General features: G+C 71.1%; 54 protein-coding genes. 34 read left to right on the forward strand and 20 right to left on the reverse strand.

Annotated features, from left to right (window positions below; translation table 11 throughout):
- Positions 1-553, reverse strand: a 553-nt coding sequence (locus tag AB0P29_RS11315) for a DUF6049 family protein (RefSeq protein WP_363379839.1), incomplete at its 3' end; no start/stop codon positions are given.
- A gap of 107 nt (positions 554-660) precedes the next feature.
- Here AB0P29_RS11315 and AB0P29_RS11320 point away from each other — a divergent pair.
- Positions 661-2,184, forward strand: a complete 1,524-nt coding sequence (locus AB0P29_RS11320; protein ID WP_363379840.1) for a methyltransferase — start codon at positions 661-663, stop codon at positions 2,182-2,184.
- A 38-nt stretch (positions 2,185-2,222) separates the two neighbouring features.
- Positions 2,223-3,650 (forward strand): CCA tRNA nucleotidyltransferase, encoded by a 1,428-nt coding sequence (locus tag AB0P29_RS11325; protein WP_363379841.1) that lies wholly within the window; start codon positions 2,223-2,225, stop codon positions 3,648-3,650.
- Positions 3,651-3,671: 21 nt separating this feature from the next.
- On the opposite strand, the gene AB0P29_RS11330 is transcribed toward AB0P29_RS11325, so the two are convergent.
- Positions 3,672-4,067 (reverse strand): hypothetical protein, encoded by a 396-nt coding sequence (locus AB0P29_RS11330; protein ID WP_253036012.1) that lies wholly within the window; start codon positions 4,065-4,067, stop codon positions 3,672-3,674.
- A 185-nt stretch (positions 4,068-4,252) separates the two neighbouring features.
- Between AB0P29_RS11330 and AB0P29_RS11335 the strand changes: the two genes are divergently transcribed.
- The 8 genes from AB0P29_RS11335 (at position 4,253) to AB0P29_RS11370 (ending at position 13,552) form a co-directional block, all read left to right on the forward strand.
- The gene (locus tag AB0P29_RS11335) at positions 4,253-5,566 is read left to right on the forward strand and encodes a GAF domain-containing protein (protein ID WP_363379842.1); all 1,314 of its coding nucleotides are present in this window, start codon (positions 4,253-4,255) and stop codon (positions 5,564-5,566) included.
- Positions 5,567-5,734: 168 nt separating this feature from the next.
- Positions 5,735-7,282 carry an aldehyde dehydrogenase family protein gene (locus AB0P29_RS11340; RefSeq protein ID WP_311286667.1) on the forward strand — a complete coding sequence of 516 codons (1,548 nt, stop codon included), beginning with the start codon at positions 5,735-5,737 and terminating at the stop codon, positions 7,280-7,282.
- An 11-nt stretch (positions 7,283-7,293) separates the two neighbouring features.
- Positions 7,294-7,680 (forward strand): DUF779 domain-containing protein, encoded by a 387-nt coding sequence (locus AB0P29_RS11345; protein ID WP_217528859.1) that lies wholly within the window; start codon positions 7,294-7,296, stop codon positions 7,678-7,680.
- Positions 7,681-7,746: 66 nt separating this feature from the next.
- The gene (locus AB0P29_RS11350; protein ID WP_363379845.1) at positions 7,747-8,724 is read left to right on the forward strand and encodes a glycosyltransferase family 2 protein; all 978 of its coding nucleotides are present in this window, start codon (positions 7,747-7,749) and stop codon (positions 8,722-8,724) included.
- Positions 8,721-10,073, forward strand: coding sequence for a polysialyltransferase family glycosyltransferase (locus AB0P29_RS11355; RefSeq protein ID WP_363379846.1), 1,353 nt, complete (start codon positions 8,721-8,723; stop codon positions 10,071-10,073). The genes AB0P29_RS11350 and AB0P29_RS11355 overlap by 4 nt, the downstream gene beginning before the upstream one ends.
- A 1-nt stretch (position 10,074) precedes the next feature.
- Positions 10,075-11,238, forward strand: coding sequence for an acylneuraminate cytidylyltransferase (locus tag AB0P29_RS11360; RefSeq protein ID WP_363379848.1), 1,164 nt, complete (start codon positions 10,075-10,077; stop codon positions 11,236-11,238).
- 104 nt (positions 11,239-11,342) lie between these two features.
- Positions 11,343-12,215 (forward strand): N-acetylneuraminate synthase family protein, encoded by an 873-nt coding sequence (locus tag AB0P29_RS11365; protein WP_363379849.1) that lies wholly within the window; start codon positions 11,343-11,345, stop codon positions 12,213-12,215.
- A complete protein-coding gene (locus tag AB0P29_RS11370) occupies positions 12,212-13,552 on the forward strand; it encodes a DUF6716 putative glycosyltransferase (RefSeq protein ID WP_363379850.1) in 1,341 nt (446 codons plus the stop codon). The genes AB0P29_RS11365 and AB0P29_RS11370 overlap by 4 nt, the downstream gene beginning before the upstream one ends.
- Before the next feature lie 77 nt (positions 13,553-13,629).
- Here AB0P29_RS11370 and AB0P29_RS11375 read toward each other — a convergent pair whose 3' ends face one another.
- On the reverse strand, positions 13,630-14,538 hold the full coding sequence (locus AB0P29_RS11375; RefSeq protein ID WP_363379851.1) for a LysR family transcriptional regulator: 909 nt from the start codon (positions 14,536-14,538) through the stop codon (positions 13,630-13,632).
- Between the two features lie 144 nt (positions 14,539-14,682).
- On the opposite strand from AB0P29_RS11375, the gene AB0P29_RS11380 reads away from it, so the two are divergent.
- Positions 14,683-16,065, forward strand: a complete 1,383-nt coding sequence (locus tag AB0P29_RS11380) for an MFS transporter (protein WP_363379852.1) — start codon at positions 14,683-14,685, stop codon at positions 16,063-16,065.
- Positions 16,062-16,808 carry a 3-hydroxybutyrate dehydrogenase gene (locus tag AB0P29_RS11385; RefSeq protein ID WP_363379853.1) on the forward strand — a complete coding sequence of 249 codons (747 nt, stop codon included), beginning with the start codon at positions 16,062-16,064 and terminating at the stop codon, positions 16,806-16,808. Before AB0P29_RS11380 ends, AB0P29_RS11385 begins: the two co-directional genes overlap by 4 nt.
- Positions 16,809-16,897: 89 nt before the next feature.
- Here AB0P29_RS11385 and AB0P29_RS11390 read toward each other — a convergent pair whose 3' ends face one another.
- The 3 genes from AB0P29_RS11390 to AB0P29_RS11400 form a co-directional block, all read right to left on the reverse strand.
- On the reverse strand, positions 16,898-18,016 hold the full coding sequence (locus tag AB0P29_RS11390) for a hypothetical protein (protein ID WP_363379854.1): 1,119 nt from the start codon (positions 18,014-18,016) through the stop codon (positions 16,898-16,900).
- Complete coding sequence (locus tag AB0P29_RS11395; RefSeq protein WP_363379855.1) at positions 18,013-18,993, reverse strand: hypothetical protein; 981 nt, start codon at positions 18,991-18,993, stop codon at positions 18,013-18,015. Before AB0P29_RS11395 ends, AB0P29_RS11390 begins: the two co-directional genes overlap by 4 nt.
- 91 nt (positions 18,994-19,084) lie before the next feature.
- The gene (locus AB0P29_RS11400; protein WP_363379856.1) at positions 19,085-19,540 is read right to left on the reverse strand and encodes a VOC family protein; all 456 of its coding nucleotides are present in this window, start codon (positions 19,538-19,540) and stop codon (positions 19,085-19,087) included.
- A gap of 90 nt (positions 19,541-19,630) precedes the next feature.
- Here AB0P29_RS11400 and AB0P29_RS11405 point away from each other — a divergent pair, with 90 nt between their 5' ends.
- The 5 genes from AB0P29_RS11405 (at position 19,631) to rplI (ending at position 22,355) form a co-directional block, all read left to right on the forward strand.
- Positions 19,631-20,578, forward strand: a complete 948-nt coding sequence (locus AB0P29_RS11405) for a WYL domain-containing protein (protein ID WP_363379857.1) — start codon at positions 19,631-19,633, stop codon at positions 20,576-20,578.
- A 112-nt stretch (positions 20,579-20,690) separates the two neighbouring features.
- Positions 20,691-21,056: a 30S ribosomal protein S6 gene (rpsF, locus tag AB0P29_RS11410; protein ID WP_269454691.1), complete on the forward strand. Its 366-nt coding sequence runs from the start codon at positions 20,691-20,693 to the stop codon at positions 21,054-21,056.
- A gap of 5 nt (positions 21,057-21,061) precedes the next feature.
- On the forward strand, positions 21,062-21,583 hold the full coding sequence (locus AB0P29_RS11415; protein WP_064002776.1) for a single-stranded DNA-binding protein: 522 nt from the start codon (positions 21,062-21,064) through the stop codon (positions 21,581-21,583).
- 53 nt (positions 21,584-21,636) lie between these two features.
- Entirely contained in the window at positions 21,637-21,891 is a 255-nt protein-coding gene (rpsR, locus tag AB0P29_RS11420) for a 30S ribosomal protein S18 (protein ID WP_005054609.1), read from the forward strand.
- 11 nt (positions 21,892-21,902) lie between these two features.
- Positions 21,903-22,355, forward strand: coding sequence for a 50S ribosomal protein L9 (gene rplI, locus AB0P29_RS11425; protein WP_064002775.1), 453 nt, complete (start codon positions 21,903-21,905; stop codon positions 22,353-22,355).
- Between the two features lie 232 nt (positions 22,356-22,587).
- On the opposite strand, the gene AB0P29_RS11430 is transcribed toward rplI, so the two are convergent.
- Complete coding sequence (locus AB0P29_RS11430; protein WP_363379858.1) at positions 22,588-24,381, reverse strand: LPXTG cell wall anchor domain-containing protein; 1,794 nt, start codon at positions 24,379-24,381, stop codon at positions 22,588-22,590.
- A 97-nt stretch (positions 24,382-24,478) separates the two neighbouring features.
- Entirely contained in the window at positions 24,479-25,609 is a 1,131-nt protein-coding gene (locus tag AB0P29_RS11435) for a hypothetical protein (RefSeq protein ID WP_363379859.1), read from the reverse strand.
- 440 nt (positions 25,610-26,049) lie between these two features.
- On the opposite strand from AB0P29_RS11435, the gene dnaB reads away from it, so the two are divergent.
- Entirely contained in the window at positions 26,050-27,420 is a 1,371-nt protein-coding gene (dnaB, locus tag AB0P29_RS11440; protein ID WP_064002773.1) for a replicative DNA helicase, read from the forward strand.
- Between the two features lie 29 nt (positions 27,421-27,449).
- Here dnaB and AB0P29_RS11445 read toward each other — a convergent pair whose 3' ends face one another.
- From AB0P29_RS11445 to AB0P29_RS11455, 3 genes are all read right to left on the reverse strand, one after another.
- Positions 27,450-27,929 carry a GNAT family N-acetyltransferase gene (locus AB0P29_RS11445; RefSeq protein WP_311286456.1) on the reverse strand — a complete coding sequence of 160 codons (480 nt, stop codon included), beginning with the start codon at positions 27,927-27,929 and terminating at the stop codon, positions 27,450-27,452.
- Between the two features lie 167 nt (positions 27,930-28,096).
- Entirely contained in the window at positions 28,097-29,485 is a 1,389-nt protein-coding gene (locus AB0P29_RS11450; protein ID WP_363379860.1) for an NAD(P)/FAD-dependent oxidoreductase, read from the reverse strand.
- Positions 29,482-30,483, reverse strand: a complete 1,002-nt coding sequence (locus tag AB0P29_RS11455) for a UbiA family prenyltransferase (RefSeq protein WP_363379861.1) — start codon at positions 30,481-30,483, stop codon at positions 29,482-29,484. The genes AB0P29_RS11450 and AB0P29_RS11455 overlap by 4 nt, the downstream gene beginning before the upstream one ends.
- A gap of 31 nt (positions 30,484-30,514) precedes the next feature.
- On the opposite strand from AB0P29_RS11455, the gene AB0P29_RS11460 reads away from it, so the two are divergent.
- Entirely contained in the window at positions 30,515-31,108 is a 594-nt protein-coding gene (locus AB0P29_RS11460) for an XRE family transcriptional regulator (RefSeq protein ID WP_363379862.1), read from the forward strand.
- On the opposite strand, the gene AB0P29_RS11465 is transcribed toward AB0P29_RS11460, so the two are convergent.
- The gene (locus AB0P29_RS11465) at positions 31,089-31,751 is read right to left on the reverse strand and encodes a DUF1028 domain-containing protein (protein WP_363379864.1); all 663 of its coding nucleotides are present in this window, start codon (positions 31,749-31,751) and stop codon (positions 31,089-31,091) included. The two genes, AB0P29_RS11460 and AB0P29_RS11465, sit on opposite strands and share 20 nt — an antisense overlap.
- Positions 31,752-31,889: 138 nt before the next feature.
- Between AB0P29_RS11465 and AB0P29_RS11470 the strand changes: the two genes are divergently transcribed.
- Genes AB0P29_RS11470 through AB0P29_RS11485 form a run of 4 tightly spaced genes read left to right on the forward strand, consistent with a single transcriptional unit; the run spans position 31,890 to position 36,935 of the window.
- Entirely contained in the window at positions 31,890-33,422 is a 1,533-nt protein-coding gene (locus tag AB0P29_RS11470) for an ABC transporter substrate-binding protein (protein WP_363379865.1), read from the forward strand.
- A 44-nt stretch (positions 33,423-33,466) separates the two neighbouring features.
- Complete coding sequence (locus AB0P29_RS11475; RefSeq protein WP_363379866.1) at positions 33,467-34,432, forward strand: ABC transporter permease; 966 nt, start codon at positions 33,467-33,469, stop codon at positions 34,430-34,432.
- Positions 34,429-35,313, forward strand: coding sequence for an ABC transporter permease (locus tag AB0P29_RS11480; RefSeq protein WP_363379867.1), 885 nt, complete (start codon positions 34,429-34,431; stop codon positions 35,311-35,313). Before AB0P29_RS11475 ends, AB0P29_RS11480 begins: the two co-directional genes overlap by 4 nt.
- Positions 35,310-36,935: an ABC transporter ATP-binding protein gene (locus AB0P29_RS11485; RefSeq protein ID WP_363379868.1), complete on the forward strand. Its 1,626-nt coding sequence runs from the start codon at positions 35,310-35,312 to the stop codon at positions 36,933-36,935. Before AB0P29_RS11480 ends, AB0P29_RS11485 begins: the two co-directional genes overlap by 4 nt.
- Before the next feature lie 249 nt (positions 36,936-37,184).
- Here the strand turns inward: AB0P29_RS11485 and AB0P29_RS11490 are convergent, their stop codons facing one another.
- From AB0P29_RS11490 to AB0P29_RS11505, 4 genes are read right to left on the reverse strand one after another with little or no spacing between them, the layout of a single operon-like run.
- A complete protein-coding gene (locus tag AB0P29_RS11490; RefSeq protein WP_363380153.1) occupies positions 37,185-37,679 on the reverse strand; it encodes a gluconokinase in 495 nt (164 codons plus the stop codon).
- A gap of 2 nt (positions 37,680-37,681) precedes the next feature.
- Positions 37,682-38,704: an L-idonate 5-dehydrogenase gene (locus AB0P29_RS11495; protein WP_363379869.1), complete on the reverse strand. Its 1,023-nt coding sequence runs from the start codon at positions 38,702-38,704 to the stop codon at positions 37,682-37,684.
- Between the two features lie 15 nt (positions 38,705-38,719).
- Positions 38,720-39,487, reverse strand: coding sequence for an SDR family oxidoreductase (locus tag AB0P29_RS11500; protein ID WP_363379870.1), 768 nt, complete (start codon positions 39,485-39,487; stop codon positions 38,720-38,722).
- On the reverse strand, positions 39,480-40,862 hold the full coding sequence (locus AB0P29_RS11505) for a GntP family permease (RefSeq protein WP_363379871.1): 1,383 nt from the start codon (positions 40,860-40,862) through the stop codon (positions 39,480-39,482). The genes AB0P29_RS11500 and AB0P29_RS11505 overlap by 8 nt, the downstream gene beginning before the upstream one ends.
- Before the next feature lie 167 nt (positions 40,863-41,029).
- Between AB0P29_RS11505 and AB0P29_RS11510 the strand changes: the two genes are divergently transcribed.
- From AB0P29_RS11510 to AB0P29_RS11530, 5 genes are all read left to right on the forward strand, one after another.
- Entirely contained in the window at positions 41,030-41,734 is a 705-nt protein-coding gene (locus AB0P29_RS11510; RefSeq protein ID WP_363379873.1) for an FCD domain-containing protein, read from the forward strand.
- Positions 41,735-41,881: 147 nt separating this feature from the next.
- Positions 41,882-42,163 carry a metal-sensitive transcriptional regulator gene (locus tag AB0P29_RS11515; RefSeq protein WP_363379874.1) on the forward strand — a complete coding sequence of 94 codons (282 nt, stop codon included), beginning with the start codon at positions 41,882-41,884 and terminating at the stop codon, positions 42,161-42,163.
- Between the two features lie 28 nt (positions 42,164-42,191).
- The gene (locus AB0P29_RS11520) at positions 42,192-42,479 is read left to right on the forward strand and encodes a heavy-metal-associated domain-containing protein (protein WP_363379876.1); all 288 of its coding nucleotides are present in this window, start codon (positions 42,192-42,194) and stop codon (positions 42,477-42,479) included.
- The gene (locus AB0P29_RS11525; RefSeq protein WP_363379877.1) at positions 42,476-44,653 is read left to right on the forward strand and encodes a heavy metal translocating P-type ATPase; all 2,178 of its coding nucleotides are present in this window, start codon (positions 42,476-42,478) and stop codon (positions 44,651-44,653) included. Before AB0P29_RS11520 ends, AB0P29_RS11525 begins: the two co-directional genes overlap by 4 nt.
- Before the next feature lie 272 nt (positions 44,654-44,925).
- Positions 44,926-45,354, forward strand: a complete 429-nt coding sequence (locus AB0P29_RS11530; protein WP_363379879.1) for an SRPBCC family protein — start codon at positions 44,926-44,928, stop codon at positions 45,352-45,354.
- A 9-nt stretch (positions 45,355-45,363) separates the two neighbouring features.
- Here the strand turns inward: AB0P29_RS11530 and AB0P29_RS11535 are convergent, their stop codons facing one another.
- Both AB0P29_RS11535 and AB0P29_RS11540 read right to left on the reverse strand, forming a co-directional pair.
- Positions 45,364-45,954: an NAD-dependent epimerase/dehydratase family protein gene (locus AB0P29_RS11535; protein WP_363379881.1), complete on the reverse strand. Its 591-nt coding sequence runs from the start codon at positions 45,952-45,954 to the stop codon at positions 45,364-45,366.
- 23 nt (positions 45,955-45,977) lie between these two features.
- Positions 45,978-47,531 (reverse strand): cryptochrome/photolyase family protein, encoded by a 1,554-nt coding sequence (locus AB0P29_RS11540; RefSeq protein WP_363379883.1) that lies wholly within the window; start codon positions 47,529-47,531, stop codon positions 45,978-45,980.
- 94 nt (positions 47,532-47,625) lie between these two features.
- Here AB0P29_RS11540 and AB0P29_RS11545 point away from each other — a divergent pair, with 94 nt between their 5' ends.
- On the forward strand, positions 47,626-48,618 hold the full coding sequence (locus AB0P29_RS11545) for an alpha/beta hydrolase (protein ID WP_363379885.1): 993 nt from the start codon (positions 47,626-47,628) through the stop codon (positions 48,616-48,618).
- Between the two features lies 1 nt (position 48,619).
- Here the strand turns inward: AB0P29_RS11545 and AB0P29_RS11550 are convergent, their stop codons facing one another.
- Both AB0P29_RS11550 and AB0P29_RS11555 read right to left on the reverse strand, forming a co-directional pair.
- Positions 48,620-49,159, reverse strand: a complete 540-nt coding sequence (locus AB0P29_RS11550; protein ID WP_363379886.1) for a hypothetical protein — start codon at positions 49,157-49,159, stop codon at positions 48,620-48,622.
- 286 nt (positions 49,160-49,445) lie between these two features.
- The gene (locus AB0P29_RS11555; RefSeq protein WP_363379887.1) at positions 49,446-50,639 is read right to left on the reverse strand and encodes an ROK family protein; all 1,194 of its coding nucleotides are present in this window, start codon (positions 50,637-50,639) and stop codon (positions 49,446-49,448) included.
- Between the two features lie 127 nt (positions 50,640-50,766).
- Between AB0P29_RS11555 and AB0P29_RS11560 the strand changes: the two genes are divergently transcribed.
- From AB0P29_RS11560 to AB0P29_RS11580, 5 genes are all read left to right on the forward strand, one after another.
- The gene (locus AB0P29_RS11560) at positions 50,767-52,071 is read left to right on the forward strand and encodes an ABC transporter substrate-binding protein (RefSeq protein WP_363379889.1); all 1,305 of its coding nucleotides are present in this window, start codon (positions 50,767-50,769) and stop codon (positions 52,069-52,071) included.
- Positions 52,068-52,991: a sugar ABC transporter permease gene (locus tag AB0P29_RS11565; protein WP_363379891.1), complete on the forward strand. Its 924-nt coding sequence runs from the start codon at positions 52,068-52,070 to the stop codon at positions 52,989-52,991. Before AB0P29_RS11560 ends, AB0P29_RS11565 begins: the two co-directional genes overlap by 4 nt.
- An 89-nt stretch (positions 52,992-53,080) precedes the next feature.
- Complete coding sequence (locus AB0P29_RS11570) at positions 53,081-53,911, forward strand: carbohydrate ABC transporter permease (RefSeq protein ID WP_363380155.1); 831 nt, start codon at positions 53,081-53,083, stop codon at positions 53,909-53,911.
- Positions 53,912-53,952: 41 nt separating this feature from the next.
- The gene (locus AB0P29_RS11575) at positions 53,953-55,635 is read left to right on the forward strand and encodes a glycoside hydrolase family 13 protein (protein ID WP_363380157.1); all 1,683 of its coding nucleotides are present in this window, start codon (positions 53,953-53,955) and stop codon (positions 55,633-55,635) included.
- A gap of 170 nt (positions 55,636-55,805) precedes the next feature.
- Entirely contained in the window at positions 55,806-56,603 is a 798-nt protein-coding gene (locus tag AB0P29_RS11580; protein WP_363379893.1) for a DNA-formamidopyrimidine glycosylase family protein, read from the forward strand.
- Positions 56,604-56,657 lie beyond the last annotated feature (54 nt).

Here is a 56,657-nt window from a genome sequence, read left to right on the forward strand (position 1 = left end):
CGATCTGACGAGCCGGTGCGCCGGTGTCGGGGACGACGAGGACGGTCCGCGCGCGGAGACTGTCCTCGCCGGTGCCGTAGACAGCCCGGACCGGGTACACCCCCGGGTCGAGGTCGTCGATGGGGGCATCGCCCGCGTCGATCGTGAGCGCGGCGGATGCCGACTGCTCGGACGCGACCTCGGGCATCGCGATCTCGCCCACGTCGTCGAACGACGCGCCCGTCGAGCCGCTGTCGAGCCACGAGGCGATCGCCGCGGTCGACACGAGGGGATCGGAGCCGATCCCCACGGTCGCCGTGCCGGCGGGGACGGCGTCCGGGCCCGGGTTGTCGGCCGTGAGTGTGAGTGTCAGATCGCCGGATGCGGGGACCACCCCGCCCGCGCCCGGCGCGAGGGTGGCGGTGACGGTCTGGTCGGGCGCGTCGTCGACCGCGGCGAAGGCCGCCGGGGCCGGGGCGGCGAGGGCGATCACGGCCGTCGCTGCCGCCGCCGTACGCAGCCACCGGGATCGGCGAGGCGGACGTCGGCCCGGAGCAGGCGAGATGAAGGTCATGAAGAGGTCGATTCCCGTGCGATCGATGACCGCACCATCGGGAGTGATTCTAGGGTCCCCGTCCTGCGGAGCCCCTGATTGGGCCCCGAGGTCGGTTGAATGGGACGGTGAGCGACATCCGGCATCCCGACCCGTCCACGACCGCCGCGCTCCGCGCCGACCTCGCCGCCGCCGGGTACACGGCCGACGCCGTCCGCGCCGCGTGGGGACCGCTCGCCGACGACGCGATCGGCCGCGGCCTGCTCGCGCCCGCCCGGCGCGCGCTCGCGGGCCGCAGCGACGCGCTCGCGGTGCTGTGCCGCACGCTCTTCCTCGGTGATGCCGCCCCGGCCGCGGACCTCGACCGCGCGCTGCCGACCGCCGGTGTCGCGGGTCTCGTGACGCTCGGGATCGTGCGCGTCGAGGGCGGAACCGCGACACCGCTCGTGCTGCTGCGCCCGCAGGACTACACGGATGCCGCCGGCTCGGGGTGGTGGTGGATCGTGAGCGACCTCGACGAGGCGGCGCTGGGCGGCGCGCTGCCGACCGGGCACGTCCTGGGCGTCGGCGGCGCCTCGCTCACGCTCGCCGGTCTGCAGCTCGACACCCCCGCGCGACGCGTACTCGACGTAGGGACGGGATGCGGCATCCAGGCCCTGCGGGCGCGGCGGAGCGCGTCGAGCGTCGTCGCGACCGACGTGTCGGAGCGGGCGCTGCGGTTCACGCTGCTGAACGCCGCGCTCAACGACGTCGACGGGATCGAGGTGCGCCACGGCAGCCTGTTCGAGCCCGTCGCGGGCGAGGAGTTCGACCGCGTCGTCTCGAATCCCCCGTTCGTCATCACGCCGCGCGTCGCCGGGGTGCCCGAGTACGAGTACCGGGATGCCGGTTTCGCGGGCGACGACCTCGTCGCGGCGTTCGTGTCGGGCGTCGGCGAAGTGCTCGCCCCCGGCGGGACGGCGCAACTGCTCGGCAACTGGGAGTATCGCGACGGGCGGGACGGTCTCGACCGCGTGCGCGAGTGGGTCGCTGCATCCGCTCACCCGCTCGACGCATGGATCGTGGAACGAGAGCAGCTCGACCCGCTCGCGTACGCCGAACTGTGGGTGCGCGACGGCGGCACGGCGCCGGGGAGCCCCGACTACGCCCGCCTCATCGACGCGTGGCTCGCCGACTTCGCCGCGCGCGGGGTGACGGCGGTCGGCTTCGGGTACCTGCTGCTGCGACGGACGCCGATCGGAATGCCGCCCCTCGCCCGTTACGAGCGCGTCACCCAGCCGGTGCCCGGCGCCCTGGGGCCGCACCTGGGGGCCGCGCTCGCGGCGTGGGACCGCCTCGGGCTGCTCGACGACGTCGGACTGGCCGAGGCGACCGCGGTCGTGGCGTCGGACGTCACCGAGGCCCGCCACCACCGCCCGGGAGCCGAGGAACCCTCGGTGATCGAGCTGCGCCAGGGCGCCGGATTCGGGCGCGTGCTGAACGTCGACCCCGCGCTGGCCGCCCTCGTCGGCGCGTGCGACGGCGACCTGCCGCTCGGCGTGCTCATCGACGCGATCGCCGACCTGCTCGAGGTGGATGCCGCCGCGCTCCGCGCCGACCTGCTGCCGCGCGTGCGCGAGCTGGCGTTCACGGGGTTCCTGCGCGTGGTGTGAGGCGCGGCGCGCGGGATGCCGTCGGTAGGCTCGTAGGCATGCTGAACATGGCCGAGGGTCTCGCGCGCCTGGGCGCGCTCGCCGAGGCTCCCGTGTCGGCCACGCTCGCCCGCGCGTTCGCGGATGCCGGGTTCGAGCTCGCGATCGTCGGCGGACCCGTCCGCGACGCGCTGCTCGGCCGCACCGTCAACGACCTCGACTACACGACGAACGCGCGACCCGACGACATCCTGCGCATCGTGAAACCGCTCGCGACGGCGACGTGGGACATCGGCCGCGCCTTCGGCACGATCGGCGCGAAGATCCGGGGCGAGCAGGTCGAGATCACGACCTACCGCGCCGACAGCTACGACGGCGCGACCCGTAAACCCACCGTCGAGTTCGGCGACACGCTCGAGCAAGACCTGGTCAGGCGCGACTTCACGGTCAACGCGATGGCGCTCCGCATCCCGGGACCGTCGCTCGTCGACCCGACCGGCGGCGTCGAGGACCTCGTCGGCGGGTCGCTGCGCACCCCCACCGATCCGGACGTCAGCTTCGGCGACGACCCGCTCCGGATGCTGCGCGCCGCCCGCTTCGCGAGCCAGCTCGGCATGGACGTGCACCCTGCGACCCTCGAGGCGATGAGCCGGCTCGCGCCGAGCCTGTCGATCGTGAGCCCCGAGCGCATCCAAGGCGAGCTCGTGAAGCTCCTGTCGACGGAGGCGCCGGACCGCGGCATCCGTCTGCTCGTCGACACCGGCCTCATGGCGCTCTTCCTGCCCGAGGTCCCGGCCCTACGGCTCGAGGTCGACGAGCACCACCACCACAAGGACGTCTACGAGCACTCGCTCACGGTGCTCGCGCAGGCGATCGACCTCGAGAAGCAGCGGCACCCGGGTCAGGCGCCCGACGTGACCCTGCGCCTCGCCGCGCTCCTGCACGACATCGGCAAGCCCGCGACCCGCAAGCTCGAGCCGGGCGGCGCGGTCAGCTTCCACCACCATGACGTCAAGGGCGCGCGGATGGCGCGCAAGCGGCTGCAGGCGCTGCGGTTCGACGGTGCGACGACGGATGCCGTGTGTCAGCTCATCGAGCAGCACCTGCGCTTCTTCGGGTACGCCGAGGGCGCGTGGACCGACTCGGCGGTGCGGCGGTACGTCCGCGACGCGGGCGATCAGCTCGAGCGGCTGCACATCCTCACGCGCGCCGACGTGACGACCCGCAACAAGCGCAAGGCGGCGCGGCTGCGAACCGCGTACGACGACATCGAGTCGCGCATCGCCGCGCTCGCCGAGCAGGAGGAGCTCAACGCGATGCGTCCCGAGCTCGACGGCAACCGGATCCAGGAGGTCCTCGGCATCCGTCCCGGTCGCGAGGTCGGCGAGGCGTACCGGTTCCTGCTCGACATCCGCCTCGACGAGGGGGTCATCGGAGCGGATGCCGCCGAGCAGCGCCTGCGCGAGTGGTGGGCCGCGCGGAGCTGAGCCCGCTTCGCCGCACGCGGCTCAGCGCAGGCGTCGCGCCGCGGTGAGGTCGATGACGAAGAGGACGGCACCCTGGATGACGATCGCGAGACCGTGTCCGCGGGCATCCGCCCGGCTCAGGCGCCCCCCGAACGAGGGCGTACGCGCCGCGAGGTGGGCGCCTGTGGCGACGTAACCGACGTCGAGCGCCGCGTTCACCAGGAGGATGCGGCGCAGCATCCGCTTCTTCGGGACGCTCCGCTGACGGCGGGTGAACGCCGCGAGACCGGCGTCGATCGCGCCCCACATCAGGTTCTGCAGGCCGAACGCGCGGGTGCGCGGGAACAGCGCGAGCGCGCCGCCGACGACGACGGATGCCGTGCCCCACCGCGTCAGGCGGCGGACGACGACGGCGGCGACGGACTTCGCGGAGCTCATGCCTTCATCATGGCCCGGCGGCGGGCCCCGGGCCGCTCGCCTGTCACGATCTGCGGCCGGCGCCGGCGTGTCGTGACGGGCGAGGGAGGATGGTCGCCTCGCCGCGGGCCGCCGCCGCCCTGTCGCTCGCGGGCAGGTCGACCTAGACTGACCGGCACCGCTCCTTCGACGATGATCGGAGCCCCATGAGCTCGCCGTGGTCCGCCCGGGTCGAGGTCGCGCCCGCCACCTCGCGCCTGCTGATCGAGCGCGCGCACGAGGAGCTCCTCGCCGGGAACGCCGGTGACCCGCGACTCGAGGATGTCCGGCCGCTGGTCCGGGAATCGTGGCGCCGGTCGCTGGCCTCGGATGCCGCCGCCGAAGGGCTCCCACGCCTCGACATGACGGCCGACGAGCTCGACGCCTACCGGCGAGCGCACCCGCTCGCGGGCGTCATGGAGATGGTGCGATCGCTCCTGCTGCCCGGTTCCGGCGAGGACTCGGGTGTCATCGTCGCGGTCGGGGATGCCTCGGGTCGCCTCCTCTGGGTCGAGGGCGACCGCGGGGTGCGCACCCTCACCGGCGACATGGGATTCGTCGCCGGCGCGGACTGGGCCGAGGCATCCGTCGGCACGTCGGCGCCCGGTACGGCGCTCGCGCTCGACCGGGCGGTGCAGATCCGGCAGGCAGAGCACTTCAACCGCTTCGTGCAGCCCTGGTCGTGCACCGCGGCGCCGGTCCACGACCCCGAGACCCGGCGCCTGCTCGGGGTGATCGACGTCACCGGCGGCAGCGAGGCCGTGACGCCGCAGGCCCAACTCCTCGTCGATGCGACGGCCCGCGCGATCGAGAGCGAGCTGCTCGTCGGTCGGCTGCGCTCCCGCGCCGAGGCGCCTCGGCGCCGAGCCCCCCGCGCCGCGACCGTCCGGCACGCGACCCTGCGGGTGCTGGGGCGCGACCGGGCGCTGCTCGAGACGGAGGGGGAAGCCGCGGCATCCGTCATCGAGCTCAGCGCACGACACGCGGAGATCCTGCTCATGCTCGCCAGCCATCGCGAAGGCCTGTCGGCCGAGGCCCTCGCCGACCTCGTCTACGGCGAGCCCGCGGTCGAGACCCTGCGACCCGAGATGGTGCGCCTGCGCAGGGTGCTCGAGAAGCAGGCGCCGCAGCTCGTGCCGCTCTCGCGCCCGTACCGGTTGCCCGCGGAGCTCGAGACCGACGTGCAGCACGTCGTGTCGCTGCTCGACCGCGGGGCGCACCGCGTCGCGCTCGCCGCGTACACCGGACCGGTGCTGCCGGACTCGGTCGCGCCCGGGGTGGAGGAGCTGCGCACGTCGGTGCGGGCCACCCTGCGCGAGACGATGATCGGCGAGGCCGGCGTCGAAGCGCTGCTCGCCTACGCCGACAGCGCCGACGGGCGGGAGGATGCCGAGGTGCTCCGCCTGTGCCTGCGCATGCTGCCGCCGCGCTCGCCGCGTCGCCCCGGGCTCGTCGCCCGGCTCGAGGCCCTCACCGCCTGACCCGTCGTTCCCCTGTCGCAAACGGCAGGGCGCCGCGGCGTGTTGCGACAGGCGAAGGCGGGGACGGGGGGATGCCGGGCGCAACCGAATGCAACGTTGCGCGGCGTAGCGTGCCGGCATCCGATCCGCGGCGCTGACGCCGCATCCATGTCCGTCGAAGGAGACAGCATGACCATCGTCGAAGAGGGCGTTTCGAGCGTCTACGCCGCACCCGGCCAACGGGGCGCGGTCGCGGAGTACCGGGCGCGCTACGGCCACTACATCGGCGGCGAGTTCGTCGAGCCGGTGAAGGGCCAGTACTTCGAGAACATCACCCCCGTCACCGGCAAGCCGTTCTGCGAGGTCGGCCGCGGCACCGTGGAGGACATCGACCGCGCGGTCGACGTCGCGTGGAAGGCGTTCGCGTCGTGGAAGAAGACCACGCCCGCCGAGCGCGCCGTCATCCTCAACAAGATCGCCGACCGCATCGAGGAGAACCTCGAGAAGATCGCCGTCGCCGAGACATGGGAGAACGGCAAGCCGGTGCGCGAGACGCTCGCCGCCGACATCCCGCTCGCCGTCGACCACTTCCGCTACTTCGCAGGTGTGCTCCGGGCTCAGGAGGGCTCGCTCAGCCAGATCGACGAGGACACCGTCGCCTACCACTTCCATGAGCCCCTCGGTGTGGTCGGCCAGATCATCCCGTGGAACTTCCCGATCCTCATGGCCACGTGGAAGCTCGCTCCCGCCCTCGCCGCGGGCAACTGCGTCGTGCTCAAGCCCGCCGAGCAGACCCCGGCATCCATCCTGTTCCTGTTCGAGATCATCGGCGACCTGCTTCCGGCGGGCGTCGTCAACATCGTGAACGGCTTCGGGATCGAGGCGGGCGCGCCGCTCGCGCAGCACAAGCGCATCCGCAAGGTCGCCTTCACCGGTGAGACCACGACCGGCCGGCTCATCATGCAGTACGCATCGCAGAACCTCATCCCCGTCACGCTCGAGCTCGGCGGCAAGAGCGCGAACGTCTTCTTCGACGACGTGGCGCGCGACCGCGACGCGTACTACGACAAGGCGCTCGAGGGCTTCACGTTCTTCGCGCTGAACCAGGGCGAGGTGTGCACGTGCCCGTCACGCGCTCTCATCCAGCGGTCGATCTACGACCAGTTCCTGGGCGACGGCCTCGACCGGGTCTCGAAGATCGTGCAGGGCAACCCGCTCGACCCGGCGACCATGATCGGTGCGCAGGCCTCCAACGACCAGCTGGAGAAGATCCTCAGCTACATCGACATCGGAAAGCAGGGCGGCGCCAAGCTGCTGGCCGGCGGTGAGCGGGTCGACCTCGGCGGCGACCTGAGCGGCGGATACTACGTCGCGCCGACGGTGTTCGAGGGCACGAACGACATGCGGATCTTCCAGGAGGAGATCTTCGGCCCGGTCGTCTCGGTGACGAGCTTCGACGACTTCGGCGACGCGATCGACATCGCCAACGACACCCTCTACGGTCTCGGTGCAGGCGTCTGGAGCCGCTCGGCTGACACCATGTACCGGGCGGGACGTGCGATCGAGGCCGGCCGTGTGTGGACGAACACGTACCACCAGTACCCCGCCCACGCGGCCTTCGGCGGGTACAAGCAGTCGGGCATCGGACGCGAGAACCACCTGAAGATGCTCGATCACTACCAGCAGACGAAGAACCTCCTCGTGTCGTACGCCGAAGGCGCGATGGGCTTCTTCTGAGCCGTCACCCCATGACCGACACCACCTACAGCAGGGTCGCCGTCTCGGACGAGGCGGCGGCCCTGCTGCGCACCCTCACCGCGCAGCACGGTCCGCTGATGTTCCATCAGTCGGGCGGATGCTGCGACGGCAGCAGCCCCATGTGCTACCCCGTGGGCATGTTCCTCACCGGCGCGGGCGACGTGAAACTCGGCGAGATCGACGCGGGCCTCGACGATCCGATCGAGGTGTACATGTCGGCATCCCAGTTCGAGTACTGGAAGTACACGCACCTCACGATCGACGTCGTTCCGGGACGCGGGGCGGGGTTCTCGGTCGAGGGGCCGACGGGGATGCGGTTCCTCATCCGGTCCCGGATGCTGACCGACGAGGAGCTCGCCGCCTTCGGGCTCGCCTGAACGCCCGACCACGACCGTTCACCCGGACGCCACCTTCCGGTCACGCCCGCTTGTTTGGATCGCGGCGTGTCCTTACCGATCGTGACCGTCATCCTGCCGGCGAAAGACGCCGGTCCGTACATCGGCACGACCGTCACGACGCTCGGCCGGCAGTTCGAGGACCCGGGCCGCCTGCGCCTCGTGGTCATCGACGACGGCTCGACGGACGACACCCGCGCGCAGGTGCAGCACTTCGCCCGCGAGATGCCCCACGTCGAGATCATCTCGAACGCGCAGCCCGTCGGCCTCGCGGCCGCGCGCAACCAGGGACTGGACCTCGTCGACACCGAGTTCTTCTGCTTCGTCGACGGCGATGACTGGATGCATCCGGACCGTCTCGAGAGCCTCGTGGCCTCGATGCGCCGACTGGAGTGCGACTTCGTCCGCACCGATCATGTGACCGACACCGACGGTCGCCGCCGGCTCATGCGCGCACCGCACGGGCGCCGAGGCCGGGTCGTGTCGCCGCGCGACGCCATCATGCCGGCCGACGAGACGACGATGGTCGACTACCCCTATGCGTGGGCGGGAATGTTCCACCGGCGCGTGTTGGACCAGGGTCTCGCGCACTTCGAGCCGGGCCTGTTCACGGCCGAGGACCGCCCGTGGATCTGGCGCCTGCACCTGCGTGCCGCGTCGTTCGCGGTCGTCGATGCCCCCGCGATCCTGTACCGCCGCGGCGTCACCACCTCGCTCACCCAGGTGCTCGACCGTCGCCAGCTCGACTTCCTCCCGGCGTTCGCGGAGGCGATCCGGGTCGTCGAGGCCGACGACGAGGCCGACCGCTTCCTTCCCAAGATCGCGACGACGACGATGTCGGTGTGCGCCTACCATCTGTTCCGCGCGCGGGCGATGTCGACCGCCGACCGCACGGCGCTGCGCACCGGCATCCGTGACCTGCTGCGCGCCATCCCGGCCGAGCAGATCGACCCGGCGCTGTCGCGGCTGTCGGACCGCCGTCGCCGCATCCTTGCGCGCCTCGTGCGCGAGGTGCGCACCGCATGACGCAGATCTTCGTCCTCAACTCCGCGTACGGACTCATGACCGCTGTCGCGGCGATGGATGCCGGGGCGATCCCAGCATCCCCGTCGGGACGCATCCTCGTCGCCGTGAACGCGGCCATCATCCCCGAAGCCGCCCCGGGCATCGGGGACGCCGCGCACCTGGCCACCCTCCGCGCGCGCTTCGACCGCGTCGTCGACCTGAACGAGCTGCTCGCCCCCGAGCGCCCGCCGCATTGGCGCGTGACCGCGAACGCGGCTCCCATTCTCGAGCGCCTACTGCGCGAGGCGTGGGGGATCGGCGACGCGGCCGTCGAGCTGTTCCTGCAGAGCCCGCAGGTCGCGCCGTCGCGGGTGTTCATCGACGTGTTCGCCGGTGCCGACGTGTCGATCGTCGGCGACGGCCTCATGACGTACTCGCCGATCCGCAATCGCTGGCCGCACACCGTCGCGAGCCGGGTCACCGCCGTCGTCCACGCCGACACCGTGCCGGGCGTCGAGCCGCTGCTGTTCCCCGTTGCCGCTCGAGTGCCCGTGCCACCCGCAGCCCTCCGCGCGGTCGTCGACGAGGTCGCCGCCGCGAAGGACGACCCCGAGATCGATGCGCTCGTGCAGCTCGATCGCCCGGCCCTGGTGCTCGGGCAGTACCTCTCGGCGCTGAAGCTCATCTCGGCCGACGAGGAGCTGCGGATGCAGTGCGACATGATCGACCGTGCGCTCGAGTGGCGCCCGGGCTCGATCGTGTTCAAGCCGCATCCGTCGTCGGCCCCCGCCCTCATCGACGACCTCGCGGCGCACGCCGCCGCGCGCGGGGTGAGCTTCACCGTCTTCCGCGGCGGCACCCCCGCCGAGGTCCTCGCCGTGCGGCTGCCGTTCGTCGGCGCGGTCGCCGGTTTCTCGACGGCCCTGCCCACGCTGCAGGCGCTGACCGGCCTGCCCATCGGCGCCGTCGGCACCGATCTGCTGCTGCAGCGACTCACCCCGTTCGAGAACGGCAACCGCATCCCGGTCACGATCATCGACGCGCTCACCCGTCCGGACTCGCCCTACCCGGGAGAGCGGATGCAGCTGCTCGTCGATGCCGTCGGGTACGCCATGCAGCCGGTCATCGCCGCGCACCTGCGGCCGCGCGCCGAGGAGTTCCTCGCGTCGGCGCCCGCCGCCGAGCGTTCCCGGTATTTCGCCCGCGCGCGCCTGACCTCGCTCGCGCTGCCCGGCGGCGGCACGCCCGGCCTGTTCTCGCGTGCGCTCGGGCAGCGCGACGGCGCGAGTCGCATCACCGAGGTGCAGCTCGCGCTCCGCGGCGCGCGGCGCCGGGGAAAGCGGGCCTGGAAGGCCCTGCGAGGAGGATGACGTGACACCGAGCACCGCCCAGACGATCGCGATCATCCCCGCCCGCGGCGGGTCGAAAGGCGTGCCGGGCAAGAACGTCGCCCGGGTCGGCGGCATCCCGCTCGTTGCGCGCGCCGTCCGTGCTGCGCTGACCTCCGGCGCGATCGACCTCGTCGTCGTCTCGACCGACGACGCCGCTATCGCCGACGCCGCGCGCGCCGCCGGGGCGCGCGTCGTCGACCGCCCCGCCGACATCTCCGGCGACCAGGCCAGCTCCGAGAGCGCGCTGCTGCACGCCCTCGACACCCTCGCGGCCGAGGGGATCACCCCCCGGGTGACGGCATTCCTGCAGGCGACGAGCCCCTTCATCCCCGCCGCCGCCCTCGGCGAGGCGGTGGCGCTCGTGCGGGGCGGCCGCGCCGACAGCGTGTTCTCGGCGCGGGAGAGCTACGAGTTCGTCTGGCGGAGGGATGCCGCCGGTGCGGCATCCGCTCTCGGTCACGACGCCGCACACCGACCGCGCCGGCAGGACCGCGACCCGCACTACGTCGAGACGGGCGCGTTCTACGTCTTCACGACCGACGGGTTCCGGGAGGCCCGGCACCGCTTCTTCGGCCGGACCGGGATCGTCGAGGTCCCCGAGGAGACCGCGATCGAGATCGACGACCCGGCGCAGCTGCGCACCGCGCAGACCCTCGCGCACCTTCTCGAGCCGGCCGAACCCCTCGCCGCGCGGGTCGTCGTGACCGACTTCGACGGCGTCCACACCGACGACACCGCCTGGGTGGATGCCGTCGGCACCGAGCACGTGCGCGTCAGCCGCTCCGACGGCATGGGGGTCGCGCTGCTCCGGCGAGCCGGGGTGCCGGTGCTGATCCTGTCGACCGAGCAGAACGCGGTCGTCGGCGCCCGCGCCGAGAAGCTGCAGGTCGAGGTGATCCACGGCGTCGACGACAAGGCGACCGTGCTGCGGCAGTGGGCGACCGACCGCGGCATCGACCTCGCCGAGACGGCCTACCTCGGCAACGACGTCAACGACCTGCCGGCGATGGCTCTCGTCGGCTGGCCCGTCGCCGTCGCCGACGCCCGGCCCGAGGTCGTCGCCGCCGCGCGCGTCGTGCTGACGCGCCCCGGCGGCGCCGGAGCGGTGCGCGAACTGGCCGACCGCGTCCTCGCCGCACGCTGACGCACCCACCCGACAGCCAGTTGTCCGGTCCTCGCCACCCGGGATTCATCCGTCATTCACGGTCGGAACCGACGCTGAGGGGAGTAACGACGAAAGGACTCGCCATGACGGTGACCATTGGAAACCACGTACTCGGCGGCGGACACCCCGTGTACGTCATCGCCGAGATCGGCCTCAACCACAATGGCGACGTCGAGCTCGCCAAGCGTCTGATCGACGTCGCCGCCGACGCCGGCGCGAACGCGGTCAAGTTCCAGAAGCGCACCCCCGAGATCGCGACGCCCGCACACATGCGCGACACGCTCCGCGACACCCCGTGGGGCACGATGACCTACCTCGAGTACCGCTACCGCGTCGAGTTCGACCGCGACCAGTACATCGAGATCGGCGACCACGCCACGATGCGCGGCCTCGACTGGTTCGCCTCGCCGTGGGACGTCCCGAGCGTCGAGTTCCTCGAAGACCTCGGCGTCGTCGCCCACAAGGTCGCCTCGGCGAGCCTCACCGACATCGAGCTGCTCGAGGCGCTGCGCGCCACCGGCAAGCCGGTCATCCTCTCGACGGGCATGTCCACGATCGAGCAGATCGACCGCGCGCTCGAGGTGCTCGGCACGGACCGGACGGTGCTCATGCACGCGACGTCGACCTACCCGATGGAGCCCGAGGAGGCGAACATCAAGATGATCGCCTCGCTCCGCGACCGCTACGCCGGCATCCCGGTCGGGTACTCCGGTCACGAGCGCGGCCTGCAGATCTCCCTCGCCGCCGTCGCCCTCGGCGCGGTCGCCGTCGAGCGCCACATCACCCTCGACCGCACGATGTGGGGCTCCGACCACGCCGCCTCGCTCGAGCCGACCGGTCTCGAGCACCTCGTCCGCGACATCCGCGTCATCGAGACGGCTCTCGGCGACGGGGTGAAGCGCATCTACGAGGGTGAGCTCGCCCCCATGGCGAAGCTGCGCCGCGTCCCGGCATGACCATGCGCGGTGACCGTCCGGGACGCCTGCGCGTCGTCGCGATCGCCGACGCCGACTCCTTCGTGAAGTGGTCGGCGGCGCTCGTCGACTCCGCGCCGTCGGTGGACCCCCACCTGCTGCTCGTGAAGACGCCGCTCACGGTGAGCGTGGCGCAGGAGCATGCGGCGTTGGCGGGCACCGGCATCCGTCCCGAGGCGGTCACCCGCCTGGCCTGCGACGACATCGCGGCCTGGCTCGCGAAGGACCGGCCCGACGTCGTCGTCATCGGCGGCCGCGGCCCGTTCGTGCGGCTCGTGATGCGGCAGATCGACCGCGTCGCGCCGCGGCCCGTCGTGGTGTCGGGGCTGCCCGGCATCTCGATCCCCGCCCAGCGCGGCGCCGCGATGTACCGCAAGCACTGCGATCTCATGATCGTGCACTCGCAGCGCGAGCGACGGGCGTTCCGGCACCTGGCCCAGCGCCTCGGCCTCGAGCTGCGCCTCGGACTCGCGACCCTGCCGTTCGCGCGTCCGACGCGTCCGTCCGGGGGCGGCACCGACCTGGTCTTCGCGGCGCAGGCGATCGTTCCGCGCGAGCCCGCCGACCGGGTCGCCATCGCGGGCATCCTGCGGGCCGCGGCCCTCGCCGACCCGTCGCGGCGTGTCGTCGTGAAACTGCGCTCCCGCCCCGAGCTCGGCGAGACCGAGACGCACTACGAGCGCACCGAGCTGACCGAACTGCTGCGGGACCGGCCCGACAACCTCGTCTTCTCGCACGAGCCGATGGCGCAGGCGCTCGCGAACGCCGAGGGGCTCGTCACGGTGAGTTCGACGGCGGCGATCGAGGCCATGGCGATGGGCGTCCCCGTCATCGCCCTCGACACGTTCGGTGTCTCGAAGACCCACCTCAACACCGTGTTCAACGGCAGCGGCGTGCAGGGCAGTGCCGAGGACGTGATCGCCCGCCGGTTCCGCCACCCGAACGCGCAGTGGCTCGCCGACAACTACTTCCACGCCCCCGAGCAGTCGACCTGGTGGTCCGACGTCGAGCAGCTCGTCTCGCTGCGCCGGCGCGGCCTGCTGCCGCCGCGGTTCGTCCCGACGGCCCGCGGGGGCGCACTGCACGAGGCGTGGCAGCGAAAGGCCGTGCTCGGCCGCGAGGACCGCTCGCTCACGGGAGCCGTCGCGCTCGCCGTCGGCGCACCGCTCGTCTGGGGCATCCTCACCGCGCGCAAGGTGCTCGGCCGTCGCGGCGCGGGCAGCTGGTTCGACGACCAGACCGACATCACCGTCACCCCGGCCCGGTACCAGGACCCGATCGTCCGGCCCCGCCGCGCGGCGCTCGTCGCGATCGACTGACGCGGCGCCGGGGCTTCCCCTGTCACAACACGCCGCGCGCGGCCGCCGTTCGTGACAGCGGAGGAGAACGCCGCGCGTCAGCGGCGGCCGGCGAGCATCGCGGCGGCGGCCGCGGTCTCGTCGCGCAGGGCGTCCGCGAGGGCGGCGACCGCCGGGATCCGCAGCGACTCGGGCCGCACGATCATCCAGTACGGCAGCCGCTCGTCGAACTGACCGGGCAGCAGCCGTACGAGGTCGTCGTGCCGGTCGGCGACGAAGCACGGCAGCAGCCCGATCCCCGCCCCCGCCCGGGTCGCCTCGACGTGCACGAAGACGTTCGTCGAGCTCAGTCCGTCGCGCATCTCGGGCACGAGGCGCCGCGGCAGATCGAGGGCGTCGACCTGCAGGATCGCGTCGACGAAGTAGACGAGCGGATGCCGCATGAGCTCGGCGGCGTCGCGCGGCATCCCCTCCCGTTCCAGATAGGCGCGCGAGGCGTACATCCCGAGCGTGTACGCGCCGAGCTCGACGCCCTGCGCGCGCCGGGACTGCGGGGCGCCGACGACCACCTCGATGTCGAGGCCCGGACGGTGCGCGGCGGCCCGCCGGGTCGCGGTGACGATCTCGACGCTCAGGCGCGGGTGCTGCCGGCGCAGCCGCGCGACGGCGGGGGCGGCGATGAAGGCGCTGAACCCGTCCGTCGCCGACATGCGCACGACACCCGCGATCGGGTCGTGGTCCTCGCCGGCGCCGGAGAGCTGCGTCAGCGCGGACTCGATCCGTCCCGCGGTGTCGACCGCCTGGCGGCCGAGCGCCGTGAGCTCCCAGCCCCCGCCTGACTGCGCGACGAGGCGCCCGCCGACCGCGTCCTCGAGGGCCGCGATGCGACGCGCGACCGTCGTGTGGTCGACGCCGAGGGCGTTCGCCGCCGTCGTGTAGCGACCCGACCGGGCGACGGCGAGCAGCACGAGCAGGTCATCGGCGCGGAGGCGACCACGGGCATCCATGTGTGCAATTCTGCACACGAAGGGTGCAGGACTGGGCATTGATCCTCATGGTGCGCGGTGCGCAGACTGTGGGGCGGACGCCACCGCGTCCCGCGTCAGAGCAGACCACCCCGGATGTCATCGACGACATCGATCGGAGAGACCATGTCAGCCCCCACCCGCGCCGCCGAACCCGCGGCATCCGCCACCCCGTCCGGCCTGCGCCGCGTCGTCGCCGCCTCGATGGCCGGCACCGTCGTCGAGTGGTACGAGTTCTTCCTCTACGCCACCGCCGCGAGCCTGGTGTTCGGCACCTACTTCTTCCCGCAGACCGGCTCGTCGCTCGACGGGATCATCGCCGCCTTCGTCACCTACGCGGTCGGTTTTGTCGCGCGGCCGCTCGGCGGCGTCGTGTTCGGCCAGATCGGCGACCGCTTCGGTCGCAAGCCCACCCTGCAGGCGACGATCATCATCGTCGGCGTCGCGACCTTCCTGATGGGGTGCCTGCCCGGCTTCGTCGAGATCGGGTACTGGGCCCCCGCGCTGCTGGTCGCGCTGCGTTTCCTGCAGGGCTTCGCCGTCGGCGGCGAGTGGGGCGGTGCCGTGCTCCTCGTCGCCGAGCAGAGCCCGAACCGGTCACGGGCGTTCTGGTCGAGCTGGCCGCAGGCCGCCGTGCCCGTCGGCAACCTGCTCGCGACGCTCGTGCTGCTCATCACCTCGTGGGTGTTGAGCTCCGAGGACTTCCTCGGCTGGGGATGGCGCATCGCCTTCTGGCTGTCGGCCGTCATCGTCCTCGTCGGCTTCTACATCCGCCGTCACGTCGAGGAGGCGCCGATCTTCCTCGAGGCCAAGGCGCAGGTCGAGGCCGAGAAGGCGGTCTCGTACGGCGTCGTCGAGGTGCTGCGTCGCTACCCGGTCGGCGTGCTGCAGGCCATGGGCGTGCGGTTCGCGGAGAACATCGTCTACTACATCGTCGTCAGCTTCTCGATCGTCTACCTGAAGACGGTGCACGAGTACGACACCAGCCAGCTGCTGCTCGCCCTGCTCATCGCGCACGTCGTGCACTTCCTCGTGATTCCGCAGGTGGGGCGCCTCGCCGACCGGTTCGGCCGCCGGCCCGTCGCCCTGACGGGCGCGATCCTCAGCGCGACGTGGGCGTTCTTCGCCTTCCCGCTGTTCGACACCCTGAACCCCGGGCTCATCGTGCTCGCCGTGACCGTCGGACTCACCTTCCACGCGTTCCTGTACGCGCCGCAGCCGGCGATCATGGCCGAGCTGTTCCCGACCCGCATGCGCTACTCGGGAGTCTCGCTCGGCGCGCAGGTGACGGCCATCGCCGCCGGGTCGCTCGCCCCGATCCTCGCGACGCAGTGGCTGCGCGACTACGGCTCGTGGACCCCGGTCTCGATCTACATCGCGATCGCCTGCCTCATCACCGGCACCACGATTGTCCTGATGCGCGAGACGAAGGGCGCCTCCCTGCACGCGATCGACGAAGCGGATGCCGTCCGCACGGCCGAACTGCTCCGTGAGAAGGAGCGCGCATGACCGACCTCACCGGCCGGACCGCCCTGGTCACGGGTGGCGCGAGCGGCATCGGGGCGGCGTGCGCCTCGGCGCTCGCCGCCGCCGGTGCCCGGGTGACGGTCGCGGACGTCGACGCCGACGGCGCGCAGCGGGTCGCTGCCGCCGTCGGCGGCGAGGCGTGGGCCGTGGACCTGAGCGACACGACGGCCCTCGCCGACCTGCGGCTGGACGTCGACATCCTCGTGAACAACGCCGGCATCCAGCACGTCCGCCCCATCGAGCAGTTCGAGCCCGAGCGGTTCTCGTTCATGATGCGCCTCATGCTCGAGGCGCCGTTCCTGCTCATCCGCGCGGCGCTGCCCGCCATGTACGAGCGCGGGTTCGGCCGCATCCTGAACATGTCGAGCGTGCACGGACTCGTGGCATCCCCCTACAAGTCGGCCTACGTCGCCGCGAAGCACGGTCTCGAGGGACTGTCGAAGGCGACCGCCCTCGAGGGCGGCGCCCACGGGGTCACGAGCAACTGCATCAACCCCGGGTACGTGCGCTCGCCGTTGGTCGAGAAGCAGATCGCCGATCAGGCGAAGCTGCACGGCATCGGCGAGGACGAGGTGCTGTCGCAGGTGCTGCTCGCCGAGGCCGCGGTCAAGCGCCTCGTCGAACCCGAGGAGGTCGCCGCCCTCGCGGTGTGGCTGGCGGGACCGGATGCCGGCATGGTCAGCGGCGCGAGCTACACGATGGACGGCGGCTGGTCCGCCCGCTGAGCCCCCCGGCCTTCCCCTGTCACAACACGCCGCGCGCGGCTGCTGTTTGTGACAGGGGAAGGGGGGATGCCGCGGCGCGGCGCGCCGGGTCAGCGGAAGATCGCGTCGAGCAGGCCGCTCTGCATCGCGAAGACGCCGAGGACGAAGAGCCCGCCGATGATGATGGCGGGCCACGAGACGCCGCCCTTCAGGCGGCGGCCCTGCGCGGCGACCCCCGGCGGCGGGCGCAGCGTGCCGAGCGGCGGGGCGAACGGCAGCGAGTCGGCCGTCGCGCCCGGCACAGCCGCGGTCTGCGTGAGCCGGTCGTCGCGCCAGCGCTCCCACTGCGCGAGCTTGTCGAGCAGGGCGCCGACGGCCGAGAACAGCCACGCCCACGTGTTCGGGTCGAGGGTCGACAGGTCGCGCTTCGCGTAGAGGAACAGCCAGTCGTCCACGATCTCGACGTCGAGCTGCGCGGCGTGGTCGATGAAGCGCGCCATGATGTCGGGCGTGAAGAGGTAGAGCGCGTCCTGCTCGTACCCCTGCGGGCAGTAGAGCGCGAAGTGCTGGTCGAAGTCGCCTTCGAGGCTGAGTCGCTGGTCCTTGTCGAACGCCTGCGGCAGGTTCGAGCCGAAGAGTCCGTTGTTGCCGGTCGCGTCGAGCACGATATGCGGCAGCGGCGTCGCCAGCCGGATCGCGACGTACCCCCAGCGGTGGGTCGTCTGGTTCTTGCCCGACCCGGTCGTGTAGCGGTAGTTCGCGAACTCGACGAACCGCGGACGCTCGCCGCGCAGGATGTCGCTCGACTTCCGCGAGTGACCGTGCGAGAAGATCATGCCCGGCAGCGGCGGAGCGGATGCCTGGGCGTACCAGGTCAGCCCGTTCGCCCGCGCGAACCGCTCGAGTCGGTAGATCCGTTCGTGCGACCCCTTGAGCCCGCGGATGATGAGCGAGACGACGCCGATCGCGAAGATCGCGACGACCACGACGAACCCGATCGCGAGCGGGTTGTCGTTCGACCCGCGGAGGAACGCGCCCAACACCGCGATGAACACGTTGACCATGAAGAAGCCGACGAACAGGAACACCGCGACGGCGATGACGATGCCCCACACGTTGCCGCCCGAGGGCAGCCGACCGGCGGCGAGCAGCTCCTTGCGGTGGGCCGAGACGGCCGCACGGTCGACCGGCTCGGTGAGCGGAGTCGGGTCGAAGGTGGATGTGCTCATCGGTTCACCTCGTCGGAGTCGGACGTCAGGGCGGCGCCTTCGGGGATCTCGAGTGCTTCGAGATCGGATGCCGCGATCAGGGCGGCGATCAGTTCGCGGGACCCGCCGATCACCGTCGAGTCGTAATCGACCTCGGAGACGAGCACCCACGCACGATCCGCCGGCCAGACCAAGCTCGGGCTGAGCGCCGACGGCTCGAAGCCGTGCTCCTCTGCCGGCCGGTCGCGCCAGGGCACGTCGAGGAACCAGTCCGGACGGGCGAGCTCGCTGACGCCGCCGCGGAAGAGGACGTGTCCCCGGCCCGGGAGCTCGAGCCGAGGACTCTCGGAGATCTCGCGCGAGAGGATGCCCTCCTGCCAGCTCTCCTTGCGGAACACGTTGTTCCACGCGTCCTTCACGCTCGTGCCGAGCATCTGATTGTGGTGAGCGAGGACGGGGTCGGCCGGATCGCCCATCTGGAAGAACGCGCGTGACGGGCCGGCGCCCATGTGTCCGAGCAGCGCGCCGTGACCCTCCCAGAGCGCGACGATCCCGTCGTCCGGCGTGGTCGTGTGCTGCGCGAGGATCGACGCGAGCGCTGCGAGCAGCTCGGGCAGGAGCTGCCCGCTCTCGGGGGGATCGACCCAACGCCCGTCGGGCGTGACGAGCGTGCCGCCCGTGTCCTCCTGTTGCGTCAGGCTCGACCACTGGGCGGTGGGGTGGAACACGGCGCCGAAGATCCCCGCCGCCTCACGCCACGAGAGGTCACGCGTGACGAGGCGCTCGCTCACGCGGAGGTGCTCGTCGGCCGTGACCGCCACCCACTCCTCGATAGTGGGCAGCCGCTCACCAGGGAGCTCGGTGACGGATGCCGGGTGGAACACCCGCGCGTACGCCTCGAACCCGCGCGGCACGACGTCGTGCATCGTCCAGGTCCACGGGTCGTCGAGGCGCTCGCGCAACCAGTCGCCGGCCGAGACGTCCGCGGTCCACTCCATGACGGCCACGGTACCGGCCGGCCGGTCCCGGGAACGGGACGGATGCTGCGAGGGACCGGCATCCGTCCCGTTCGTCGTCAGGCGACCCGGCTCACGCGGTGCGCACGTCGACGACCCAGGTCACGCCGAAGCGGTCGGTGAGCATGCCGAACCCCGCGCTCCACGCCGACGCGGCGAGCGGTTCGATGACGGTCGCGCCCTCGGCGAGGGCGTCCCAGCGTGCGGTGACCTCGTCGAGGGTGTCGCCCTGCAGCGAGACGAAGAAGGTGCGGTCGGTGAGCGTCATCCCGTTCTCGCGGTGCGTCGTGCCCGCGACCGCCTCGGCGCCGGCGGCGGGCCCCGGGACGTCGTACGCCATGAGGCGGAATCCGTCCGCCGCGACGAGGATGCCGAAGACGACCGTGTCGGCGCCGGGTGCGTCGGCGGGCATCCCGAGGTCGGCGTAGGTGGTCACCATCGGCTGGCCGTCGAAGACGCGGGCGTAGAACTCGAGGGCCTCGCGCGCGGTGCCGCGGAAGTTGAGGTGGGTCGTGGTGGTGAGGGTCATGATCGTCCTTCGCTGAGTGGCTGTCTGCCTGCAGCGACTCTCCTCCGCGTAGAGGACCGTTTCTGTCCGCTTCTCGACGAGGATGGGGGCATGTCCTCGCCCTCCCACCGGATGCTGAACCTGCTGTCGGTCCTGCAGTCCCGGCGCGACTGGGCGGGGCAGGAGCTCGCCGACCGCCTCGGGGTGACCGTGCGCACCGTGCGACGCGACGTCGACCGGCTGCGCGAACTCGGCTACGCGATCACGGCGGTCAAGGGCCCGTACGGCGGGTACCGCCTCGCGCCCGGCGAGGAGCTGCCGCCGCTCCTGTTCGACGACGAGCAGGCGGTGGCGATCGCGGTCGCGCTGCAGTCGGCATCCGGAGTCGACATCGCGGATGCCGCGGCCCGGGCCCTCGCCATCATGCGGCAGGTCATGCCGTCGCACCTGCGCCACCGCATCGACGGCATCCGGTTCGAGGCGGACGCGGCGGGCGCGCAGGCGGCGCCTACGGTCGTGGCGGCGGTGAGCGCCGCGGCCCGCGATCACCGCACCCTCCGCATCGAGTACCGCGACGACGGCCGCGCCCGGCGGATCGAGCCGCACGCCGTCGTCGTGCGTGACGGCCGCTGGTACGTCGTCGCGTGGGAAGGGGATGCCGCGGACTGGCGCATCCTGCGGCTCGACCGCGTGCGGGTCCGGCAGGGCGGTGGCGTCCCGTTCGAGCCGCGCGAGATCCCCACGGGCGATGCGCGCACCTATCTCTCCGCGAGGTTCAAGGGTTCCGACGAGCAGGACCGCTGGCCTGTGACCGCCGACCTGATCCTGTCGACGCCCGCGCAGCGGGTCGTGCCGTTCCTGGGCGACGCGGAGCTCGAGGACCTCGGCGACGGCCGCAGTCGCGTGCGCGTCGGATCCTGGTCGTGGGCGGGAGCGCTCGCGTGGGCGCTGCGCTTCGACGTCCCGTTCGAGGTGGTGGGGCCACCGGAGCTCGCCGAGGCCGCCGGGGCGCTGGGGCGTCGACTGAGCGATTCCGCGGCGGGGCCGGGCATCCGCTAGACTGTTGTGGTTGTCCGTCTGCGCTCATGCGCAGAATCACCGGACACGTGCATCAACCCTCCTGATGCCGGGAAACGCCCGGCATCCGTTCTAGTCCGAAGGAGGTGGGTTAGTGACGCACATCCACCAGTACGAACTCATGGTGATTCTCGACCCCGAGGTCGACGAGCGCCAGGTTGCTCCCAAGCTCGACGGGTTCCTGAAGGTCATCACCGCTGATGGTGGCTCGATCGACAACGTCGACGTGTGGGGCAAGCGCCGTCTCGCCTACGAGATCCAGAAGAAGACCGAGGGCATCTACGCCGTCGTCAACTTCACCGCCACGAGCGAGGCCACGCAGGAGCTCGACCGTCAGCTCAAGCTGAACGAGCAGATCATGCGCACCAAGGTCCTCCGCGCCGAGGAGGCGATCGCTCAGGTCGCCGCCGAGAAGGAGCGCGCTGAGGCCAAGGCCGCCCGCAAGGCAGCGAAGGCCTAAGGCTCATGGCCGGCGAGACCATCATCACGGTCGTGGGTAACCTCACGGCGGACCCCGAGCTGCGCTACACGCAGAACGGCCTGCCCGTCGCGAACTTCACGATCGCATCGACGCCGCGCAGCTTCGACCGTCAAGCCAACGAGTGGAAGGACGGCGAAGCGCTGTTCATGCGCGCGTCGGTCTGGCGCGAGTTCGCTGAGCACGTCGCAGGCTCGCTCACCAAGGGCATGCGGGTCGTCGCGACCGGCCGCCTGAAGCAGCGCTCCTACCAGGACCGCGAAGGCAACAACCGCACGGCGATCGAGCTGGAGGTCGACGAGATCGGCCCCTCGCTCCGCTACGCCACGGCTCAGGTCACCCGCGCCGCCTCCAACGGCGGCGGTAACGGTGGCGGCGGCTTCGGCGGCGGTCAGCAGCAGTCGCGTCCGCAGGTGCAGCAGGACGAGCCCTGGGCCACGCCCGGGTCCTCGGCTCCTGACGCCTGGAGCGCGCCCGGGACGAGCTACGGCGACGACACCCCGTTCTGATTCGAATTGCGGATGCCGCGGGTCGCGGCATCCATCTCTCTTAAGGAAGACACATGGCTGGAAAGGCAACCGGCGATCGCCGCAAGCCGCGGAAGGGCGCGAAGAACGCCGCTCCCGCGAAGGCGATCCGCGTCGGCGTCATCGACTACAAGGACGTCGCGACGCTTCGCAAGTTCATCTCGGAGCGTGGGAAGATCCGCGCCCGTCGTATCACCGGAGTCTCGGTGCAGGAGCAGCGTCTGATCGCCAAGGCGATCAAGAACGCCCGTGAAATGGCGCTCCTGCCCTACGCCGGCGCTGGCCGGTAAGGAGTACCGACATGGCAAAGCTGATTCTCACGAACGAGGTCGCCGGGCTCGGTAGCGCCGGCGACGTCATCGAGGTCAAGAACGGGTACGCCCGCAACTACCTCATCCCCCAGGGCTTCGCTGTGGCCTGGACCCGCGGTGGCGAGAAGCAGGTGGCGTCGATCCGCGCCGCTCGCGAGTCCCGCGCGATCCACGACCACGAAGAGGCCGTGGCGCTCAAGAACACGCTCGAGTCGAACACGGTCAAGCTGACCGTCAAGGCCGGCGCTGAGGGCCGCCTGTTCGGTTCGGTCAAGACTGCCGATGTGGCCGACGCCGTCAAGGCCGCCGGTCTGGGCGACCTCGACAAGCGCAAGATCCACATCACCTCGCCGATCAAGGCCGTGGGCGAGCACGAGGCGACCGTTCGCCTCGGCGACGAGCTCACCGCCGTGATCACCCTGCAGGTGGTCGCCGCCAAGTAATCCTGGCGCGCGGTTCGATGCCGCGGTCCCTTCCCTCACGGGTCGGGACCGCGGCATCCGTCGTTCCCGGGGCCGTGCGACGTGTTCGCGGATGCAATGGATCTCGGCCGACACGCCGGTGTATGGGGGTGGGGACCCGGCGTGTCACGCAGAATCCATTGCATCCGCAAGGGGGGGTGGGCGGATGCCGCGGGTGGGGGCCCGTGGCATCCGTCCTTCGGGGGGGAGTCGGTCAGACGGTGCGGCGACGCAGCGTAAGCAGCGCACCGCCGGCGATCAGGGTGATCGCAGCCAGGGGCAGCCACGGGGTCGCGACGCCTCCCGTCTGAGCCAGCGCCTGCGGCGTCTCGCCACCGCTGGCCCGGGGGACCATCGGGGCGAGGCTGCCGCCGGGGATCTGACCGTCCGTGCCGTCACCGGGGACCGTGGGCTCGACCGGCGTGGTCGGGTCCGTCGGGTTCACCGGCGTGGTGGGGTCGACCGGGTCCGTGGGGTCGACCGGGTCCGTGGGATCCGTGGGGTCGACCGGGTCCGTGGGATCCGTGGGGTCGACCGGGTCCGTGGGGTCCGTCGGGTCCGTGGGGTCCGTGGGGTCGGTCGGGTCCGTGGGGTCCGTGGGGTCGGTCGGATCCGTCGGGATGCCGGGGTCGGTCACCTCGCTGTCGCCGATGACCGAGACGGCGGTGTCACCGATGGTGATCGGGATGCCGATGGGCAGCACGACCTGCGTACCGCTTCCGACGCCGCCCTCACCGGAGGTGACGGGGCCCGTCGACGTGCCGGTTCCCGGCGTCCCGGTGGAGCCGCCGCCGATCACCGAGCTGTCGCCGATCACCGACACCGCGGTGTCGTCGACCGTCACCGGGATGCCGATCGGGGCGACCACCTGCGTGCCCGAGCCGACACCGTCGGTGCCGTCCGTGGACGGGCCGCCGGTCGTGCCGGATGAGGGCGCTGCGGGGGCCGCGGCATCCGTACCCCCCGTCGTGCTGTCACCGATGACCGAGACCGCGGTGTCGCCGACGGTCACGGGGATCGTGATGGGCGCGACAACCTGGGTGCCCGAGCCGATACCGTCCGAACCGCCCGTGGTGGGCGCTCCGGTCGAGCCGCCCGAGACCGGCGCCGTCGGACCCGACGAGCTCTCGCTCGTGCTGTCACCGATGACCGAGACCGCGGCGTCGTCCACGGTCACGGGGACCGTGATGGGGGCCACGACCTGCGTGCCGGAGCCGATGCCGTCGGTGCCGTCGGTCGAGGGCGCGCCGGTGGTTCCGGTGACCGGTGCGGTGGGCGCGGCGACGTCGGTGCTGTCACTCGTGCTGTCACCGATGACCGAGACCGCCGTGTCGCCGATGGTGACCGGCACGGTGATCGGCGCGACCACCTGCGAGCCCGAGAGGATGCCGTTCGAACCACCCGTGGTCGGCGCTGCGGTCGAACCGCTCGGCGCCGGGGCGGCCGGGGTGGCGGCATCCGTCGACTCGGTGGTGCTGTCGCCGATGACCGAGACCGCGGTGTCGTCCACGGTCACGGGGACCGTGATGGGGGCGACGACCTGGGTGCCGGAGCCGACGCCGTCGGTTCCTTCGGTGGACGGGGCGTCGGCCGGCTCGGCGGGTGCGGGCGCCGGCGCGGCGGGCGCGGCATCCGTCGACTCGGTGGTGCTGTCACCGACGACCGAGACCGCGGTGTCCTTCACCGTGATCGGGACGTTGACGTCGACCAGCGCCTGCGACCCCGAGGCGGCGCCGCCGGCGCCACTCGTGGACCCGGACGAGGTCTCGCGCGGCTGAGCCGGCTCGGCCTCGTCGTCGGACGAGCTGGACGAGTCGCCGATGACCGAGACGGCGGTGTCGCCGACGGTGATCGGGATGTCGACGTTCAGCAGGGCCTGGGTGCCCGAAAGCAGCCCGTCCTCGCCGGACGTCGTCGGTTCTGCGGCCTGTGCGGCCGCCGCGCCGAAGAGCGTGATGCCCCCGGCCACGAGCGTGCCCAGCAGGACACGCGACAACGTGGAGTTCATTTCATCTCTCCTCAAGGATCGACAGGGAATAGGCGCCGGAGCGCCGGCACGCAGAGCGTGCGGATGCATGCCGCGAGAAAGCGCGGCACGATCCCCGTCAGTCGGGAGAGACGTCGGTGTCGAAGAAGGGCGCGGGAAGACCCTGCTCGTCGGTCGGGCGACCCCGTCGTGCCCAGGCACGGTGCGCGACGGGGAACCCGAGCGGGAGCAGGGCGAACAGCCCGGCAGCCCCTCCGGAGGATGCGGAAGACAGAGAACCCGACTCGCTCAGCGGCGCCGAGGGCGCGGGCGCAGGGGGGCCTGCGAGATCGAGCGGATGCGGCGCCGCGACAGCCGCGCCGGAGTCGGCGGGAGCCTGCGCGACGGCGCGGGAGAAGAGCTGGGCGACGTGCGTCGGGGCACCCGACGACGCCTCGACCGGAGCGGTCGCGGGCCGATTCACGAGCGCACCGGTGGGAGCGTCGACGACCGGCATCGACACGGCCGGCTCGACGACGGGCACGGTGGGCGCGGCCGGAACCGGAAGGCCGGGCACAGGGACCGTGGAGGGCACATCGACGGGGAGGCTCGGAAGCTCGATGTCGGGTGTTACGGCATCCACCACGGGCGGGACGACCTCGACGATCGGCGGGATCACAGGCGAGACGGCGTCGACGACAGGGTCGGTCACCGGGCTGACCGCGTCGACGAGGGGCGGGACGACGGCCTCGACGATGGGGGCGACGACCTCGTCCGTGACGGGGGTCACCACCTCGGTGACGGGTTCGAGGACAGCGTCGGTGACGGGCTTCACAGCCTCGGTGACGGGCTTGATGACCTTGTCCGTGACGGGCTTGATGACCTTGTCGGCGACCGGCTTGACGACCTTGTCGGTGACCGGCGCAACGACCTCGTTGGTGACCGGCTTGAAGACCTTGTCCGTGACGGGCTTCGCGACTTTCTCCGCGACCGGCGCGACGACCTTTTCGGCGGTCGGCTTGACCGCCTTCTCGGTCACGGGCTTCGCGACCTTCTCCGTGACGGGGGCCACCACCTTGTCGACGACAGGCTCGGTGACGTCTTCGACGATCTTGGTCACCCCGCTGAGGAGTCCCTCGTCCGTGCGGTCGGACGCGCGGGCATCCGATGCGACCAGGACGGTGACGATCGCGGCCCAGATCACGGCGATCCCGAGCCCGATCGCACAGAGGAGACCGAGGCGGGAGAACGCGCGTAGCGTCGTCTGCACAGGTCACCTCCACGATGGAAACATCGGGACGCATGCCGAGAAGGCCGCGTCTGCGGGGTGCCTGGACCCCATAAAGTACGCCGGTCCTATGAGTTTGGCAAGAGATTTCGAGAGTGCGGGAAGACCGCTGGGAAGGCCCGACATTCTCATTTGACAAATGGGCGATTCTGCACATGGGGTGGGGATAACGCTGAACCTTCAAGCGCCACTTGAGGTCGGTTATCCATCCACAGCCTGTGGGAAGCACAAGCCCAGATCAAAGCGACATTCGGTGATGTGGAACGATGTGTTTCCGCAGGTTCTCCACAGGCACTCTGCACAGGGTGGTCGGCGTTTCCCGCACGTTCTCCACACAGTTATCCACAGGCCGGTTTGCGTGTGTCGGAGCCCCTCCCTAGCGTGTGCGAGGGCCTTCCAGCGGGCCCGGAAGAGGGGCATGGATGTCGATCGCGGATCTGTCGGACGACCGAATCGGCGGCTCTCGCGGCCCCGAGCGGACTCCGCCGCACGACATGCTCGCCGAGCAGAGCACCCTCGGCGGAATGCTGCTCTCGGGTGACGCGGTCGCCGACGTCATCGAGGCGCTCCGCGGAACCGACTTCTACGTCCCGAAGCACGAGCTGATTTTCGAGGCCGTCCTCTCCCTCTACTCGCACGGCGAGCCGACCGACGTCGTCGCGGTCACCGACGAGCTCATCAAAACAGGCGATCTGCAGCGTGCCGGCGGGGCGGACTACCTGCACTCGCTGACGTCCATCGTCCCGACGGCGGCGAACGCCGCCTACTACGCGTCGATCGTCCGCGAGCGGGCGCTGCTGCGTCGGCTCGTCGAGGCCGGCACCCGCATCGTGCAGATGGGCTACAACGGGCAGGGCGAGGCGCTCGACCTCGTCAACAACGCCCAGGCCGAGATCTACTCGGTCACCGGAGCCGAACAGTCCGAGGACTACGTCCCCCTGCAGGTGGCCGTCGACGCCGCCGTCGAGGAGATCGAGGCTGCTCGCGGTCGCGACGGTCAGATGACCGGCATCCCAACCGGGTTCGCCGGGCTCGACCAGCTCACCAACGGTCTGCACGGCGGACAGATGATCGTCGTCGCGGCGCGTCCCGCGATGGGTAAGTCGACGCTCGCGCTCGACTTCGCCCGCGCCGCCGCCATCAAGCACAACCGCCCGACCGTGTTCTTCTCGCTCGAGATGGGGCGCAGCGAGATCGCGATGCGCCTCATGAGCGCCGAGGGCTCGGTGCCGCTGCAGAGCATGCGCAAGGGCATGCTCGACAGCCGCGACTGGACGACGATCGCCTCGACCCGCGGCCGCATCAACGACGCGCCCCTCTACATCGACGACAGCCCGAACATGACGCTCGTCGAGATCCGCGCGAAGTGCCGCAAGCTCAAGCAGCGCGTCGGGCTCGAGATGGTCGTCATCGACTACCTGCAGCTCATGACGAGCGGTAAGCGCGTCGAGTCGCGTCAGCAGGAGGTCTCGGAGTTCTCGCGTGCGCTGAAGCTCCTCGCGAAGGAGCTGCAGGTCCCGGTCATCGCCCTGTCGCAGCTGAACCGTGGTCCCGAGCAGCGTGCCGACAAGAAGCCCGCGATCAGCGACCTGCGTGAGTCGGGCTCGATCGAGCAGGATGCCGACATGGTGATCCTCCTGCACCGCGAGGCCGCCTACGAGAAGGACAGCCCCCGCGCCGGCGAAGCCGACCTCATCGTCGCGAAGCACCGTAACGGCCCGACCGACACCGTCGTCGTCGCCTTCCAGGGACACTTCTCGCGCTTCACCGACATGGCCGTCGGGATGGACTGAGGGCCGGGTCGTCCCCCGTCCTGCTCAGATCAGCGCGGCATCCGTCGTTCCAGGATCAGGTCGCGCGGCTCGCTGAAACCGAGTCGCCGGTAGAGCGCTTCGCCGTCCGCCGTCGCAGCGAGGCGCACGACGCGGACGGCCGTCTCGGCGTCGAACCACTGCAGCAGCGCTTCCACGCAGGTGCGGGCGAGCCCGCGGCGGCGGAACGCGGGGAACGTCACGACGTTCGCGATCTCGCCCCGCAGTCCGCTCGGGTTGCGGGGCGACGGGGCGTGGTCGTCGACCGTGCCCACGGCGCACGCGACGACGCCGTCACCGGGGACCTCGGCGATGATCGCGGCGCACCGCGTCGGCTCGGCGAGACGGGCGCGGTACCAGGCCGCGGCATCCGCTCGCCAGGACTCGTCGCCCGTGTCCGCACCCATGTCGCGCATCATCTGCGCGCGCAGGTCGACGAGCGCGGGAACGTCGGCGGCGCGGGCACGGCGGATCACAGCGTCGGTCGTCACACCCCGATGCTACGGGCGAGCGTTCCGGGGACGTGTTCGGTCGTTCCCGCGCGCGGCGGGCGACGAATCGCGTCCCCGGAGCCGCCGCGGCCCGCGCTCCAGGGGGTGCATCCTGTCGTTCACCGCCCGCGCATGCGACGAATCGCGTCCCCGGAACCCGACTCCGATCAGACCGGATGCCGCTGCAACAGTTTCGCGGCGACCATCATCGCCCCGCCGAGCACGGCGGGGATCCCGCCGCCCGGGTGGACCGAGGCGCCGACGCGCCACAGCCAGGGTGTCCGCGGGTCGTGGTGCGCGGGGCGGTGCAGCGGGCCGCTCATCCACAGCGGTCGCGCGGCGCCGTACAGCGCGCCGTGGCGCTCGCCGAACGTGCCGAAGTAGCGCGGGTCGAGGACCGCGGCATCCGTCATCGTGTCGGTGAGCAGCTGGTCGAGGCCCATCGTCCGCGAGATCCGTTCGACTTCGCGGCGCACGAACGGATGCTCGAGGCTGTACCCCGCTCCGTCGGCTGGAGCGGTCAGCAGCAGCGCGAGCGTGCTGCGGTCGTTCGGGTAGACCTGCCCGGCGCGGTACAGGTTCACGAACGCCATCGTGTCGGCGGGCTCGTCGCCCGCGGCGAGGCTGCGGAACAGCGCGTCGGGCTTCGAGGGCAGGATGACGCTGTGCGCCGCGATCCGCTCGGGCAGCGGTTCGCGCAGCGCACCGTAGATCGCGACCGCCGAGCACGACAGCGCGCGCGGTGCCCGCGGCCGGCGACCGCGCAGCGCGTCGAGCCGGTCGGCATCGAGCGCGCCCACGACGATGTCGGCCGCGAACGACCCGCTCGCCGTCGTGACGCGCCCGCGCTGGATGCGCGTCGCGGTCTCACCCGTGCGGATGTCGACACCCGCGGCATCCGCCATCCGTTCCAGCGCGAGCGCGATCTCGTACACGCCGCCGCGCGGCACCCACACGCCGGATGCCGCCATCACGGCCGGCATGCTCGCGTACAGCGCGGGCGTCTGCGACGGTGACACGCCCGCGTTCAGCGTGTGGATCGCGATGATCTCGCGCAGCCCCTCGGGCATCCACGTGAGGCTGTCGAGGTAGGCCCGGGTGCTGAGTCGTGGACCGTACACCGCGAGCAGCCGGCGGAGCGCGGGGAGCGACCGCCGGTCGAGCGGGTCGGCGACCAGCAGCGCGGTCACGTCGTCGGCCAGCGGCGCGTGCTCGTCGCTGAACCGCCGCCACGCGGGGTACCAGCGGTGCTCGGGCGGCACGGGGAGGGTGACCTCCTCGCCGTCGTAGTAGTAGCGGCCGACCTCGGGCAGGCGCTCCAGCGCGAGCGTGTCGGCGTCCGCGCCGAGGCGCCGCCGCAGCTCGTCCCACACGCCGGGGAAGGTCACGAGCGACGGCCCCGAGTCGATGCGCTGCCCGTCGACCTCGAGCCGCCGGCTTTTGCCGCCGACCCGGTCCGCGCTCTCGAGCAGGGTCACGTCGTGACCCGCGCGGGCCAGCAGAGCGGATGCCGCCAGCCCCCCGAGCCCGCCGCCGACCACCACGATGCGGCTCATCCGTACGCCTCGAAGAACATCTTCGCGAGCTGCAATCCGCTCGCGAGCGACCCGGCGACATAGGGGAACGCGATCGACAGCGGATAGAGCCGGCGACCGGTCGCGGGGGTGGGGCGTCGCAGCATCCATCCGACGAGGACGCCGGCGATCAGCAGGTTGAGCGCGGCGACGGAGATGCTGACGAGCGCGAACAGGACGGTGGATGCGAGCCACCAGAAGCCGCTCCAGAGGGCCGTGCCGCGCGGGCCGAGCAGCACGGCGGTCGTCGTGATCCCCGCCTCGCGATCCTCGTCGATGTCCTGCACGGCGTCGTACGCGTGCTTGGCGACGCTCCACACGAGCAGGCCGATCACGGCGGGCCAGAGCGGCGGCGCGCCGAGCGCGACGGGGACGATCAGCAGAGGCAGCCCGTAGGCGGCGTTGCTGAGCGAGTCGAGGAACGGGCGCTGTTTGAAGCGCAGCGGCGGGGCCGAATAGAAGACGAACACCGCCGTGTAGAGCAGGATGAGCGCGTTCGCGGCGAGCGGGTAGGCGATGACGAACCAGGCGAGGAACGGCACGTTCGTGATCGCGACCGCCCAGACGATGGTCCGCACCTCGCGCGGCTCGATCCGGGCGCCCTCGATCGTGCCCTTCCGCGGGTTGAGGGCATCGGTCTCCTGGTCGAAGATGTCGTTCACGCCGTAGATCAGCAGGTTGAACGGCAGCGTCAGCCAGATGAGGAGCGGGATCGCTGCCGGATCGAGCAGCGCGCCGGTGAGCCACATCCCGAGGACGCCGGTGCCGATCGTGTTGATCCACAGCACGGGCCGCGAGATGTGGACGAGCCGGGCGAGCGTCGTCCGCCCGGTGACGGGCCGGGTCGGCGCACGATGGTCGTCGATGTCGGTCTCCTCGGAGTGGGCAGCGGCGCAGAGGCGCGTGCTCCGCGATTGTATGTCGGGCCGGGGGAGCCGGGCCCGCTCTTGCGCGCGCTCGCCGGGGCGTGCACCGCGCATCGACGACGCCGCGCGGAACTACCCTGGAGCCATGGCGCGCAGCGAGGAGTCCGACGAGTCCCGGACCGTGCACTCCCTGGGCGCCGCGATCCGCGACGCCCGCCGCCGCCTGGGGCTCTCGGTGCAGGCGCTCGCCGAGCGGGCCGGAGTCAGCCTCGGCCTCGTGAGCCAGCTCGAGCGCGGCATGGGCAACCCTTCGCTCCTGTCGATCCAGCGCCTCGCGGGGGCGCTGGGAGTGCCCGTCGGGCAGCTGCTCGAAGAACCGGCGGGCGATCTCGCCGTCGTCACGGCCGACCGCCGTCACGTCATGCCGACGGCCCCCGGCGTGCCCCGCGACGCGCAGGCGGTGCGCGAGCTGCTCACCCCGCGCGGCGAGCCGATGCTGCAGCTCATCCGCTCGACGCTGCCGCCCGGATTCAGCAACGAGGATCGCCCGTTCCGCCACATCGGCACCGAGTGCGTGACGGTCGAGTCGGGCGTGCTCGTCGTGGTGCAGGGCGACCAGCGCATCGAGCTGCACGCCGGCGACACGGTGACCTACGGCTGCTCCGAGTCGCACTGGTGGGCGAACGGGCACGACGACGTCACCGTCGTACTCGGTGCGGTCACGCCCTTCGAGCGCTGAGCCCTCCGAGGGCATCGTGCGCCCGCCGGTCGAGGTCTGCGGCACGCAGCCCGACGAGCCGCGCCAACTCGGCGAGCGGATCGGGGTGGTCGTCGACGCGCAGGTCGATGACGACCTCGCCGCCCGCCTGCGCGACGAGCAGCGCGGCGCTCTGGCGGCCGCGCGCATCGCCGCCGGCGTCGTCCCCGGCCCGCATGGCGTCGACCACGGCCCGCGCGAACGCGGCGGCGTCGACAGCGGATGCCGCGGCCTCGAACGACCCCATCATCGCCTCGACGACGTGCTCGCCGACGAGCAGGTTGCCCAGGGCCACGGCATCCGTCGTCAGGCGCGACCCCGCCCAGGTCGAGACACCGTCTCCCGTGTACGCGGCGCCGCGGCCCGACACCGGAAGCGCGGCGATCTGGCGGAGCTCGGCCCCGTCGTCCCAGTCGTCGATCCGAGCGACCGTCTCGGTCGCGGACGACCCCTCCGCCAGCGCTTCGAGCATGCGTCCGCGCAGGGCGCGATTGGTCCAGGCCTGGCTCGCGACCACCCCCACCGCCGGGTCGATCGCGAGCACGGCGTTGCCCGCGGCCAGCGACTTGCTCGCGGTCGCGCCGCCGATCAGCGCGCCGCTGCGGGCGAGGAGTGTGAATGTCACGGGGGCCTCCGTACGGTCTCCGGTGATTGTGAAGATCGTGTTTCAGTCTGGACGGACGGTTGTCGTCGTCCTCATGCTGGCACATACTGATGAAATCATCATCAAAATGATGACTCGACCCGACCCGATGGGCACTCCATGAACAAGCGCATCACCGCGGCATCCGCCACCGCCATGACCTTCTTCCTGCTCGCCGGCTGCTCGGCCGGCGAATCCGTCGACATCGACGGCGCCGACGGGGCGAGCCCCACCGGCGGCACGCTCGTCGCCGCGATCGGCGGCGAGCCCGACCAGCTCGACCCGCAGAAGACCTCGTCGTACTTCTCGTTCGAAGTGCTCGAGAACGTCTTCGACACGCTCGTCGAGCCCGACGAGAACCTCGAGATGCAACCGGCGCTCGCCGAGAGCTGGACCGTCAGCGACGACCAGCTGACCTGGACCTTCACTCTCCGTGACGGTGTCACCTTCCACGACGGGTCGCCCTTCACGAGCGAAGACGTCGTCTACTCGTACGACCGCATCATCGACGAAGAGCTCTCCAACGCCTGGAAGTTCGCGGCCGTGACCGACGTGACGGCACCCGACGACACGACCGTCGTCATCACGGTCGCCCAGCCCACACCGAACCTGCTCTCGAACCTCGGCGGCTTCAAGGGCATGGCGATCGTCGAGAAGGACAACGTCGAATCCGGCGACATCACCACCGCCCCCGTCGGCACCGGCCCCTTCTCGGTCACCGAGTACACCGCCGGCGACCACATCAGCCTCACCGCCAACCCCGACTACTGGGGCGGCGCGCCCGAGCTCGGCGGCGTCGAGTACCGCTTCATCTCCGAGCCGGCGACCGCGCTCGCGGCCCTGCAGAGCGGCGAGGTGCAGTGGACCGACGTGGTGCCGGCGCAGCAGGTCGAGCAGCTCCAGTCCGACGATGCGATCGAGCTGGGCGTCGCCCCCTCGAGCGACTACTGGTACCTCGCCCTCAACGAGGCCCGCGAGCCCTGGAACGACGTGCGCGTCCGTCAGGCCATCGCCTACGCGATCGACCGCGACGCGATCGTGCAGGCGACGAGCTTCGGCACCGCCGTCGTCAACCAGCTCGCGATCCCCGAGCAGAGCGTCTGGTACACCGAGTACGACCAGTACTCGACCGACCTCGACACGGCGAAGGAGCTCATGGCCGAGGCGGGTGTGACCGGCATGTCGCTCGACCTGCTCGCGACCAGCGACTACCCCGAGACCGTGACGGCAGCGCAGATCATCGCCTCGAACCTCGAGCCCCTCGGCATCACGGTCAACATCCGTCAGCCCGACTTCTCGACGTGGCTCGACGAGCAGAACTCGGGCAACTTCGACATGCTCATGATGGGCTGGCTCGGCAACATCGACCCCGATGACTTCTATTACTCGCAGCACCACACCGACGGTGCCTCGAATGCGCAGAAGTACTCCAACGCCGAGGTCGACAGCCTGCTGGACGCCGGCCGTGTCGAGACGGATGCCGAGGCCCGCAAGGACCTCTACGCGCAGGCCGCGACGATCATCGCCGACGAGGCCAGCTACATCTACCTGTACAACCCCTCGGTGGTGCAGGCGTGGTCGCCGACCGTGACCGGCTACGAGGCACGCGCCGACCGCGCGATCCGCTTCCGCGACGCCGCCCTCGCCGGCTGAGCCGCGGTCGATCCTGACCGATCCGAGAGAGAGGAGACGCACACGTGAGAATCGCACCCGGACGTGTGGCGAGGTTCCTCGCGGTGCGCCTCCTCTCCTCGGCGGTCGTGCTGCTGGGCGTTCTCATCGTGACGTTCGCCATCGTGCAGTTGGTGCCCGGAGACCCGGTGCGTCTGGCACTCGGCACCCGGTACACGCCCGAGGCGTACGAGGCGCTGCGCGCGGCATCCGGTCTCGACCGTCCCCTGCCGGAACAGTTCTTCGGCTACCTGGTGAACGCCCTCACGGGTGACCTCGGTGTCAGCTTCCGCAACGGCCAACCCGTCACGATCACGCTGCTCGAGCGACTGCCCGCCACGATCTCGCTCGCTCTCGTGGGCCTTCTCATCGCCCTCGTCATCGCGGTGCCGGCGGGCATCTGGTCGGGGCTTCGCGAAGGCCGGGTCAGTGACGCGATCGTCCGCACGATGAGCCAGTTCGGGGTCTCGATCCCCGATTTCTGGCTGGGACTCCTTCTGATCTCGCTCTTCTCGGTGACGCTCGGGCTGCTGCCCGCCAGCGGATACGTCCCGTTCTCGGAGGACCCCGTCGGATGGATGCGGCGGGTCGCCCTGCCCGCCCTCACCGTCGGTCTCGTCTCGGGCGCCATCATGACGCGCTACATCCGCGCCGCCGTGCTCGACGTCGCCTCGGCCGGATTCGTGCGGACGGCGGTGTCCAAGGGCCTGACGCCTCGCGTCGTCACCTTCCGCCACATCGTCCGGAACGCCCTCGTGCCCGTCCTGACGATCGCCGGCATCCAGCTCGCCACGATCCTCGGCGGGGTGATCGTCGTCGAGGTCGTGTTCGCGTGGCCAGGTCTCGGCCGGCTCACCTACGACGCCGTCGCCTCGCGCGACTATCCGCTGATCCAGGGAGCCGTCCTCCTCGTCGCCGTGATGTTCCTGCTCGTGAACTTCCTCGTCGACGTCCTCTACGCCGTCGTCGACCCGAGGATCCGCGTCTCATGACCACGGACACCGCCGCCGCTCCCGCCCGCCTCTCGTCCGTGCGGATCCTCGCCCGCAACCCGCTCACCGTCGTGAGCGCGGTGATCGTCGGACTCGCCGTCGTCGTCGCCGTCGCCGGCCCCTGGATCGCCCCGTACGGCGTCAACGCCATCGACGTCGCCGGTCAGCTGCGGGCGCCGTCGGCGGCGCACCCGTTCGGCACCGACGAGCTCGGCCGCGATGTCTTCTCGCGGGTGTTGCTCGCGGCGGGTGCCTCGCTGTCGATCGCGGCCGCCGCGGTCGCGTTCGCGCTCGTCGTCGGTGTCGTGCTCGGTGTCGCGGCGGGGTACCGCGGCGGCTGGCTCGACACCGTCCTCATGCGCATCGTCGACGTCATGTTCGCCTTCCCCGTGCTGCTTCTGGCTCTCGCGATCGTCGCCATCTTCCAGCCGGGCATGCTGACGACCACGATCGCGATCGGTGTCGTCTACACGCCGATCTTCGCCCGCATCGCCCGCGCGAGCGCGCTGTCGGTGCGGGTCTCGCCGTTCGTGCAGGTGTCGCAGACGATGGGGACCCCCGGCATCCAGATCGTCCTGCGGCATGTGCTGCCCAACATCGCCGGCCCGCTCGTCGTGCAGACCTCGCTCTCGTTGGCGTTCGCGATCCTGTCGGAGGCGGCGCTGTCGTTCCTCGGGCTCGGCATCCAGCCGCCGGCGCCGTCGTGGGGCGGCATGCTCTTCGCCGCGCAGGGGTTCCTGACCCAGGCGTGGTGGATGAGCGTGTTCCCGGGGGCGGCCATCTTCGTGACAGCGCTCGCCTTCAATCTGTTCGGCGACGGCCTGCGCGACGTCCTCGATCCGCGTCAGCGCACCATCATCGAGGCGAGGAGGACCCGATGAGCGACCCCGTCCTGACCGTCGACGGCCTCACCGTCGACATCGGCCGTGCCTCGATCGTGCGCGGCGTCGGCTTCGAAGTCGAAGCCGGCCGCACCCTCGGGATCGTCGGCGAGTCCGGGTCGGGCAAGTCGATGACGGTCCTGGCCGCGACGGGACTCATCGATGCGCCCGGCCGCCGCGTCGCCGGGTCGAGCCTCCTGCGCCTGGCCGACGACCGGCCCCCGGTGCAGTTGGTGGATGCCTCGCCGCGCCTCCTCCGCCAGGTGCACGGCGGCGGCGTCGGGTTCGTGTTCCAGGACCCGAGCACGTCGCTGAACCCGCTGCTCACCATCGGCCGGCAGATCACCGAATCGCTCGAGACGCACCGCCGGATGGGGCCGAAGGCCGCACGCGCCCGGGCCATCGAGCTGCTCGAGGCGGTCGGCATCCCCCATCCGGACGAGCGCGTCGACGCGTATCCGCACCAGCTGTCGGGCGGGCAGAAGCAGCGCGCCATGATCGCGATCGCGTTGGCCTGCGACCCCGCCCTGCTCATCGCCGACGAGCCGACGACGGCGCTCGACGTGACGACGCAGGCGCAGATCATCGAGCTCGTGCAGAAGCTGCAGCGCGAGTTCGGCACGGCGGTGGTCTGGATCAGCCACGACCTCGGCGTGATCGGACAGGTGGCCGACGACGTGCTGGTGCTCCGCGAGGGTGTCGCCGTCGAGCAGCGCCCGATCGGCGACGTGTACGCCGACCCGCGGCATCCGTACACGAAGGAACTTCTCGCGGCTCGCCCGCGGATCCGCGCCGGCGAGCCCGGGCCCATCGCGCCCGTCGGGGCGGCGCCGCTCGTGGAGGTCGCGAACCTCGACGTGCGGTTCTCGCTCTCGACGCCGACGGGGCGGCGGATCGTCCACGCCGTCGATGACGTGTCGTTCACGGTGCGGAAGGGCACGACCCTCGCCCTCGTCGGCGAGTCGGGGTCGGGCAAGTCGACCATCGCCGGTGCCCTGACCGGATTGACCGAGCCCCGCGCCGGCACGGTCCGCCTGGCGGGCGACGACGTGCTGCGTGCGCGTCGCCCCGACCGCCGGCGGATCGCGATGGTCTTCCAGGACCCGTTCGCCTCACTCGACCCGCGGCGCAGCATCGGCGATGCGATCACCGAGCCGCTGCGGGTGCACCGGCTCGGCGGCCGGACCGCCGCATCTCGTCGCGACCGGGTCGCCGAGCTGCTGACGCTCGTGGAACTGCCGACGGACTTCATCGAGCGGTTCCCGCACGAGCTGTCGGGCGGTCAGCGCCAGCGCGTGTCGATCGCGCGCGCCCTCGCGCTCGAGCCGGAGCTCATCATCCTCGACGAGGCGACCGCGTCGCTCGACGTCTCGGTGCAGGCGCGGGTGCTCGCCCTGCTGCGCCGGCTGCAAGAGGAGCAGGGGATGACCTACCTCTTCATCGCCCACGACCTCGCCATCGTGCAGGAGATGAGTCACGACGTCGTCGTGCTCAAGGACGGCGCGGTGGTCGAGGCGGCCCCCGCCGACGAGATCTTCGCGGCGCCGCAGGCCGAGTACACGCGGATGCTGCTCGCCGCCGTCCCGCCCGAGGCGCCGCGCGTGGGTGGTTCGCGGGGCTGAGCGGGGTGCGGCCGCGCGGCGGGGTTCGCTCGCCTGTCGCGATGTGCGCCGGCGCGCGGCGTGTTGTGACGGGGGAAGGGCATGGCGGCGCGGCATCCGCTCGCCTGTCGCGATGTGCGGTGGCGCGCGGCGTGTTGCGACGGGGGAAGGGCGTGGCGGGGCGCGGCATCCGCTCGCCTGTCGCGAAGTGCGTGGGCGCGCGGCGTGTTGTGACGGGGGAACGAACGGATGCCGGGGCGCGTCCGCGCGCTACGCGCCGTCGAGCGCGATGCGCGCGCGCCGGGCGACCTCGAGGATGCGGCCGACGTTCTCGACCGCGATCCCGGGTTCGTCGTCGCCCAGGTGCTCGAGGGTCGCGAGCTGCGAGGCGAGGAGCGCCGGCGGCATGAAGTGCTCGCGCGACCGCATCCGTCGGTCCAACTCTTCGGGCGAGACGACGAGTTCGACGAAGCGGACGTCGGGGGCCGCGGCGCGGATGCGGTCCCGATAGCGGCGGGCCAGCGCCGAGCATGCCACGACGAGGCCGGGGGCGTCGGCGAGAGTCTCGCCGACGATGTCGAGCCAGGGCGCGCGATCCGCATCGTCGAGCGGGCGGCCCGCTTCCATCTTCGCGACGTTGGCCGCGGGGTGCAGGTCGTCGGCGTCGACGAAGTCCACACCCAGGTCGACGGCGAGGGCGGCTCCCACGGCGGTCTTGCCCGACCCGCTCGGCCCCATCACGACGATGCGGGGCGCGGCGCCGATGCTCACGACGCCGCCTCGGCAGCCGTCATCGCGACGACGACTTTGCTGCTGTCGGCGGGGCGCCGGGCCGTCTCGAACGCCTCGATCGCGTCCGTGGGGCCGAAGGAGTGCGTGATGACCGCCTCGATCTCGGGACGACGGTGGAGAACCTCGATGGCCTCGTCGATCTCGTCGAGGAAGCGGAACGCGCCCGTGATCGTCGCCTCCTTCGAGATGAGCGGGGCGATGTTCACGCCGACCGGCTGGTTCGGCAGCATCCCGATCTGCACGATGGTGCCGCGACGGCGCACGGCGGCGATCGCGGACGACACCGCGGGTGCTGCGCCCGAGCACTCGAGCACGACGTCGAAGGTGTCTGCGGGGATCGCGTCCTCGCCGACCCGCCACACGGCATCGGCACCGAGCGCGCGGGCCCGGTCGAGCGGCTCGGGCAGCAGGTCGGTGATCTCGACGCGTGCAGCCCCCGCTTCCTGCGCGGCCATGACCGCGAGCAGTCCGATCGGGCCCGCGCCGCAGACGAGCACGCGTGCACCGGCGAGGGACCCCGCGCGACCCGCGCCGTGCAGAGCGACCGCCAGGGGCTCGGCGAGCACCGCCCGGCGCACGGGCAGTCCATCGGGCAGGGTCCGGATCATGCCGGCATCCACCACCAGGTACTCGCTCATCGCGCCCTGCGTGTGCGGGGTCGTCGCTGCGCTGCCGAGGTAGCTGCCGCCGGGTCGCAGGTGGGGTTCGACGGGGGTCGCTCCCTGGGGACCGAATCGTGCCGGATGCACCGTCACCGGCGTGCCGGGTGCGAAGCGCCCGTCGGGGTCGAGGTCGACCCAGCCCGACAGCTCGTGCCCGGGAACGAGGGGCTCGGTGACGACGAACGCGCCGTTCGCGCCCTCGCCGTAGTAGTGCAGGTCGGATCCGCAGATCCCCACGTAGCCCACGCGCACGCGGACCTGGCCCGCGTCGGGGATCGGCACCGGCTGCGCGGTCACGGTGAGGTCGAGCTTTCCGTTGATGACGACGGCATCCATGTCTTGCTCCTCTTGTCAGACGACGGCGGTCATGCCGCCGTCGACGAACAGGTTCTGTCCGTTCACGAAGTCGCTCGCCGCCGAGGCGAGGAACACCAGCGGTCCGCGGAGCTCCTCGACCTCGCCCCAGCGGCCGGCCGGGGTGCGCTGGGCGACCCAGCTCGAGAAGTCGGCGTCGGCGACGAGCGCCGCGTTCATCTCGGTGGCGAAGTAGCCGGGCGAGAGCGTGTTGACCTGGATGCCGTGGCGCGCCAGATCCGCCGCCATCCCCCGACTGAGCTGGACGATGCCACCCTTGCTCGCCGCGTACGGCGCGATCGTCTGGCGCCCGAGCAGCGACTGCACCGAAGCGATGTTGATGATCTTTCCCCAGCCCCGCGCGATCATGCCGGGAGCGACGAAGCGCGACACGTAGAACGCGCTCGACAGGTTGCTCGAGATCACCGCATCCCAGTCCGCGACGGGGAACTCCGCGAAGGGTGCCCGCCGCTGGATCCCGGCGTTGTTGACGAGGATGTCGGGGGTGCCGACCCGCGCGATCAGCTCACCGATCGCGGCCTCAACGGCCGCGGCATCCGTCACGTCGAACAGGGTCGTCTCGGGACGGATGCCGGTGTGCTCGGCGATCGCGTCGGCGCTGCGCTCCACCGCCTCGGCGTCGCGGCCGTGCACGATGACGCGGGCCCCGGCATCCGCGAGGCCCACGGCGAGGCTCTGCCCGAGCCCCCGCGACGATCCCGTCACGAGGGCCAGGCGGCCGGTCAGGTCGAACAGGTCAGACAAGGGACACCAGACCGAAGATCCCGAGCACGATGAGGAAGCCGACGAGCGACTCGAGGGCCTGCTGCACGGTCCACGTCTTGAGCGTGGTCTTGACGTCCATACCCATGAGGCGGCCGACGAGCCAGAAGCCCGAGTCGTTCACGTGACCCGCGAAGACGGAGCCCGCCGCGGTGGCGAGGACGATACAGGCGACTTGCAGCGGGTTGAAGCCGCCCGACACGACGGCCGGTGCGACGAGCCCCGCCGCGGTGACGAGGGCAACGGTCGCCGAGCCCTGCGCCACGCGGAGGAGGACGGCGATGATGTAGGCGGCGAAGATGACCGGAACGCCGATCGAGGCCAGCGAGTCCGACAGGGCGTCGCCGATGCCCGAGGCGCGCAGGACGCCGCCGAACATGCCGCCGGCGCCGGTGATGAGGACGACCGAGCAGATCGGTCCGAGGGCGGACTCGACGACCTTGTCGAGCGCGCTGCCTCCGACGCCGCGGCGGGTGCCGAGGACGAACAGGGCGACGAGGACGGCGATCAGCAGGGCGACCTGGCTCGTGCCGATGAGGCCGAGCGCCTGGACCCAGACGGCGGTGCCGTCGACGGCTCCCGACGAGACGAGCGCGGCGGACCCGGTGTTCAGGAGGATCAGGACGAGCGGGATGGCGATGACGCCGATGACGGTGCCGGCCTTGGGCGGGTTCGTGGGTTCGACGTCCTCGCCGAACAGGCGCGGGATGGCGAGCGGGATGCGGCGGTCGACGAAGCGCGCCCAGAGGTAACCGCTGAGGTACCACGTCGGGATCGCCACGACGAGACCGATGAGAAGCACGAGCCCGAGATTGGCGCCGTAGGTCTCGCTCGCCGTGATCGGACCGGGGTGCGGCGGCACGAAGACGTGCATGACCGAGAACGCGGCGGCGGCAGAGATGCCGTAGAGCAGCATGTGCTTGCCGCCGATGCGGCGGGCGACGGCGAAGATGATCGGCAGCATGACGACGAGCCCGGCGTCGAAGAACATCGGGAAGCCCATGAGGAGCGACGCGACGCTCAGGGCGATGGCAGCGCGCTTCTCACCGAAGACCGAGACCATCTTCTCGGCCAGCACGCGGGCACCGCCCGAGCTCTCGATGAGGGCGCCGAGCATCGCTCCGAAGCCGACGAGGAGCGCGACCGTGCCGACGGTCGAACTGAAGCTGTCGATCAGCACCTTGCCGATGCTGCCGACCGGGATGCCGGTGGCCAGCGCGGTCAGTAGCGAGACCAGCACGAGCACGATGAACGCGTGCAAGCGGACCTTGATGATGAGCAGCAGGATCAGGGCGACCGCTCCGGCCGCGATCAGAAGCAGGGGCACTGCTCCGAGTGTTTGCGTCCACTCGTCCATGGGTGTGTTCTCCAGTGAATCGTCCCGGTGCCGGGGCCTTTCCCGGCAGCGCACCCACCGTGCCACATAGGTAGTACCTTTCGCAAGCGATTGGTAGTACTTTTGTCGCGGCCATCCAACGACGCCGCGCGGGGCGGGTAACGTGACACTCGCAACGAAGGACACCGATGCCCACGCCCGTCACCACCGCATCCCATGCCCACATCGTCGAGACCCTTGGTCGACGCATCGTGGGGGGAGAATTGCCCGCGGGCACCGGTTTGACCTTGGCGGGTCTCGAGGAGACGTTCGCTGCGTCCCGAACCGTCGTCCGCGAGGCAGTGCGCGTCCTCGAGACGCACGGGCTGCTCACCTCGCGTCGCCGGGTCGGGATCGTCGTCCGCCCTCTCGCGGAGTGGGACGTGCTGAACGCCGACATCATCGAATGGTCGCTCGACAGTTCGCGCCGGCGGGATGTCCTCATCGAGCTCACCGAATTGCGCATCGCGGTCGAGCCGGTTGCCGCCCGCCTCGCCGCGGAGCGCGCCGACCCGGTCGAACGCGAGGAGCTGCTCCGCTGGGCGACGCTGCTCAGCGATCTCGGCGGGAAGGGCCTCGGCGACTCGCCCGAGTACCTGGATGCCGACATCGCCTATCACCGGCTTCTGCTGCGCGTGTCGGGCAATCCTCTCTTCGTGAAGCTCAGCGACCCGATCGCCGAGATCCTGCGTGGCCGGGCCGTCCGAGGACTCACGCCCGGAGTGCCGCGCGTCGGCACGCTCGAAGCGCACCTCGCGACGGCGCAGGCGATCTTCGACGGGCGCGGCGCGGATGCCGAGGCGTCGGCGCGCGAGCACCTGACGCTCGTGTCGGACGAGGTCGAAGGGGCCTGACCCGGAGTCTGGGGACCGCGGCCGCGGCCGCGGCATTCGCTCGCCTGTCGCAAAGTGCGCCTCCGCGCGACGCGTTGTGACAGGGGAAGGGATGCCGTGCCCCCAGACGGCTTGACGTGAATACCCTAGGGGGGTACCGTATCTGGCGTGAACGGGTACGATGCGAACAAGGACGACCTGCAGAAGCGGCTGCGCCGCGTCGAGGGACAGGTGCGCGGCATCGCCCGCATGGTCGACGAGAACAAGTACTGCATCGACATCCTCACGCAGGTGTCCGCGGCGACCAAGGCCCTCGAGACCGTCGCGCTCTCGCTGCTCGCCGACCACCTCAGCCACTGCGTCGCCGAGGCGAGCGCCGAAGGCGGGCAGGTCGCCGCCGACAAGATCCGCGAGGCGAACTACGCGATCGCCCGTCTCGTCCGCTCCTGAACTCGCTCCTGAACCTGGAGGAAACACCATGACCGAACGCATCCAGCTGGGCCTCACCGACGTCTCCGCATCCGCGACGCCTGCCGCCCCGGCATCCGCTGTCACCGAGGAACTGCTCGTCACCGGTATGACCTGCGGCCACTGCGCCGCGAGCGTCCGCGAGGAGCTCTCCGAGATCGACGGCGTCGAGGCCGTGACCGTCGACCTCGTCGCCGGCGGCACCTCGCACGTCACCGTGCACAGCGCGACCCCCCTCGACGACGACGCCCTGACCGCCGCCGTCGAGGAGGCCGGATACACCCGGGTGTCGGCGTGAGCACCACCGACGTCGAACTCGACATCTCCGGGATGACGTGCGCCTCGTGCGCCACCCGGATCGAGCGCAAGCTCAACAAGCTGCCCGGGGTCGAGGCATCCGTCAACTACGCCACCGAGAAGGCGCGCGTGCGTGCCGAGGGTATCGAGACGGCGGAGCTCATCGCGACGGTCGAGGCCGCCGGGTACGCGGCGACGGTGCCCGCGCCCGAGCCCGAGACGACGGAGGCGGATGACGAGACAACGCCGCTTCGCAACCGTCTGCTGATCAGCGCGGCGCTGTCGCTGCCGGTGGCGCTGATGTCGATGATCCCGGCGCTGCAGTTCGAGTACTGGCAGTGGCTCGCGCTGACCCTCGCGGCTCCCGTCGCGGTGTGGGGCGCGTGGCCGTTCCACCGGGCCGCGGCCGTCAATCTGCGCCACGGCGCCGCGACGATGGACACCCTCATCAGTCTCGGCGTCATCGCCTCGTTCGGCTGGTCGCTGTACGCGCTGTTCCTCGGCGGCGCGGGGATGCCCGGTATGACGATGTCCTTCACGCTCGTCGGGGCGCCGCGGGCGGGCGGACACGAGATCTACCTCGAGGTCGCCGCGCTCGTCACCGTCTTCATCCTCGCCGGGCGCTACATCGAGGCCCGCGCGAAGCGGGCGTCGTCCGAGGCGCTGCGCGCGTTGCTCGAGCTCGGGGCGACGGATGCCGCGAAGCTGCAGAACGGTGTCGAGACGCGCGTGCCGGTCTCGCAGTTGGTCGTCGGCGACACGGTCGTCGTGCGTCCGGGCGAGAAGATCCCCTCGGACGGTCTCGTCACGGCGGGAATGAGCAGCGTCGACGCGAGCATGCTGACGGGTGAGTCGATGCCCGTCGAGGTCGCGGAGGGTTCGCGGGTCGTCGGCGCGACGATCAACGTCGGCGGACGCCTCGAGGTGCAGATCACCCGGGTGGGTGCCGACACCGAGCTGGCGCGGATGCGGCGGCTCATGGAAGAGGCGCAGACCGGCAAGGCCGAGGTGCAGCGCCTCGCCGACCGGGTCTCGGCCGTCTTCGTCCCCGTCGTGATCGGCCTCGCGCTCGTCGCCCTCGTCGGCTGGACGATCGCCGGCGCGCCGTGGGAGCTCGCGTTCACCGCGGCGGTCGCGACGCTCATCATCGCGTGCCCGTGCGCGCTGGGTCTCGCGACCCCGACCGCGCTGCTGGTGGGAACCGGGCGCGGGTCGCAGCTCGGCATCCTGATCCGAGGACCTCAGGTGCTCGAGCAGACCCGCACCGTCGACACGATCGTGCTTGACAAGACCGGCACCGTCACGACCGGACGCATGAGCGTGACCGACGTACTGCCCGCGGGTGTGTCGCGGGAGGAGCTGCTCGCCGTCGCGGCGGCGGTGGAGTCGGGGTCGGAGCACCCTGTCGCGCGGGCGATCGTGGCGGCGTCGACAGCGGGGGGTGTCGAGTCGTTCCAGTCGCACGCCGGGTTCGGGGTGCAGGGTGTCGTGGACGGAGCGGCGGTCGTCGCCGGGCGTCCGTCGTGGCTCGCGGAGCAGTGGGCCGTCGCCGTGCCTGCGGATCTGCCCGAGGGGACGGTCGTCGCCGTCGCCCGGGACGGGGAGTACCTCGGTGCGATCGTCGTCGCCGACACGGTGAAGCCCACGAGCGCCGCGGCGATCGCCCGGTTCCGTGAGCTCGGGCTCGAGCCGATCCTGCTGACCGGCGACACCGCCTCCTCGGCAGCGCGGGTCGCCGCCGAGGTCGGGATCTCCCGCGTCGAGGCCGGGGTGACTCCGGCGGGCAAGCTCGATGCGATCCGCCGGCTGCAGGGCGAGGGCCGGGTCGTGGCGATGGTCGGCGACGGTGTCAACGACGCCGCGGCGCTCGCCGCTGCCGACCTCGGGATCGCGATGGGTGGCGGGACGGATGCGGCGATCGCGGCATCCGACATCACCGTCGTCTCGGGCGATCCCCTCGTCGTCGCCGATGCGGTGCGCCTCGCGCGGCGGACCCTCGGGATCATCAAGGGCAACCTGTTCTGGGCGTTCGCGTACAACGTCGCCGCGATCCCGCTCGCGATGGCCGCGCTGCTCAACCCGCTCGTGGCCGCCGCCGCGATGGCGCTGTCGTCGGTGTTCGTGGTGACGAACAGTCTGCGGCTGCGCGGGTTCCAGGCGGTGGGGCGGGGCTGAGGCGGTGCGCGGCCGGGGTTCGCGGGTAGGGCGTTCACGGATGCAATGGATGCCGCGCGACACGCCGCGCCCCGGCATCCGTCCCCGGCGTGTCGCCTCGGATCTGTTGCATCGGTGAACACTTGAGGCCGCGACAGGCGCCCCACGGCCGCCGCGCCTGCGCGCTGAGGCTGCTCGGTGTGTTCCTCGTCATCTTCGCGCTCGGTGCCGGGATGTTCCCCCCGAGACGCCGCACGCGTCGACCCCCCTCGGATCCCACCTAGGGTGAGGACATGTTCACCGTCACCGAGTCCGTCACGATCGACCGTCCGGTGGACGAGGTGTTCGCCTTCTTCACCGAGGGGCGCGCCAGCTGGGACGAGTCGGTCATCTCGGAGGAGTTGACCTCGCCTCCGCCCGTCGGCGTCGGGTCGACACTGCACACCCGGATGCGGGCGGTCGGGCGCGAGTTCGCGTTCGACTGGCGCGTGACCGGGCACGAACCGGGCACCCGCATGGCGATCACCAGCACCAGCGGCGTCATGGCGACGTCGTCGGAGCTGACGTTCGCCGACGCGAACGGCGCGGCCCTCGTGAGGGTGCGCATCGAGGCGGAGCCGACCGGCGTCATGCGCCTCGCGCAGGCGATGATCGCCGGCGAGGTGCGCTCCACGCTCACGGCGTCGCTCGCGAAAGCCAAGCGCGTGCTCGAGCAGGGCTGACGACCAGCGTCATCCTTCCGACGGACACGGATGCCTCGCGAGGCCGATGATCGCGGCGCGGCATCCCCGTAGACAGGAAGCATGAACCGCGCACTCGCCGCCCTGTCCCTCGCCGCCCTCGCCATCGGTCTGACGACCGCCTGCGCGCCCACGTCGAACGACGTCGAGGAACACGTGCTCGACACCGTCGCCGACCAGTCGAGCGTGACCACCGCGGACCTGCTCCCGGAGGACGGCGCGAAGCGATTCACCATCGCCTGCCCCTACGAGAGCGCGGCGGACGTCGCCGCCCGGCTCGACGTCGACGCGAAGGCCGTCCCCGACCTCTCGGACCGCGATGACGCCCAGGCGCTCGTGGTCGTGACCGCCGACGGGATCGACGCGGACGTGTTCCCGCGCGACCGGATCGACCTGTGCTCGACCGGCGACGGGCGTCGTCACGTCGGCCTCGATGTGCGCGTCCGCTTCGACGGCGGTGAGGGATGCGGCATCCCGCCCCACCGCAGCGACCCGCAGCCCGCGCGCCCGCAGCCGGGCGACGAGGGCGCTGCCGACGCCGCCGCGGGCACCGGTGATGAGGGCGATGTCGGTCGAGGTCATGGTGTCTCCTTGCTCGGGTGGGGTCAGGCGTGGCTCGGAACGGGGACGTCGCCGCGGCGGATCGCGTCGGCGCGTTCGCGGATGCCGGTGATCTCGTCGTCGTCCAGGCGTGAGACGTTCTTCACCTGCAGCGACATGCGGTGGTTGGCGGCGAGCGGCTCCTCATGCCGGATGAGGTAGTCCCAGTACAGGGTCGTGAACGGGCACGCGTCGTCGCCGACCCGCTTCGTGGGATCGAACGGGCACGTCTTGCAGTACGGACTCATGCGATCGATGTACTTGCCGGTCGCGGCATACGGCTTGCTGCCCATCAGTCCGCCGTCGGCGTACTGACTCATCCCGAGGGTGTTCGGCAGCTCCGCCCACTCGACGGCATCGACGTACACCGCGAGGTACCAGGCGTGCACTTCCTTCGGATCGACGCCGAGCAGCATCGCGTACAGGCCCGTCACCATGAGGCGCTGGATGTGGTGCGCGTACCCGTTCTCGAGCGTCGTGCCGATCGCGTCCTGCAGGCACGCCATCGCAGTGTCGCCGGTCCAGTAGAAGTCCGGGAGCGGCTCGAACGCCTCGAACGCATTCCGTTCGAGGTATCCCGGCATCTGCGTCCAGTAGATCCCGCGGACGTACTCACGCCAGCCGAGGATCTGGCGGATGAATCCTTCGACGGCCGCGAGCGGCGCCTTCTTCGCCCGGTACGCCGCCTCGGCCGCGGCGACGACCTCGCGCGGCGTCAGCATTTTCAGGTTCATCGACGACGACAGGTGCGCGTGCCACAGCCACGGCTCCCCTGGCCACATCGCGTCCTGTGTCTCGCCGAAGCCTGGCAGCCGCTCGGCGACGAACAGGTCGAGTGCCTCGAGCGCCTGCGCCCGAGTCACCGGCCACGCGAACGAGTCGAGCGAGCCCGGGTGGTCGCCGAACCGCTTCTCGACCAGCGCGATGACGTCCCGGGTGATCTCGTCGGGCTCGAACCGGGCGCGCGGCGGCACGAGGCCCGGGCCCTGCTTCGGGAACGCCTTGCGGTTGTCGGCGTCGTAGTTCCACTGCCCGCCGACGGGCTGGCCGCGCGTCGTCATCAGCACGCCGTGCTTCTTGCGCATCTCGCGGTAGAAGTACTCCATCCGCAGCGACGTGCGGCCCTCGGCGTGCGCGTCGAACTCCGCGACGGTGCTGAAGAAGTGACGATCCTCACGGATCTCCAGCGGGATGCCGGTGGTCTCGGCGACCTCGCGGAGCGCTTCCCGCACACGCCACTCCCCGGGCTCCGTCACGATGAGCGCCTCGGGCTTCAGCTTGGTGAGGTCGGCGGCGAGCTGCTCGGCGAGCGAGCCCCGGGTCCCGCGGGCGTCGAGCTTCGCGTAGTGGAGGGGGCGCCCGGCATCCGTCAGTTCGGCGGCGAAATGGCGCATGGCGGCGAGGAAGACGGCGGTGCGCTGCTTCGTGCTCCACACGTGCTCGGATTCCTCGGCGACCTCCGCCATCCAGACGGCATCGTGAGCCGCGTCGAAGTCGTCGAACGCGCTCGACTCGTGGTCGAGCTGGTCGCCCAGCACGATGACGAGGTGGCGCAGCATGGCGCCAGCGTAGGAACGCCGCGGACCGATCCCCAGCGCTTGTGCGCGGTGCGGCCCTGCGCTAGCGGCGCGCGCGACCTGGCATCCTGGGGGCATGCCCGCGACAGAGGACGCCCCCGACGTCGACGTCGAGCAGGTCGGCCACGGCGATCGTCGCACGCGGGTCACGCGGGTCGAGACCACCGCGGGCGACGGCGGCCGCCCGTTCGTGCTGGTCGCGGGGGTCGGGGTCGCGGCGACCTACTTCGAGTTCCTCGCCCCGTCGCTCGCCGAGCACGGCGACGTGTTCGCCCTCGACCTTCCGGGCTTCGCCGGGATGCCGCGCCCCGGCGACCAGCCGACCGCCGAGTTCTTCGCCGATCGGGTCGAGGAGGTGCTCGACCACTACGGGCTCGGCGACCCCGTGATCATCGGCCACTCGATGGGCACGCAGGTCGTGACCGAGGTGCTCATCCGCCGCCCGCAGCTGCGTCACGCCGTGCTCGTGAGCCCCGTGGTCAACGACCAGGAGTCGTCGCTCCCGATCGTTGCGCTCCGCTTCGCGCAGTCCGCCACCCGCGAGACGTTCCACCTCGCCATGACGGCGCTGTCGGCGTACGTCCTCTGCGGCTTCGTCTACTTCGTGCAGGTCCTCCCGCATCTGCTGCGGTACCGGCTGATCGAGCGGATGCCGCTCGTCGAGGCATCCGTCCTGTTGATCCGCGGCGAGTACGACGCGACCTCCCCGCGCCGGTTCCACTCCCGGCTGGTCGCCGTCGCCCGGCGCGCGCGCCGCTGGGAGATCCGGGGAGCGGCGCACTCGATCATCAACGCGCACGCCGTGGGTGCCGCCGACCTCATCGTGAAGCACGCGAACGACTCACTCGCCCCGAAGGGACGGATGCCGGCCGAGAAGGCGGTCGTCCCCCCGCCGCCGCACGCGGGACTCGACATCGTGCTCAGCGCGATGCGCGAGCGCTTCGCCGAGTGGTGGTCCGCCGCCCGCGGCGACGAGGCGGGCGTCGAGCGCGCGAAGGAGCGCCACGCGCGCATCCTCTGGCGCGCCTACACCCGCTCGGGTCAGGACCCCCGCCGCGGAGCACGCTGACTCAGCCGGCTGCGCCGGACACGTTGGCCTGTAGGAATGCCTCGACGACTTTGCCTCCGTTGGGCACCGGCTCATCCAATTGGCGCCGAACTGAGCTCATGATGGCGCGGATGTCGCGCAACAACAGTTGCTGCTGATTTGAAAGGTTCGAGAACGATCTTTCGGCGCTCCTCATGGAGGTTCGCGCTTGCTCGAACTCCTCGTTCGCCGCGAGGGTGACACTACTGAGCGTCAACACGATCGGGAGGAAGTCGCTGTTTCCCTCGATCCGTGCGTTTCGGACTGCGATTGCCGCCTTCCCCTTCGCAATGTCGTACCTGCCGGAGCGGAGGGCGGCGATGGCCTCATGGACTCTTTCGACGGTCTCGAAAGTCAACTGACTCGCCCCTTCGGATCTGCGCGTCAGCCGCAGCCCTAAAAAGCCGAGGGAGAACGCCCCGAGCCAACACACGATCGCGGCGCCCCACTGCCCGGTGAAGATTGCGATCACCCCGTATACGCCAAGGCCGAGCTGTGCCAAACCAATCAACGCCTTCATCATGTCCCCGATCCCCAGATGCGGACCCCACGACCGCAAGCGCAGTATGACAGTCCCGCAGACGGTGAGGAAGAGACGATCCTGTGGGGCGCCCACACCAGCACTGGCCAGGACCCGCGCCGCGGCGCGCTGACTCCGCCGCCCCCCGCCACCACCGCGCCGAATCACCACTCGCGTGCCGAGTCACCACGCAGATGTCGCCACACGGGTGGTGATTCGGCGATCGGGTGGTGATTCGGCAACCGACGCCGACGCACCGACGCCCGCCGACTGTCGCCGCGCGCGCTGCTCAGCCGGCGGCGCCCCACACGTCGAGCACCCGCTCGCGGGCCGACGCGACGGCGGCGGCGACCGCACCGGTCACGACGACCTCGCCGCCGAGCGTCGAGGCGACGAGCTCGGGCGCGGGCAGGTCGAGGTCGGTCGGCAGCGAGCGCCGCGCGGCGGCGACCACCTCGGCGACGCCGTCGGCGATCGCCCCCGAGACGACGACCCGTTCGGGGTCGAACATGCTGCCCAGCACGCTGACGATGCGGGCGAGCGCGAGGCCCACCCGGTCGACGATGCCCAGGGCGTCGGCATCCCCCTCCGCGGCCATCGCGAGCACCGTCCGCGCGTCGAGCGATTCCGGCGCGACGTCGCGGAACCCCGCCGTCGCCTCGCCGGACTGCGCGAGTTCGGCCGCCCACGCGGCCACGCGATGACCGAGGCCCTCGGCCCCGTGCACGCCGTCGACGTGGTCGAACGCGACCATCTCGCCGACACCGCCGTGGCTGCCGCGCAGCAGGCGACCGTCGACGACGACGCCGGCGCCCAGGCGTGATCCGGCCAGCAGCGCGATGTAGTCCTGGCATCCCTTCGCGGCGCCGACCGACCCTTCGGCGATGGCGGCGAGCGAGGCGTCGTTCTCGATGCGCACGATCGGCGCCCACGACAGCACGTCGGCGAGGTCGGGGTTCATCCGCTCCCAGAAGCGGGTGGGATGCCGCGGCGACCGGCCCGTGCGATCGACGGGCGCGGGCACGCCCGCGCACACGGCCAGCACGTCGGGCCGCGTGACGTCCGCGGCGGCGAGGGCGCGGTCGATCGTTTCCGCGACGATCGCCGCGCGTGCGGGACCGTCGTCGCGGTCCAGGACGAGGCGGGTGTCGGCATCCGCGATCCGCGTTCCGCGCAGGTCGGCGACCGTCACCGACACGTGCTCGTGGCCGGCGTCGACACCGACGACGACGGCGGCGTCCGCGCGCAGGGTGAAGCGCCGGGCGGGTCGTCCCTTGCGGTAATCGCCGGCGAGGCGGGCGTTCGGCAGCTCGCGCAGCAGGCCGCGTGCGACGAGCGCGTCGGTCGCTTCGATCGTCGTCGACCGCGTCAACCCCGTGGACTGCAGGGCCTCTGTCGCGGTGAACTCCGAGGAGTCCCACGCGAAAGCGAGCACGGCGTCCTGGCTGGCAGGCCGTGCCGGGGAGGAGGCGAGTGTCGACATCGGGGTCTTGACCTTTCGGGACGCGCCCTGCAATATTGCCTGCATCACATTGATTTGGCGACTAAATATACTCGCCGCATCACCTCGTGAGTGAGAACTTCGTCCGCAACGACGCGATCGGATACACATGTCATCGACCACTCCCCGCCGCCGGCGGGCGGCCGCCGCGCTGGCCGTCGCCGCCCTCGGCGCCGCGACCCTGGCCGGCTGTTCCGCCGACGGCCGCGAGACCATCCGCTTCACCTTCAGCAAACGCGAGGCGCTGACCTTCATGCAGGACGTCGTGAAGGACTACAACGCCTCGCAGGACGCCGTCACCGTCGAGATGGACACCTCGGGTGTCGACGTCGTCTCGGCGAGCTTCGTGCGCGGCAACCCGCCCGACATCATGCTGGCCAACTACAACTACGAGGTCGCCCGCTTCGTCCAGCGCTGCGCGCTCAGCGACCTCGGTGACACGGATGCCGCCGGCACCGTGCGCGAGGACCTGCAGCCGCTCATGGAGCAGTACGGCGCCTGCGAGGGCCGCACGAGCGCCCTGCCGTACTCGGTGATGGCCTCGTCGGTGATCTACAACACGCAGATCTTCGAGGAGAACGGGCTCGAGGTCCCCACGACGTGGGACGAGCTCATCGCCGTCTGCGACGCGCTCGAAGCCGCCGGCGTCACGCCGTTCTACGGCACATTCAAGGACGACTGGACGGTCGCGCAGGGCTGGTACGACTACGCGATCGGCGGCTCCATCGACGTCATCGACTTCTTCGACCGGCTGGCCGCCGAAGGCGCCGACGTCGACGGGTCCTCGGACGTCTCGTTCGAGAAGGTCTTCACGGAGCCGGCCGAGAAGATGCTGCAGCTGGCCACCGAGTACACCAACGAGGATGCCGACAGCCGGGCCTACGGCGACGGCAACCTCGCGTTCGGCGAGGGCCAGGCGGCGATGTACCTGCAGGGGCCCTGGGCCTTCAGCGAGATCGCGAAGACCGCGCCCGACGCGCCCCTCGGCACGTTCCCGCTGCCGATGACCGACGACCCCGACGATCGCGCGATCCGCGTGAACATGGACCTCGCGGCCATGATCCCCGACGCCTCCACGAAGAAGGACGCGGCGCGGGACTTCCTCGAGTACCTGTACCAGCCCGAGATCATCGAGGCGTACAACGAGTCCCAGCTCGGCTTCGCTCCGACGACGGATGCCGCTCCGCCCGACGACCCGCGGGTCCAGGGCATGCAGGAGTTCTACGACGCCGGCGCCATCTACCAGGGCCCGTCCGTCCTCGTGCCGAAGACCATCCCCGTCTTCGCCTACGCGCAGGCGCTGGTGTTCGGGCAGGACCCGGCACGGACGTTCGCCACCATGGACAGCGACTGGTCGCGGCTCGCGTTCCGCCAGCCCGTCCTCACCGACGAGGCTGAGGAGGCCACGCGATGACCACCACCACCGGGTCGACGACGACCCTCCTGACGCAGGGCGACCGCACGCGTCGGCGCAGCAGCAAACGCGTCGAACCGATCTACTACCTGTTCCTGCTGCCCACCGTGCTGCTGTTCACCCTGGCGATCACCGTCCCCGGGATCATCGGCATCTTCTTCAGCCTGACCGACTCGATCGGGCTGGGGGAGTGGAACTTCATCGGGTTCACGAACTACATCGCCCTGTTCAGCGACCCCGCGATCCTGCAGAGCTACCTGTTCACGGCCGGCTTCGCGGTGGCGACGGTCATCGTCGTCAACATCGCGGCGTTCATGCTGGCCGTGGGCCTGACCTCCCGCATCCGCTTCAAGACGGGCCTCCGGACGATCTTCGTGATCCCGATGGTCATCTCGGGCATCATCATCGCCTACGTCTTCAACTTCCTGTTCTCGAACTCGCTGCCCTCGGCGGGGTCGGCGCTCGGGGTCCCATGGCTGCAAGAGAGCCTGCTCGCGAACCCCGACCTCGCCTGGACCGCGATCGTCATCGTCACCGCGTGGCAGGCAATCCCGGGCACGCTCCTCATCTACATCGCCGGGCTGCTGTCGGTGCCGGGCGACGTGTACGAGGCGGCCGACATCGACGGGGCGTCCAAGCGGCAGCAGCTGCTGCGCATCACCATCCCGCTCGTCGCCGGGTACGTCGTCATCAACGTGATCCTCGGTTTCAAGGGCTTCCTCAACGCGTACGACATCATCGTCGGCCTCACCGGCGGCGGTCCCGGGACCGCGACCCGCAGCGTCGCGATGACGATCATCGCGGGCTTCAACGGCGGCGACTACGCCTACCAGATGGCCAACGCGACGATCTTCTTCATTGTCGCGGTCCTCCTCTCTCTCCTCCAGCTCTCGCTCACGCGGGGAAGGAACAAGGTCTGATGTCCACCTCCCAGCCCGCGCTCGCCTTCGAACAGGCCGACGCCGTCACCGCCCCCGACCGCCCCACCGAACCGCCGCGCCGTCGGCGCATGACGGGCGCCGAGCGCCCCAACTGGTCGGGCACCGTCATCCTCTTCCTCTGCTCGGTCACCGTGCTCCTGCCGCTGTACGTCACCATCTCGATGTCGCTCAAGACAACGGGGCAGGCCGTCGACGGCAACGCGTTCTCGCTGCCGGCGCCGTTCAGCTTCGACGGGTTCGTGCAGGCGTGGAACCTCACGCAGTTCCCCGTCGGCGCCGCGATCTCGTTCTTCGTCACGGCGGGGACGGTGGTCGCGACGATCATCCTGGCCGCGTTCGCCTCGTACGCGATCGTCCGCAACTGGGACCGCAAGCTCTTCCGCTACTCGTTCTTCTACCTGCTGGCGGCGATGTTCATCCCGTTCCCCGTCGTCGCGCTGCCGCAGATCCAGTTGACCGGCCGTCTCGGGCTCGACAACCCGGTGGGCGTCATCCTGCTGGCGACGATGTTCCAACTGAGCTTCAGCGTGCTGCTGTTCACGGCGTTCCTGCGCTCGATCCCTCTCGAGCTCGAGGAGAGCGCGCGCATCGACGGCGCCACGACGTGGCAGACGTTCTGGAAGCTGATCTTCCCGCTGCTCGCCCCGATGAGCGCGACGGTCGGCATCTTCGCCTTCCTCTACGCCTGGAACGACTTCATGCTGCCGTCGCTCATCATCTCCGACCCCGCAATGCAGACGCTCCCGGTGCGGCAGAACCTGTTCCAGACGCAGTTCAGCAACAACTACAACGTCGCCTTCGCGTCGTACCTGATGGCCATGGCCCCCGCGATCCTCGCCTACCTCTTCACCCAGCGCTGGGTGATGGAAGGCGTGACGCAGGGCGCCGTCAAGGGCTGATCGACCACCGCAACCTCGAAAGGACCCTCGTGACCTCCGACGTGCAGACCGCACCCGACACCGCCGACCTCACCGACGCCGAGCTGCCCGAATGGTGGCGGCAGGCGGTCGTCTACCAGGTGTATCCCCGCAGCTTCGCGGATGCCGACGGTGACGGCATCGGCGACCTTCGCGGCATCCGCTCCCGGGTGCCCTATCTGAAGGAACTCGGCGTCGATGCGATCTGGATGAGCCCGTTCTACCCGTCCGACCTCGCCGACGGCGGCTACGACGTGGCGGACTACCGCGACGTGGATCCGCGTCTGGGCACGCTCGACGACGCGGACGCGCTCATCGCCGCCCTCCACGAGGCGGGCATCAAGGTCGTCATCGACATCGTGCCGAACCACACGTCCGACCGACACGCGTGGTTCCAGGAGGCGCTCGCCGCCGGGCGCGGCTCGGCGGCGCGGGCGCGGTACATCTTCCGCGACGGCAAGGGTGAGAACGGCGAGGAGCCGCCCGCGGACTGGACGTCGGCCTTCGGCGGCCCGGCGTGGGAGCGCGTCGAGGACGGGCAGTGGTACCTCCACAACTTCGCCGTGGAGCAGCCCGACCTCGACTGGTCGAACCCCGAGGTGCGCGCCGACTTCGTGCGGACGTTGCGCTTCTGGTCGGACCGGGGTGTCGACGGGTTCCGCATCGACGTCGCGCACATGCTGACGAAGGACCTGCCCGAGGAGCTCCCCACGCAGGCCGAGCTCGACGCGATGCCGCGCGACGGGCAGCATCCGATGATCGACCGCGACGACGTGCACGAGGTCTACGCCGAGTGGCGACGGGTGTTCAACTCCTACGACCCGCCGCGCACCGCCGTCGCCGAGGCGTGGGTCGACCCGTCGCGCGTGCCGCTGTACGCGAGCGCCGAGAGCCTCGGCCAGGCGTTCAACTTCGATCTGCTCGAGGCCGACTTCGACGCCGGCCAGTTCCGGCGGATCGTCGCCGACAACCTCGCGCTCGCCGCCTCGTCGGGGTCGTCGACGACGTGGGTCCTCTCGAACCACGACGTCGTCCGGCACGCGACGCGGTACGGGCTGCCGCATCCGGAGCGGGATGCCTCGGGCCGCCCGTCGCGCAAGCACGGCAACGAGTGGCTGCTCTCGGGCGGCGCCGAGCCTGCGCTCGACGCGGAGGCCGGCCTGCGGCGCGCCCGCGCGGCGAGCACGTTCGTGCTGGGGCTGCCGGGCTCGGCCTACGTCTACCAGGGCGAGGAGCTCGGGCTGCAGGAGGTCGCCGACATCCCCGATGACGAGCGGCAGGACCCGACGTTCTTCCGCAGCCCCGGCGAGGACAAGGGGCGGGACGGATGCCGGGTGCCGATCCCCTGGACCGCGTCCGGCTCGTCGTTCGGCTTCGGCTCGGGCGGGTCGCACCTGCCGCAGCCGGAGTGGTTCGGCGGGATGTCGGTCGAGGCCCAGGAGCGCGACCCCGCGTCGACCCTGAACCTCTACCGCCGTGCGCTGGAGCTGCGGCACGAGCTGCAGACGGCGGAGGAGCTGACCTGGCTCGAGACGGGACGCGACGACGTGCTCGCGTTCTCGCGACCGAACGGGTGGACCGTGGTCACGAACTTCGGCGACGAGCCGGCCGATCTGCCCGCGGGTGAGGTGCTGCTCGCGAGCGCCGAGCTCGAGGGCGACCGGCTGCCCGGCGCGACGACGGTCTGGCTGCGCGCCGCCGGCTGAACCCCGGACGGCCCCTCTCGCACGTGCCGACGTGCTCGTGCGCGACTCCGCAGCGCCGAGTCACCACTCAACGGCCGAATCACCACCGGAATGCATGACGATGGGTGGTGATTCGGCACGCGGGTGGTGACTCGTGGTCCGGCTGGAGCGACACGGGGATGGGGAGACGGATGCCGGAGGGCGACAGTGTGTTCCGGCTGCGGCAGCGGCTGGCCGCGGCATCCGTCGGTCACACGATCGCGTCGGGTGAGCTGCGCTCCGGCGACGCCGCGGGCACGCCGCTCGCCGGGGCTCGGATCGCCTCGTACGACACGCACGGCAAGCACCTGCTGACCCGCTTCGACACCGGGCAGACCCTGCACACGCACCTGCGCATGCAGGGGAGCTGGACAGTCACGCGGCCGGGTCGCCGCATCCCGTCGCGCGAGGAGCACCGGGTGCGCGTGCGGATGCGTCTCGACGACGGGTCGACGCTGTGGGGGATCGACCTGCCCGTCGTCCAACTCGTCGCCACGGCGAGCGAGGACGACGTGCTCGGGTACCTCGGTCCGGACCCGCTGCGCGAGGACTGGGATGCTGCCGAGGCGGTGCGCCGGCTCGCCTCACGGCCCGAGCGTCCTCTCGTCGCGGCGCTCCTCGACCAGCGCAACCTGGCGGGGCTCGGCAACCTGTGGGTCAACGAGACCGCGTTCCTCTCCGGCGCGCATCCCTTCGCACCGATCGGCTCGGTCGATCTCGTGCCGCTCGTCGAGAGGGCGGCACGGATGCTGCGGGTCTCGGCGACCGTCCCCGGCATGTACCAGGTGACCACCGGCTCGACACGCAAGGGAGAGTCGCATTGGGTCGTCGGGCGCGCGGGCCGGCCGTGCCTGCGCTGCGGCACCCGCATCCTCGTCCGCAACGAGGTCGCGAACGACCCCGAGCGTCGCCGCACCTGGTGGTGCCCGCGCTGCCAGCCCGAGGTGTGAGGTGCCCGCCCGCAACCCCTTCGCCCGTGTCGGCTCTCCGACGTAACGTCGCGG

Source organism: Microbacterium sp. NPDC080220 (genome assembly GCF_040686395.1).
Classification (GTDB): domain Bacteria; phylum Actinomycetota; class Actinomycetes; order Actinomycetales; family Microbacteriaceae; genus Microbacterium; species Microbacterium gawkjiense.

Coding starts and splice junctions, on each gene's coding strand:
- AB0P29_RS11495 (WP_363379869.1), bottom strand. CDS start 38,704: ATGGATGCCGTCGTCATCAACGGAAAGCTCGACCTCACCGTGACCGCG.
- AB0P29_RS11455 (WP_363379861.1), bottom strand. CDS start 30,483: ATGCGCGGTGCACGCCCCGGCGAGCGCGCGCAAGAGCGGGCCCGGCTC.
- AB0P29_RS11355 (WP_363379846.1), top strand. CDS start 8,721: ATGACGCAGATCTTCGTCCTCAACTCCGCGTACGGACTCATGACCGCT.
- AB0P29_RS11485 (WP_363379868.1), top strand. CDS start 35,310: ATGAGCGACCCCGTCCTGACCGTCGACGGCCTCACCGTCGACATCGGC.
- AB0P29_RS11580 (WP_363379893.1), top strand. CDS start 55,806: ATGCCGGAGGGCGACAGTGTGTTCCGGCTGCGGCAGCGGCTGGCCGCG.
- AB0P29_RS11430 (WP_363379858.1), bottom strand. CDS start 24,381: ATGAACTCCACGTTGTCGCGTGTCCTGCTGGGCACGCTCGTGGCCGGG.
- rplI (WP_064002775.1), top strand. CDS start 21,903: ATGGCAAAGCTGATTCTCACGAACGAGGTCGCCGGGCTCGGTAGCGCC.
- AB0P29_RS11375 (WP_363379851.1), bottom strand. CDS start 14,538: ATGGATGCCCGTGGTCGCCTCCGCGCCGATGACCTGCTCGTGCTGCTC.
- AB0P29_RS11330 (WP_253036012.1), bottom strand. CDS start 4,067: ATGAGCTCCGCGAAGTCCGTCGCCGCCGTCGTCGTCCGCCGCCTGACG.
- AB0P29_RS11400 (WP_363379856.1), bottom strand. CDS start 19,540: ATGACCCTCACCACCACGACCCACCTCAACTTCCGCGGCACCGCGCGC.
- AB0P29_RS11510 (WP_363379873.1), top strand. CDS start 41,030: ATGCCCACGCCCGTCACCACCGCATCCCATGCCCACATCGTCGAGACC.
- AB0P29_RS11340 (WP_311286667.1), top strand. CDS start 5,735: ATGACCATCGTCGAAGAGGGCGTTTCGAGCGTCTACGCCGCACCCGGC.
- AB0P29_RS11545 (WP_363379885.1), top strand. CDS start 47,626: ATGCCCGCGACAGAGGACGCCCCCGACGTCGACGTCGAGCAGGTCGGC.
- AB0P29_RS11570 (WP_363380155.1), top strand. CDS start 53,081: ATGACGGGCGCCGAGCGCCCCAACTGGTCGGGCACCGTCATCCTCTTC.
- AB0P29_RS11480 (WP_363379867.1), top strand. CDS start 34,429: ATGACCACGGACACCGCCGCCGCTCCCGCCCGCCTCTCGTCCGTGCGG.
- AB0P29_RS11335 (WP_363379842.1), top strand. CDS start 4,253: ATGAGCTCGCCGTGGTCCGCCCGGGTCGAGGTCGCGCCCGCCACCTCG.
- AB0P29_RS11460 (WP_363379862.1), top strand. CDS start 30,515: ATGGCGCGCAGCGAGGAGTCCGACGAGTCCCGGACCGTGCACTCCCTG.
- AB0P29_RS11365 (WP_363379849.1), top strand. CDS start 11,343: ATGACGGTGACCATTGGAAACCACGTACTCGGCGGCGGACACCCCGTG.
- AB0P29_RS11540 (WP_363379883.1), bottom strand. CDS start 47,531: ATGCTGCGCCACCTCGTCATCGTGCTGGGCGACCAGCTCGACCACGAG.
- dnaB (WP_064002773.1), top strand. CDS start 26,050: ATGTCGATCGCGGATCTGTCGGACGACCGAATCGGCGGCTCTCGCGGC.
- AB0P29_RS11565 (WP_363379891.1), top strand. CDS start 52,068: ATGACCACCACCACCGGGTCGACGACGACCCTCCTGACGCAGGGCGAC.
- AB0P29_RS11325 (WP_363379841.1), top strand. CDS start 2,223: ATGCTGAACATGGCCGAGGGTCTCGCGCGCCTGGGCGCGCTCGCCGAG.
- AB0P29_RS11450 (WP_363379860.1), bottom strand. CDS start 29,485: ATGAGCCGCATCGTGGTGGTCGGCGGCGGGCTCGGGGGGCTGGCGGCA.
- AB0P29_RS11370 (WP_363379850.1), top strand. CDS start 12,212: ATGACCATGCGCGGTGACCGTCCGGGACGCCTGCGCGTCGTCGCGATC.
- AB0P29_RS11535 (WP_363379881.1), bottom strand. CDS start 45,954: ATGACCTCGACCGACATCGCCCTCATCACCGGTGCCCGCGGCGGCGTC.
- AB0P29_RS11555 (WP_363379887.1), bottom strand. CDS start 50,639: ATGTCGACACTCGCCTCCTCCCCGGCACGGCCTGCCAGCCAGGACGCC.
- AB0P29_RS11530 (WP_363379879.1), top strand. CDS start 44,926: ATGTTCACCGTCACCGAGTCCGTCACGATCGACCGTCCGGTGGACGAG.
- AB0P29_RS11550 (WP_363379886.1), bottom strand. CDS start 49,159: ATGATGAAGGCGTTGATTGGTTTGGCACAGCTCGGCCTTGGCGTATAC.
- AB0P29_RS11520 (WP_363379876.1), top strand. CDS start 42,192: ATGACCGAACGCATCCAGCTGGGCCTCACCGACGTCTCCGCATCCGCG.
- rpsR (WP_005054609.1), top strand. CDS start 21,637: ATGGCTGGAAAGGCAACCGGCGATCGCCGCAAGCCGCGGAAGGGCGCG.
- AB0P29_RS11415 (WP_064002776.1), top strand. CDS start 21,062: ATGGCCGGCGAGACCATCATCACGGTCGTGGGTAACCTCACGGCGGAC.
- AB0P29_RS11380 (WP_363379852.1), top strand. CDS start 14,683: ATGTCAGCCCCCACCCGCGCCGCCGAACCCGCGGCATCCGCCACCCCG.
- AB0P29_RS11345 (WP_217528859.1), top strand. CDS start 7,294: ATGACCGACACCACCTACAGCAGGGTCGCCGTCTCGGACGAGGCGGCG.
- AB0P29_RS11385 (WP_363379853.1), top strand. CDS start 16,062: ATGACCGACCTCACCGGCCGGACCGCCCTGGTCACGGGTGGCGCGAGC.
- AB0P29_RS11470 (WP_363379865.1), top strand. CDS start 31,890: ATGAACAAGCGCATCACCGCGGCATCCGCCACCGCCATGACCTTCTTC.
- AB0P29_RS11390 (WP_363379854.1), bottom strand. CDS start 18,016: ATGAGCACATCCACCTTCGACCCGACTCCGCTCACCGAGCCGGTCGAC.
- AB0P29_RS11405 (WP_363379857.1), top strand. CDS start 19,631: ATGTCCTCGCCCTCCCACCGGATGCTGAACCTGCTGTCGGTCCTGCAG.
- AB0P29_RS11560 (WP_363379889.1), top strand. CDS start 50,767: ATGTCATCGACCACTCCCCGCCGCCGGCGGGCGGCCGCCGCGCTGGCC.
- AB0P29_RS11395 (WP_363379855.1), bottom strand. CDS start 18,993: ATGGAGTGGACCGCGGACGTCTCGGCCGGCGACTGGTTGCGCGAGCGC.
- AB0P29_RS11505 (WP_363379871.1), bottom strand. CDS start 40,862: ATGGACGAGTGGACGCAAACACTCGGAGCAGTGCCCCTGCTTCTGATC.